Genomic DNA, 55,338 nt, shown 5'->3' on the forward strand with positions numbered 1-55,338 from the left:
AAATGCATGGCGCGCCCATAACGCCTAATCGCGAAAAGTTAAACCTTGGCCTGCGCGGCAATCGTCGCGGCTTCCTGCATCAACGCGAATGTCAGGCTGCGGGTTGCGATCTCGCGGGCCTTTTCGCGCGGCAGGCAAAGCGCCCCTGCCATGGCGCCCCCCAGCTGCGAATCGCCCAGCGCCAGCAGCACCAGCATCAGCGTGTTCTCCCGGATCAGCTCGGCCATGTTCGGGCTGAGGGCGCTTGCCGCCAGCTTGTCGACCAGCCGGTGGATCGCGTCCACCACCGGGTCCAGCGCATCCTCATTGCCCGACGCGAGCATCCAGCTCGCCAGCGCGCCCGCGCCCTCGCGGTCGAACGCGTCGAATGTCATGTCGACGATGATGCGCGGCGCCAGTTCGCCGCGCCGCGCCGCATCCACCGCCTCGCCGATCTTGGTGGTGATGGTATCGGCCAGATGCGCGGCCAGCGCCTTCTGCAATCCCGCGGCCGATCCGAAATGATGCAGCAGGTTGGCGTGGGTCCGCCCGACCCGGCCGGCCACCGCCTTCAGCGTCACTGCCTGCGGCCCTGCCTCGATCAGCAGGTCGCGCGCCGCCTCGACGGCGACGAGGCGGCTTTCATCGGGGCTGAGGCGTGCGCGCTTTATTGACATCTATGTCAGTTGTCCATATTTACATCAGTGTAAGTAAGCAACGGAGGCGTCCCCATGACCCCGACCGAACTCACCATTACCCCGCGTGATCGCCGCTTCGGGCGGGATCGCGCCGCATCCCGACATTGGCTGAATGGCGATCCGATCGCCACGGCTTTCTTCAACGCCCTGTCGATCACCTTCCCGCGCGGCGAAGCTTATTTCATCGATAGCGTACGCGCCTTCCGCGACGGCGTGCCGGACCGGCTGGCGGGCGAGATCGCCGCCTTCATTCGCCAGGAAGTCGTCCATAGCCGCGAGCATCTCGCCTTCAACCGGCAGGTGACGGATCATGGCTATGACGTGTCGCGCCTCGACGCCGACGTGACCCTGGTGCTGGACATGGCGAAGCGGCGTCCCCCGATCGACAGCCTGGCGGCGACCATGGCACTGGAGCATTTCACCGCCATCCTCGCCCATGAACTGCTGAGCGACCCGCGCCATCTGGACGGCGCCGACCCGGAGATCGCCGCGTTGTGGCGATGGCACGCCATCGAGGAGATCGAGCATAAGGGCGTCGCCTGCGATACCTGGATGCACGCCACGCGCGACTGGACGCGCTTCCGGCGCTGGTGGGTCAAGTCGCTGATGATGCTGGTCGTAACCAGGAATTTTCTCCATCATCGCGCCCGCGGGATGATGGAATTGCTGCGGCAGGACGGCATCACCGGACGGCGCGCCTGGGGCGGGCTGCTCCATTACGCGCTGGTGCGGCCGGGCATATTGCGTCGCGTGGCGCGTCCGTGGCTCGGCTATTTCCTGCCCGGCTTCCATCCCTGGCGGGTCGATGATCGCGCGTTGATCGCTCTGGCCGATACGCCCTATGCCGATGCGCGGCCGCCCGCCGCCTTGCCCTCGGTCGCCTGAAGGGCGATAGGCCTGCCTTGACGGCCGTCGCGCAGGATTTTTCTTGCGTCGGGCAGGGCAGGGCTTCGACAGGCCCGGCCCGAACGGATATAGTGGTCGCCGCGAGGATAAAGTGACGACTGACGCTCCGACATTGGAAACCATCCGCCTGATCCTCCGCCCGCATCGGGTGGAGGATTATGTCGCCTGCCGCAAATTATGGGGGGACGCCGACGTGGTGCGCCATATCGGCGGCGTGACGCAGGACGCGCAGGCGGTGTGGTTCCGCCTGCTGCGCTATGCCGGCATGTGGTCCATGCTAGGCTATGGCATGTGGGTGATCGAGGAGCGGGACAGCGGCGCTTTCCTGGGGGAGGCCGGCCTGCTCAGCGCCGAACGCGGCCTGCCCGAACTGGAAGGCGTGCCGGAGGCGGGCTGGGTGCTGGCGCCAGAGGCCTGGGGCCGGGGCATCGCCACTGAAGCGATGCACGCCGTTCTCGACTGGGCGGACGCCCATCTCGATGCGCCCTCGCTCCGCTGCATCATCGACCCGGACAATCTGGCGTCCATCAAGGTCGCGGAAAAGCTGGGTTTCCATGCGCTGGTCGATACGGAACTTGCGGGCAGGCCGACACGGGTGTTCGACCGCCCCAAACATCCTCCCCGCTAAGGGGATCGTCGCGACATATTGTCACGCCGTCCTTCCCGCGATGGCGGGAAGGACGATCATCGATAGGGTGTCGCGCTCAAGCCGCCACCGGCAACGCATCCCCATAGAGATCCATTGCGGGATCGGCGCTCATTCGCCCGCCTTCGCCTTCGTCGAACATCAGGCAATCGACCAGTGCGTCGCGGCCCAGGCTGTAGCGTTTCTCGATTCGTCCCGCGAAGTGGAAGCCCAGCTTGCGCAGGACGTTGCCCGACGCGGGATTGTCGATGAAATGCCCGGCCTTTATGTCGCGGATGCCGTTCGCCCGCGCCATGTCCAGCACCGCGCGCGCGGCCTCGGTCGCGAACCCCAGCCCCCAATAGGGGCGGGCGATCCAGTAACCCAGTTCGGGCGCGCCCTGCTCGTCCAGATGGACTCCGCATCCACCGACCAGGCGCGGCGCGCCCTGGGTGCGGGTGAAGGCGAGCAGTCGGGGCAGGCGCGGATGTTGCGGCAGCGCCAGGAAGGCTTCGGCGTCGTCCGGCCCATAGGGGCTGGGGACGCGCGTCAGGTTGCGCGCGACCGCCGGGTCGTTGATGGCCAGGGCCAGGGCCTGCGCGTCTTCCATCCAGCCGGGACGCAGCAGCAGGCGGGGGGTACGGGCGAACATTCTCGTCTCTCCTCTTCTGCGCGCCGTTAACCGCCAATGATGACGGCTTGACGACGACTTGCCTCTGGATGATTCCCCGCCCGCAGGACGCGCGAGAAGGCGTTGAGTTCCAGAGACTTGAGGGATTTTTGAGGGAGATTTCGCCCAACGGAAAAGGGGCGCCCCTCATAGGTGAGGAGCGCCCCTTGTTCCCTCGGACACCGGCATCAGACGGAAGGTCCGAACGCCGGGAGGATCGCCCCTATCGAAGGACGACCCGTCATCAGTCGTCCGTTATTCTGCCGCTTCGGCCATTGCGTCTACCGACACATATTTGCGGCCCAGCTTGCCGGTGTGGAATACCACCTTGCCTTCGCCGAGGGCGAAGAGGGTGTGATCCTTGCCCATGCCGACATTGCGACCCGGATACACGCGGGTGCCGCGCTGGCGAATGATGATGTTGCCGCCGATCACGTCCTGACCGCCGAACTTCTTGACGCCAAGGCGCTTCGACTCGGAATCGCGACCGTTGCGCGACGAACCGCCAGCTTTCTTATGTGCCATGACCTAAACTCCTCGAATCTTCAGCTAGTGGCTCAGGCGCCGATCGACACGATCTTCAGGATCGTGTGGTTCTGGCGGTGGCCGTTCTTGCGGCGATAATTGTGGCGGCGGCGCTTCTTGAAGACGATGACCTTCTCGCCCTTCGCCTGCGCGATGATTTCCGCCGCGACGGTCAGCTTGGCAGCGTCCTTCAGGTCGCCGCCTTCACCGGCCAGCAGGACGTCGTCCAGCGTGACCTTGTCGCCGGCTTCGCCAGCCAGCTTTTCAACGACGATCTTGTCTCCGGCGGCGACGCGATACTGCTTGCCGCCCGTGCGCACGATAGCGAACATGGCTTGTCTCTTCTCGTTCAAATCTGCTTTACGCAGATCTTCGAGGACAAATCCTGTCGACCCGCGCGGGAATGTGGCCCGTTAGTGGAATGACTCGCACCTGTCAACCGATGCGGGTCGGTTTCGGCACTGGTTTTCACGCCCGTCCGCCCCTATCTCCTGTGGAACCAGGGGATTTGGCGGCGAGATGCAGCATATGGGCAGGAAAAGGCGGAAGGGAAGGGGCGCGATCCCCCGCGCCGCAATTCTGGCCGCCCTGTGGACCCTCATCGCCGTCACGTTGCTGTCGGCTCTCGCGCCGCTCGGTCCGCCGCTCAGCCGCGCCACCGGCTCCGCTTTCAATCCCGCGACCAGCGACGTGGTGCTCAAGGCCCGCGCTCCATCCGCCGCGCAGGCGGTCCCGCCCATCCGCCCGGATGGCGACGGGTGGCCGCCGGTGGCGATCCTGGGACTGGCGATCATGGCGATCGTGGGCGTCTGGCGGTTTCTGCCCGCCTTGTCCGCCCCGCCGGCGGCCCCCCGCCTCCCGCGCCCGCCGCTCATGCGCGCGCATCTTGCCAGGGCGCCGCCCGCCTCCTTCTGACGGATCGAACCCGCCCGTCACGCGCGGGCACCTGGTCGAAAGAGGAGTCATCCCATGCCTCGCAAGAGCCTGCGCCGCGGCCGTCGCTCTCGTCCGCCCTGGTGGTTCATGCCCCTCGTCATGGCGGGCCTTGGCGCCGCCGCTATGGCCCTCGCCGCGATGATGATCGTCGTCGACTGAAAAGCACGTCTCCATGACCGACGGAGGTCGGGAGAGCGCCGATATCCTGCTCATTTCCCGCCGGACGCACGCCCCAACGGCCGGCCACCGGATCGAAAGGCAAAAATGCCCCATCACACACCCCTGATCGGCACCATCGTCGCCGGTCTCGTCGTCGCCTTCATCATGGGCGCGATCGCCCATCGGCTGAAGCTCTCGCCGCTGGTCGGCTATCTCGTCGCCGGCATCATGGTCGGTCCCTTTACCCCCGGCTTCGTCGCCGATGCCGGCCTTGCCAATGAACTGGCCGAAATCGGCGTCATCCTGCTGATGTTCGGGGTCGGCCTCCATTTTTCCCTGAAAGACCTTCTGTCGGTGAAGGCCATCGCCGTTCCCGGCGCGCTGGTCCAGATCGCGGTCGCGACCCTGCTCGGCATGGGCCTTGCCCATCTGATGGGCTGGCCCGTCATGGGCGGCCTGGTATTCGGCCTTGCCCTGTCCGTCGCCAGCACCGTCGTCCTGCTGCGCGCCTTGCAGGGCGCCGACCTGGTCGAAACCCGGCGCGGACGCATCGCGGTCGGCTGGCTGATCGTCGAGGATCTGGTGATGGTCCTTGCGCTGGTGCTGCTCCCCGCGCTTGCCAGCGTGATGAACGGCGTCGAGGGAGCGGGTGCGTCCGCGCTCATCGGGCCGCTGCTCGGCACGTTGCTCAAGGTGGTGGGCTTTGTCGCGGTGATGCTGATCGTGGGCCGCCGGGTGATCCCCTGGGCGCTGCACTGGGTCGTCCATACCGGATCGCGCGAGCTGTTCCGCCTGGCGGTCCTCGCCATCGCGCTGGGCGTTGCCTTCGGCGCGGCGGCCGCCTTCGACGTGTCCTTCGCGCTCGGCGCCTTCTTCGCCGGCATGATCCTGGGCGAAACCCCCCTGAGCCGTCGCGCGACTGAAGAGACGCTGCCATTGCGCGACGCCTTCGCCGTACTCTTCTTCGTGTCGGTCGGAATGCTCTTCAACCCGGCGATCGTGGTCGAGCAGCCCTTGCCGCTGCTCGCCACCATTCTCATCATCGTAATCGGCAAGTCGATCGCCGCCTGGGGGATCGTCCGCGCCTTCGGCCATCCCAACGTAACCGCGCTCACCATCGCGGCGAGCCTCGCCCAGATCGGCGAATTTTCCTTCATCCTGGCGTCGCTGGGCGCGGGGCTGGGGGTGTTGCCGGCGCAAGCCCGCGACCTGATCCTGGCCGGCGCGCTGGCGTCGATCTTCCTCAATCCCATCCTCTTCTCGATGATCGTGCGCAAGCACCAGCAGGAGGAGGAGGATGAGGGCGCGGACGCGGGCCAGCCCTCCGGTCGTCCGGCGCCGCCTGCCATCGGCCATGTCATCCTGGTCGGCTACGGCCGGGTGGGCAAGCTGATCGCCCGGCGCCTTGTCGAAACACATGTCCATTTCGTTGTCGTGGAAGGCGACGGGGATCGGGTGGACGAAGCCGAAGAGGCCGGCCTGTCGGTCGTGAAGGGCAACGCGCTGGAGGACAGGCATCTGCTCGCGGCGGGTATCCGCGAGGCGCGCCACCTGCTGATCGCGGTGCCCGAAGGCTATGAGGGCGGGGCCATCCACGATCATGCGCGCCGCCTGAACGCCGACCTTCAGGTCATCGCCCGCGCCCATAGCGACGCGGAGGTCGCCCATCTGGAGGCGCTGGGCGTTCCCCATGTGGTGATGGGTGAACGCGAACTGGCGGCCAGGATGCTCACTTTGTGCGGGGTGGCGTGACCCTCTAGTCGAGCGTATCGAGGAAGCGCGCCGCCTGATCCCGCGTGGCGGCGCGGTCTTCCTGGGTCATCCGGTCCCAGTTGCGATAGGGCATGGCGAGCCGTGGATTGCGCGCGAGCATGCCCGCGTTGCGTGCCAGGAAATCCCAGTAAAGCGCGTTGAAGGGGCAGGCATCCTCGCCCACCCGGCGCTTCACATCATATCGGCACGCCCCGCAATAGTCCGACATGCGGTTGATATAGGCGCCGCCCGACGCATAGGGCTTCGACGCCAGCAGGCCGCCATCCGCAAACTGGCTCATGCCCAGCGTGTTGGGCAGCTCGACCCATTCATAGGCGTCGGCATAGACCTCCAGATACCAGATATGCACCTGGTGCGGGTCGACCCCGGCCAGCAATGCGAAATTGCCGGTGATCATCAGCCGCTGGATATGATGGGCATAGCCATGGTCGATGGTCTGGCCGATCGCCTGTGACAGGCAGTGCATGTCCGTCTCGCCGGTCCAGTAGAAGCCCGGCAGGTTGCGGGTCGCCCGCAGGGCATTGCGCTTGGCGTAGTCCGGCCCCTCAAGCCAATAGATGCCGCGCACATATTCGCGCCAGCCGATGATCTGCCGGATAAAGCCCTCTGCCGCGTTCAGGGGCACTTTGCCCGCCCGATAGCGCGCCTCCACCTCCCGGCAGAGTTCCAGCGGGTCGAGCAGCCCGGCGTTGAGGTAGGGCGACAGGATCGAATGCCACAGGAACGGCTCGTCGGTCAGCATCGCATCCTGATAGTCGCCAAACCGTGGCAGCCCTTCGTCCAGGAAGCGCTTTTGCTGTCGTATCGCCTCGTCCCGCGTCACCGCGAAATGGAACTGGTCGAGCCGGCCGATATGGTCGCCGAAGCGTACCGCCACCATCTCCAGCACCGCCTGTGTCACGGCGTCGGGTCGGAAGCGGATCGGCCGGGGCATCAGCAGGTCGCGTGCGGGCGGGGGCTTGCGGTTCTCCGCGTCATAATTCCATTGTCCGCCCTCCGGCGCGCCTTCCTCGGTCAGCAGCAGCCCGGTCTTGCGGCGCATGTCGCGATAGAAATATTCCATCCGCAACTGGCGCCGCGCCGCCGCCCATGTGTCGAACTCCGCATGGGAACAGAGGAAGCGATCATCCTCATGGATGGTCACGGGAATGGCGAAGCACTCTTCCCACGCTTCCAGCATGGCGCGCACCCGCCATTCGCCCGCCTCGGTCACATGGATGGCGCGGGGGCGGTGCCTTTCGATCGCACGGGCGACCTCGGCGGTGAAGCTGCCCCTGTTCGCGGGGTCGTCCAGCCGCACATAGTCGACTGTCCAGCCCAGCGCCCGCAGCGCCTCGGCATGATGACGCATGGCGGACAGGAGGAAGGCGATCTTCGCCTTGTGATGCCGCACGTAGGTGGTTTCGTCCGCCACCTCCATCATCAGCACGATGCTGTCCGCCTTGTCGGCATCGCGCAGCGCGGCGATGTCGGGTGTCAGCTGGTCGCCAAGGACCGGAATAAGAAGAGGGCCGTCGATCATCCCCACGGAATGATCGACGGCCCGCCTTTATCCTACATGCCCGAAAGGGAAATCAGCGCGGCTTGCGCGGTCCGCCGGGGCCGCCCGGGCGCTTCGGTCCGCCCTTGAACGGACGGGGGGCATAGCCGCCCGGACCGCCCGGACGCGGGCCGCGATCATTGGGACGGGCGCCCTGGCGCTTATGCTCGCGCGCCTGTTCGCGCGGCGCGCCGTCGATGGCCTCGAACGCCACGTCGGCGCCTTCGTCATTCGCTTCGCCGGTGCGCTTGACCGACGCGATGAAGCGGCTCGCGATCGCCTTCGGGATTTCGAACATCGTCTCGTTGGTGGTGATGCGGATCGCGCCGATATCCTGGCGCGACACATGGCCGCGACGGCAGATCAGCGGCAGGATCCAGCGCGGGTCGGCATTCTGGCGACGGCCGATGTCCATGCGGAACCACTGCGTGTCCTCGAATCCCGGACGCGGCCCTTCCTGGCGCACGGGCGCCTCGCTGCGGTCCAGCAGTTCCTCTGGGGCCGGCAGCGCAGCGCGGGCGCTCCTGACCAGCATGGCGGCGATTTCCTTGGCGCTCTTCTCGGCCAGCAGTTCGGCGCCCAGCGCCCAATCGGCCTCGTCCAGTTCCGCCTTCTCCATCAGGCTGGTGCGCAGCCGGGCATTGTCCTGCTCCAGAATCGCTTCCCTGCTCGGCGGGTTGCCCCATTCGACCGGGATCTTCGCGCCCCGCAGCATCGATTCGACGCGGCGGCGACGCGGATAGGGCACGATCAGCACGGCGGTGCCCTTCTTGCCCGCACGTCCGGTGCGGCCCGAACGGTGCTGCATCGTCTCGGCGTCGCGCGGCAGCTCGACATGGACGACCAGCGACAGAGAGGGTAGATCGATGCCGCGCGCGGCGACGTCGGTCGCGACGCACACCCGCGCCCGCTTGTCGCGCAACGCCTGCAACGCATGGTTGCGTTCATTCTGGCTATGCTCGCCCGACAGCGCCACGGCGGCAAAGCCGCGCTCGGTCAGGCTGCTGTGCAGATGCCGCACATTGTCGCGCGTGGCGCAGAACAGGATCGCCGTTTCCGCCTCATGATAGCGCAGCAGGTTGACCACCGCATTCTCGATGTCGGACGGGGCGACCGTCACCGCCTGATAGCTGATGTCGCCATGGCCGCGCTCTTCGCTCATGGTCGAAATGCGCAGCGCGTCGCGCTGGTAGCGCTTGGCCAGTGCCACGATCGGCTTGGGCATGGTGGCCGAGAAGAGGAGGGTGCGGCGGCTTTCCGGCGCGCCGTCGAGAATCTCCTCCAGATCCTCGCGGAAGCCCATGTCCAGCATCTCGTCGGCTTCATCGAGCACGACGGATCGCACGGCCGACAGGTCCAGCGCGCCGCGCTCCAGATGGTCGCGCAGGCGGCCCGGCGTACCGACGACGATATGGGTGCCGTGGCTCAGGTTGCGGCGTTCCTTGGCGGCGTCCATACCGCCCACGCAGGTCGCGATGCGCGCGCGCGCGGCACCGTACAGCCATTCCAGTTCGCGGCTGACCTGCAACGCCAGTTCGCGCGTCGGCGCGATCACCAGCGCCAGCGGCTTTTCCGGCATGGGGAGGCGGTCGGCGTCGCCCAGCAGTTCGCCCGCCATGGCGAGGCCGAAGGCGACGGTCTTGCCCGATCCGGTCTGCGCCGACACCAGCAGGTCGCGCCCATGCGCTTCTTCCTGCGTGACTTCGCTCTGGACGGGGGTCAGCGCCTCATAGCCCTTGGCGGTCAACGCCTGCGACAGGAGAGCGGGGAGAGTTTCAAATGCCATATTTTTGTTTTCCATCGGTAAAAGCGACCCGCCATTCCCGACGGATACGAAAGACCGTTCATGCTTCCGCACGGGAAGCCCGAAGGCAGGTCAGGCCTCCGGTTCCAAAATCCTCCCCTGCAAGGGGAGGGGGACCGCCCGCCTGGCGGGTGGTGAGGGGTGTCCCCCTGTCGAGAGAGGAGCACCCCTCCGTCAGCACTGCGTGCCGCCATCGCCCCCGAACAGGGGAGGATGATTCAAAAAACAGGAAGGCCTCCTTCCCACGTTCCCGAGGAAGGAGGCCTGCCTATCATCTATAGCGCAAAAATCAGATCGAGGCGACTTCCGCCACGTCGACCTTGACGCCCGGGCCCATCGAGGACGACAGGGCGATCTTGCGGACATATTTGCCCTTCGAACCCGACGGCTTCGCCTTGACGATCGCGTCAACGAAGGCGTCGAAATTCTTGCGCAGGTCTTCGGCCGAGAAGCTCGCCTTGCCGAGGCCAGCATGGATGATGCCCGCCTTTTCGACGCGGAATTCGATCTGGCCGCCCTTGGCAGCCTTGACCGCTTCGGCGACGTTCGGGGTGACCGTGCCCAGCTTCGGGTTCGGCATCAGGCCCTTGGGACCAAGCACCTTGCCCAGGCGACCCACCAGACCCATCATGTCGGGGGTGGCGATCACGCGCTGGAAGTCGATGTTGCCGGCCTGGATCGATTCGAGCAGGTCTTCGGCGCCCACGACGTCGGCGCCAGCGGCGGTCGCTGCATCAGCCTTGTCGCCACGGGCGAACACGGCGACGCGGACGTCCTTGCCGGTGCCGGCGGGCAGGGTGACGACGCCACGGACCATCTGGTCGGCGTGACGCGGATCGACGCCCAGGTTGATCGCGATTTCGACGCTTTCGTCGAACTTGGCGGTCGCGTGGGTCTTGATCAGGCCCAGCGCTTCGTTGACGCCGTGCAGCTTTTCCTTGTCAATGGCAGTGGCCAGGGCCTTCGCCTTCTTCGTCAGCTTTGCCATGGTCTTAGCCCTCCACCACTTCGAGGCCCATCGCGCGAGCGGAGCCTTCGATGATCTTCGTCGCCGCGTCGATGTCGTTCGCGTTCAGGTCGACCATCTTGGTCTGCGCGATTTCGGCGAGCTGGGCGCGGGTGATCTTGCCGGCGACGACCTTGCCCGGTTCCTTGGAACCCGACTTCAGGTTGACGGCCTTCTTGATCAGATAGGTGGCCGGCGGCTGCTTCGTCACGAAGGTGAAGGAGCGGTCCGCATAGACGGTGATTATGGTCGGCAGCGGGGTGCCCTTTTCCATCTTTTCCGTCGAGGCGTTGAACGCCTTGCAGAATTCCATGATGTTCACGCCGCGCTGACCCAGGGCAGGGCCGATGGGCGGCGAGGGGTTGGCGGCTCCGGCGGGCACCTGGAGCTTGATATAGCCCGTAATCTTCTTGGCCATGTTCACTCACTCTGTAGCTGGCGGATCTGCGAACATATCCGCCGGTTCAAGTTTAGCGGTCGAACGGCCTTCCGAAAAAGGCCTCCCGCACATGTCCGGCCACCTTGGGGGCAGCACGGAAGCGCGGGCCTATAGCGATGTTCCGGTCCAAAGGGAAGGGGGCTTGCGAAAAAGGAAGCTGAACCCCCGGCGCAGCCCCCGGTCGGTGAGAATTCCAGCAAAAAGGGCCGCCGGCCCGGTGGCTGGCGACCCTTTTGCAATCCGCGATGCGGCTCTTACTTCGACAGTTCGACCTGCTCGAAGTCCAGTTCGACCGGGGTGGCGCGACCGAAGATCGACACCGACACCTTGACCCGGTTCTTTTCGAAATCCAGTTCCTCGACCACGCCGTTGAAGCTGGCGAAGGGGCCGTCGAGCACCTTGACGCTGTCGCCGATCTCGTAATCGACATTGACCTTGTGCTTGGGGGCGGCTTCGGCTTCCTTCTGGGCGCCGAAATAGCGGGCGGCGTCGCTTTCGCTGATCGCCTGCGGCTTGCCGCTCGAGCCCAGGAAACCCGTCACCTTGGGCGTGTTCTTCACCAGGTGGTAGATGTCGTCGTTCATGTTCAGCTTGGCGAGGACATAGCCGGGCATGAACTTGCGCTCGACCTGCACCTTCTTGCCGCGCTTCACTTCGGTCACGGTCTCGGTGGGCACCTCGACCTGCTCGACCAACTGGGAGAGGCCCATGCGCTCGGCTTCGGACAGGATCGATTCCTTGACCTTGTTCTCGAAGCCCGAATAGGCGTGGATGATGTACCAGCGCGCCATGTTACCGTTTCAAACTCCCACAGAGCGATTTCACTTGAGAAATCGCGCCAATCAAACTCGCGTCTGCGATTTCACTTGAGAAATCGCGGCAATCAAGAACCCAGGCCCGGCAATATCAGGCCTGACCGGCGGCGAGGCCCAGCAGCCACTGGACGATCGCGCCGAAGAACGTGTCGATGCCGAAGAAGAAGAGGCCCAGCAGCGTGGTCATGATGACGACCATAACGCCGGTCATGACCGTCTCGCGGCCAGTCGGCCAGACGATCTTGGATGCCTCGGTCTTCACCTGATTGACGAATTCGCCGGGAGAAACCTTCGCCATCGCCTGCCTTCTCAAACTTCGATACCAACGCCAATTCGCGAAGCAACAGTCCGCCCTCCCGATCCCGCCCTGTCTGGCGTCCGGGGGTGCGGCCGCTTGCTCCGCGACCAATTTCGCCTGCGGACTTAGCCGCGAACCCTTTGCAATTCAAGGGTTCGCGGCCAGTTCGCTTGGCAGGAGTGGAGGGACTCGAACCCACGGCATTCGGTTTTGGAGACCGACGCTCTACCAACTGAGCTACACTCCTGCACTGGCCCTAGCCAGCGAAGGAGGGCGCTTTAGCGTGGCAGGAAGGGGAGGGCAAGCGCCATTATGCGGCTTTTTGCATCGGCCCGGCCACCTGCGTGTCGGCGCTGGTCTGCCGCTCCGCCTCGGCGTTGATCTGCGCGCCCAGCAGCACGACATAGGCGGAAGCAAACAGCCAGAGTTGCAGCACCACCACGGCGCCCAGCGAACCGTAGGTTTCGTTGTAGTTGCCGAAGCGCGAGACATAGAAGGACACGCCCAGAGTCACCAGCAGCCAGCAGACCGTGGCCGTGGCCGATCCGACCGTCAGCCATTGCCACTGCGCCTTGCGCCGGTTCGGACCGAACCGGTATATGAGCGCGAAGATCAGGCTGGCGAGCAGGCCCGCGCAGACCCATGTCACCGCCTTGATCGCCAGGAGAACCCCCGATCCCCAGCCGGTGAGCAGCGTCTGGATCAGGCCAATGACCGTCGCGGTGACGACCCCCGACACGACGACCAGCACGGCCGAGAAAGTGATGCCGATCGACACGCGGTAGAAGGCGATGATCCCGCGTTCTTCCTTCCGCGCATAGACGATGTTGAGCGCCTCCATGATCGCCGAGGCGGCGCGAGTGGCGCCATAGAGGGCGAGGCTCAGCGCCAGCACCAGGCCGAGGCCGGTCGTGCCCTTGGCGGCCGATACGACGCCCATCAACTGGTCATTGATGATGGTCGCCGCATCGCGGGGCACCACGGTGATGATGGCGGCCATGTGCCGCTGCACCAGCGCGGGATCGCCGATCAGGCCATAGGTCAGCACCACCGCCGCCAGCAGCGGCGCGATCGACAGGAAGGCGTAATAGGCGACGCCCGCCGACAACAGCCCCAGATGATTGGCGAACGTGGCGATCCAGACGCGCTTCGATATCTCCCACCAGGCACGTGGCGGGATCTTCCACGGCGCATCGACATGCACCTGTTGCGCTATCCTTATGCTCATCATCGCCCCTTGCCGTTGATCGGGGCAAGCGCGCGAAGGGGAAGGCTGGTTCCATGCGGCAGCGGATGCCGCCCGCCGCCCGACATGACGAGCAGAAAAAAGGGGCGCCCTTCCGAATGGAAGAGCGCCCCCGCGATCGGTCATGCGCGGACGATCAGAACTTCACGCGGCCCTCGACGCCGATGACGCGCGGCTGCGCGACCGACCGGGCATAATAGCGCGAAATGATGCCGTCATTGACCAGGCCGAAACGGGTCAGGTCGTTGCTGACGCCGGTGATGGCATATTTGTCGAAGATGTTGTTCGCGAACAGGCCGATTTCATAGATGTCGGTCTTGTAGGTGATGTTCGCGCGGCTCATCATGTAGGACGGCAGCCGTTCGCCGCCGCCCCGCAGGCCCGGACGGGTGTAGATGCCGCCGGTATAGGTGGTGGTCCAGCCCAGGTTCAGCATATTGTCGCCCATGGGCATGTCGTAGCTGACGCCGATCGCGCCGCTGTTCTTGGTCGATCCGGGCAGGCGGTCGCCTGCCAGGACATCGACCAGATCGCCGCCCGCGATCGACAGCAGCGCCGGCACGTCCTCGGTCAGATGCGCGTCGAGATAGCTGTAGTTGCCCCGGATGGTGAGGCCGTCGATCGGCTTGGCGCTGAAGGAGAAGTCGACGCCCTTCGAAATCGCCGCGCCGCCATTGGTGGTGATGCCGATGGCGCCATTCACCGTCTGGCCCGACAGCTGGATACCGTCCCACTTAACGCGGAAGGCCGACAGGCTCATCGACAGCTTGCGCTCGAACAACTGGGCGCGGACACCGATTTCGGCGTTTTTGACCTTGTCCGGGCCATAGAATAGTTCGCTCGGCAGGGCGCACAGATTCTGTCCGGCCGGCAGCGGCAGGACGCAGGGCGCGACGCGGTTGACGCCGCCGATGCGATAGCCCTTCGAATAGGTGCCCCAGACCATCAGATCCGGCGTGATGTTGTAGGAGCTGTTGAACTTCCACACCGTGCCGTCGTCGCTGGTCGATCCGGCGCGCGAGCGGAAGTTGATGTTGGGATAGGCCTGGAACAGCGGCAGCGCGGTCCCGCCGATGACGTCGGCGCTATATTTGAAATAGCGGACGCCGGCCGTGACCTGCCATTCCGGCGTGATCTTGAAGCTGCCCTCGCCGAACACCGCCTTCTCGTCGGTCTTGGTGTTGACGTAGGAGGCATATTCGACCTCGTCGGGGCGGTTGATGCCTGCCCAGGCGGGATAGCCCGGCACGATCTCGCGATAGTCGGACCTGGTGTTGAGGCGGTTCCAGAAGCCGCCGATCACCCAGCTGAACGGCCCGCCATGGGTCGAAACCAGGCGGACTTCCTGGTTATATTGTTCTTCCGCGCCGCGCGACCGGGTATAGCCCGAGAAGGACGGGAACAGTTCATAATCATAGTCGAGGTCGAGCAGCAGGTCGGTCACGTCGGTCGAACTGCGCTGCTTCTTGTTGGTGTAGGCCGAAACGAAGATCGCCTGCGCCACGTCGTAGACATTGCCCTGAAGCTCCAGCGAGATCAGGTGTGACATGCGCTTCGACGGTTCCTTGTAGCGCCAGGGCGCCTCATATTTGCCTTCGCCCACCACGCCCGCGCCGGTGGCCTGGCGGCCGTCGGTTTTCGTTTCCTGATAGGCGTAGGTGAAATAGGCCTGGAAGTCGGGGCTGACGAAGCCGAGCTGGTTGCGGCTGGTGAAGGTCTTTTCGAAGTTCAGATCCTTCTTGCCCGCGAAATTGGCGCTCTGCTGCGCGTCGGTGCCCATCGGGTTCGACGTGTCGCCCGGCTGCGGCAGGGACACGCCCGGCTCCTTCAGCAGATAGGGATAGTCGATGAAGCCGGGGTCGTAATAATAGCCGGTGACGGTGCGGAAAGCGATCGCGTCCTGGACGATCGGCAGGTTGAGCACGCCATAGCCGACATAGCCCACGCCCTTCGAATGGGCGACGTCATAGAGGCGGCCATAGGCCTCGCCGCTGAACTTCGTCGGATCGGGCCGGTTGGGGATGTAGCGGACCGCGCCCGCCAGCGTGCCAAGGCCATAGAGCGTGCCCTGCGGACCGAGCAGCGTCTCCACCCGTTCGAGGTCGATCAGCTTGTAGTCGGTGTAAAGCGGTACGTCGCCCAGATAGATGCCGATGGCATTGTCGCTGTTGTTGCCGCCCGCGCTGCTGTCGTCGGCGGACAGGCCGCGCATGATGATGGTGCCCGCGCCGCGCGGACCGGTATCGGTGATGGTGATGCCCGGCGTGAAGGCCGCGATGTCGCGAATGTCGTCGATCCGCTGCGCCGCCAGCTCCTCCGCGCCCACGGCCGAAATATTGATCGGCGTTTCCATCAGCGTGGTGCTGCGGCGGGTACCCGTGACGACGATCACATCGCCCTCGTCGGCGGCCGCGGCGGTCTGCGCCATGGCGGGCATGGCCGCGGCCGCGCCGGATATGATCGTCGCGGACAAGAGTCCCATTTTGAGCTTTGCGCGATACGACATGGTGTTCCCCTTTTTTCCAATGTCTTTCCAGCCATGATCCCCTCCCGGATCGGACGTCCCGCCTGTGCGGCGGCAACGGCGCGGCGGGCGGCGTGGACCGCCGCCTCGTGCTTTTCTGGCATGGTGGTCAGGCTATGGAGCGCGCAGCCAGTCAAACATGGGGCATTTGACGTAGCTTGTCCGTCTCTCCCCACATGGGCCGGTCCTACGTCAAATGCCCCATTGGGATGCGGTGCTCCTGCCGCCTACCCATGGCTGGAGCGGCGGGAATTTCCGTCCCTTTCCCGCTGCCTATGCCCGCGTCGCCCAATGGAGGGCCGCCGGGCCGGAGAATGACATGCCGTCTATGAGCGCCATCACCGGGTGGAGCATGGCCGGGATCGCGGCCATCGGCGCCGCGGTCGCGGGCGACCTGCCGTCCCGTCTTCCCAACGCCGGCACGCCCGCGCCGCAGACGCCGCTGGAAGATGATATGGGGCGGCCCAAGCCGCTGGAACTGCCCGAGGATATCGCGGCGAAGCTCGCCGGCGTGGACAAGGCGAAGGTCGATTTCCTGAAAAGCGGCGTCACCGGCCGCTATGTCGAGAAGGACGCCCTGTTCGAGCGTATCCGCAAGGGCACGGCCGAAGAGATCAGCGCCTATATCGACGCGATGCAGGCGCTGCACGCCCAGGTCGAGTTCAAGGCCGGGCGCGATCAGGCATCGATCCCGCTCGACACCCGATCACCCTGGTTCAACGCGTGGAAGGTCCGGCGTTCCGCCGCGCTCGACCCGAAGCGCGATCCCGGTCCGGTCGATCTGACCCGTTATATCGGCGGCTGGGGCGGGGGCTTTGCGACCTTCGCGGGCGCGCCGGTGGCGATGACGCCGGAAGACCTGAAGGCAGGCAAGGTCGATGTCGCGATCGTCGGCGCCCCGCTCGACATGGGGTCGGGCTGGCGCAACGCGATCGACGGGCCGCGCGCCATGCGGATGACCGGCGGCGCGGCCGGCAACGACATGTATTCGATGATCAATCCCAATGCCGCGCTCAAGATCGTCGACTATGGCGACATAGCCATCGACCAGAACTCGACCGAGCGCAGCGTCGATCATGTCCGCGAGATGGTGGGGGAAATCGCCCGCACCGGCGCGATCCCGATCGTCATCGGCGGCGACCACAGCCTCGAATATCCCAATGTCGCGGCGGCCGCCGACGTGCATGGCAAGGGCAATGTCAGCGTCATCCATTTCGATAGCCATTATGACATCGGGCGCGGGCGCGTGCATTTGCTCGACCATGGCCAGCCGGTCTATCGCGTCCTCTCCGAAGGCCATGTGCGCGGCAGCGACTATATCCAGGTCGGGCTGCGCGCGCGCGGCCCCGACCTCGAAACCTTCGGCTGGATGCGCAACAAGGGGATGCGCTACCACACGATGGTCGAAGTCGAGAAATGGGGCTGGGACAAGGTGATGGCCCGCGCGCTCAAGGAAGCGCGGGAAAATGCCAAGAAGCTGTGGATCAGCTTCGATGTCGACGTGCTCGATCCGGCCTTCATGCCCGGCACCGGCACGCCGGTTCCCGGCGGCCTCACCATGCGCGAGGCGCAGCCCATCATGCGCAACCTCTGCGCCCAGAATGACATTGCCGGCATCGATATCGTGGAAGTCGCGCCCTATCTCGACACCAGCTACAAGACCGCGCTCAACAGCAATTTCCTGCTGAACGCCTGCCTCGCCGGCATCGCCATGCGCAAGAAGGGGCTGAAGCCCGGCTATCTCAACCCTGTCTCCGTCGATCACGGCCTGGACGCCTATTATGGGAAGAAGAACTGATGGCACGCTCCACCCTGCCGGCGCGCGGCGCCGCGCTTGCCCTTGCGCTCGCAGCCCTGTTCGGCCCCGCTCTGGCGCAAGGAAGCGATCCGCTCGCCAGCCTGGCGCCGGAGAAAAAGGCGTTTCTGTCCGACCCCGCGACGCTGGAGCGCTTCGGCCTGACACCCGAGAAGGTTCAGGTGGCGCTCGCCGGGCGCGCTGCCGCCGATGTCGATGCCTATGCGACCGCGTTGATGGCGGTGGTCGAGGACAGCCGGTACAAGGCCGGTCGCGATCCGGCGGAGATCGCGCTCAATCCGCAGGCGCGCGGCTGGAATGCCGGTACCACGCTGCGCCCCAAGATGTTCGACAAGCTGAAGCGTGACGACGGTCCGTTCAGCCTGAAACGCTATATGTATCAGAAGAGCGGCGTGCCGACCTTCGCCGATGCGCCCGTCGCGATCCGCAAGGAGGATCTGGTCGCGGGCAAGGTGGAGGTCGCCTTTGTCGGCGTGCCGCTCGACTTTTCCTCGGGCTGGCGTGATGCCAAGCACGCGCCGATGGCGCTGCGTGGCATGGACGGGCTGGTCGGCGCCGACGCCGATGGCGGGATCGATCCGGGTCTGGTCCTCTCCATCGCCGACTATGGCGACCTGACGCCTGACTATATGGCGCCCGATCGCGGTCTCGACCATATCCGCGCGATGATCGCCGAAATGGCGAGCGTGGGCACCATTCCCTTCATCGTCGGCGGCGACCATACGATCATGTTCCCGGATGTCGCGGCGATGGTCGACACCTATGGCGCGGGCAAGGTCGCGCTGGTCCAGTTCAACGCCCATGCCGATGCCGAACTGAACGGCGATCACATGATCTCCGACAACCAGACGCTCACCCGCCTGCTGGAGCAGAATCTGCTGCGCGGCAGTGATGTGACCCTCGTCGGCCTGCATGGCCGAGACGCCGGCCCCGCCGTGCAAAAGCGGCTGGCGGAAGCGGGCGCGAAGATCGTCCCGACCGCCGCCATCCAGGACAAGGGCTGGCAGTCGGTCACGAATGATCTGGTCGCCAGCCTGAAGAAGGGGCCGGACAATGTCTTCGTCTCCTTCGACATGAGCGTCCTCGATCCCGGCGATGCCCCGGCGTCCGGCCGGCCGGTGCCGGGCGGGCTGACGATGCGCGAAGCGATCCCGATGGTGCGCCAGATCTGCGCCCAGACGAAGGTGGTGGGCTTCGACCTGCTCGACGCCGCGCCGATCCTGGACCCGACCTATGTCAGCCGGATGAGCGCCAACTATATCCTGCACGCCTGCCTGTCCGGCATTGCGATGCGCAAGACGGGCGCGACGCCGGTCAAGACCGCCAAGCGCTGAACCGGGGAGGGCGGCCATGCCATCGATCAATGCGATAAGCGGATGGAGCATGGCGGCGGCGGCGGCCGCATCGGCCGTGGTGGCGGGTTTCGACACGCCCAACCCGCCGCCGCCGATCCCGCAGGAAGACATTATGGGCGAACCCAAGCCCGTCGAAATTCCGGCTGACGTGATGGCGAAACTGTCCGGCATCGCGCCCGAAAAAGTCGCGCTCATTCGGGAAGGGCGCACTGGCCGCTACGTGGAAAAGGACGCGCTGTTCGATCGAATCCGCACCATGCCGGCAGCGGAACTGATCGCCTATATCGACGCGATCGCGGCGCTCCACGCGCAGGTCGAATATAAGGAAGGGCGGGACGCCAAGACGATCCCGCTCGACACCCGGTCCGCCTGGTTCAACGCCTGGAAGGCGAAGCGCCCGCTGGTGATGGACCCGAAGCGCGACGCTGGCCCCATGGACCTTGGCCGCTATATCGGCGGGCGCCGCGGCGGCTTTGCGACCTTCGCGGGCGCGCCGGTGGCGATGACGCCGGAAGACCTGAAGGCAGGCAAGGTTGATGTCGCGATCGTCGGCGCCCCGCTCGACATGGGGTCGGGCTGGCGCAACGCGATCGACGGACCGCGCGCTCTGCGCATGACCGGCGGCGCGGGCGGCAACGACATGTATGCGATGATCAACCCCAGCTCTGCGTTGGAGATCGTCGATTATGGCGACATCGCCATCGACCAGAACTCGACCGAACGCAGCGTCGCCCATGTGCGCGAAATGGTCCGCGAAATCGCCCAGACCGGCGCGATCCCGATCGTCATCGGCGGCGACCACAGCCTCGAATATCCCAATGTCGCGGCCGCCGCCGACGTGCATGGCAAGGGCAATGTCAGCGTCGTCCATTTCGACAGCCATTATGATGTCGGCCGCAACGGCGTCCACTGGATCACCCATGGATCGCCCGTCTACCGCGTGCTGCATGAAGGCCATGTGCGGCCACAGGATTATATCCAAGTCGGACTGCGCGCGCGCGGCCCCGACCTCGAAACCTTCGGCTGGATGCGCAACAAGGGGATGCGCTACCACACGATGGTGGAGGTCGAGAAATGGGGCTGGGACAAGGTGATGGACCGCGCCATCGCCGAAGCGCGGCAGAAGGCGAAGAAGCTGTGGATCAGTTTCGATGTCGACGTGCTCGATCCCGCCTTCATGCCCGGCACCGGCACGCCCGTTCCGGGCGGCCTCACCATGCGCGAGGCGCAGCCGATCATGCGGCGGCTCTGTGCCGAAAATGATATTGCCGGCATCGATATCGTCGAAGTCGCGCCCTATCTCGACACCAGCTACAAGACCGCGCTCAACAGCAATTATCTGCTGAACGCCTGCCTGACCGGCATCGCCATGCGCAAGAAGGGGCTGCCCCCGCGCTACTGGAACCCGGTATCGTCCGAACATGGGCAGGACGATTATTACGGTCCGAAAAAGAAATTCTGACGGCCGTCAAGATTCTCATGGCGGATTGCCATGGGGCCATACGTCATTTGGGCAATGGCGCCGCGCGAGCGCCTGCCTAGGCTTTCACAGCGTCCAGGCAAAGAGGCCGGACGCCAAGGGGGACATACAGGGTGAAGCGGCTTCCCGTCACGAAATTTGGCCTGGCTGCGCTATTCTCCGCGTCGGTCGTGTTCGCTCAGGCTGATGGCGGCCGGGACGGCGCGACGATGCAGGAGACGGAAGCGGGCATCCCCGTCGCCGACCCGCTGGTCAAGGAAAAGTGCGGGACTTGCCACACCGGCGACGACAAGGGCAATATGTCCCGCATAAGCTGGGTCCGCACCACGCCGGAGGGTTGGGCGCAGGCGATCAAGCGCATGGTGCGTTTGAATGGCCTGTCGATCACGCCCGAGGAAAGCCGGGCGATCGTCAAGTCGCTTTCCTCCTCGCACGGCCTGGCGCCGGAGGAAGCCCGGACCGTCATGTATCTGCCCGAAAAGCGGACGCTGGACGAGACCAATATTCCCAACGAGACGATGCGCGGCGCCTGTGCAGCCTGCCACAGCTATGCCCAGCCCCTGTCCTGGCGCCGGTCGAAGCTGGAATGGAAGCAGCTTCAGGATCTGCACGTCGCCCTCTATTCGCAGGCCGACGCCCAATATCGCCGTCCGGCCGAGGACAGCGAGCAGCCCGTTGGCCGCGATCCCAAGGACAAGCTGACGCGCGGCGAATATGCGCTGACCTATCTGCCCAAGGTCGCGGGCCTCCACACCCCCGAATGGGCCGCCTGGAGCGCGCGCCAGCGCAATCCGCGCCTGGCGGGCCAGTGGCTGGTGGTCGCCTCGGTGCCGGGCAAGGGCAGGTTCATAGGCGAATTGGATGTCGCGCCGGGCAAGGCTGCCGACGAATTTACGACCAGCGCGACGCTCCGTTCGCTCACCGACGGCGGCACGATCAGCCGCAGTGGCACCGGCATCGTCTATGCCGGCTACAGCTGGCGCGGCTCGTCGAAGGGGAACGCAGCGGCAAAGCCCGATGATCTGGGCAGCGCGGCGCGCGAGGCGATGTGGTTCGCGCCCGACCAGCAGAGCGCGCAGGGCCGCTGGTTCTGGGGCGATTATCAGGAATTCGGCTATGACGTGAAGCTGGTGCGCGCCACCGCCGCGCCCGCGATCCTGGCGGTGACGCCGGGGCCGGTGAAGGCGGGGACGAAGGGCGTGCGACTGCGCATCCTGGGGCATAATCTTCCTGCTTCGCCCACCGCGGCCGACATCGACCTGGGCGCGGGCGTCGCCGTGACGAAGATTGTGTCGGCCAGCCCGAAGGAGCTGGTGGTGACGGCGGACGTGGCGGCGGGCGCGGCATCCGGCCAGCGCGACGTGGCGATTGCCGGCGCGGTGCTGGAACAGGCTTACCCGGTCTTCCACAGGATCGACTATATCAAGGCGACACCCGAAACCGCGCTGGCGCGACTGGGCGGGGTCAAATTCCCCAAGGGCTATCAGCAGTTCGAGGCGATCGGCTACGAAAACGGCCTCGATGGCAAGCCCAACACCGCCGACGACATCGCCGTTGGTCCGGTCGAGGCCGACTGGGCGATGCAGGAATTCATGTCGGTCTATTATGACGACGATACCAAATATGTGGGCGCGCTCAGCCCCGCCGCCTTCTTCACCCCCTCGACCGAAGGGCCGAACCCGCAGCGCCGCTTTGGCCGCAACAATTATGGCGAGGTCTGGGTCGTCGCCACCGCCAGGCATGAAAAGGACAAGTTCGGCAAACCGCTGAGCGCCCGGTCCTACATGGTCGTGACCGTCCCGGCCTATCAGAAATGGGATCAGCCGGAGGTGTCGCGATGACCGTCATGCAGGCGCCCGCCTATGCCCGCGCCGAATATCATGGCTTCGAGGCCGGCGGCAGCACCTTCGTCTATCTGGTGAGCGCAGGGGCCATCTTCGAGGTGGATGCCGATGTGCAGCGGGTGCTGGGCCGGCTCGACGGGCGGGAATTGACCCATGCCGCGCTGATCCGCGAACTGACCAGCGATGGCAGCGACCCGGCCGAGGCGGAGGCGCTGGTGCGCGAGCTGCGCGCCGCGCGCCTGATCCAGCTGGGCGTCGCCGCCCCGGTCATGCCGCAGGCGCCGCCTGTCGACTTCCCGTTGCAGGCGCTGGTGCTCAACGTCACCAACCAGTGCAACCTGGCGTGCACCTATTGCTATGAATTCGGCGCGGACAAGATCGCCACGCCGGCGGGCAAGCCCAAATATATGACGCTGGAAACGGCCAAGGCGTCGGTCGACCTGCTGATCGCCGAGGCGGTCGGGCGCAAGGCGGTGCATATCACCTTCTTCGGCGGCGAGACGCTGATGAACTTCAAGCTGCTGCGCGAAGTGGTGGACTACGCCAACGGCGCGACGGCTGCGGCGGGGAAGGGGATTACCTACAGCCTCACCACCAATGCCACCTTGCTGACGCCGGAGATCGTGACCTTCCTGTCGGACAACCGGATCGGCGTCACCGTCTCCATGGATGGCCCGCCCGAAGTGCAGGACAAGCATCGCGTCTACAAGAATGGCAAGGGCAGCTATGCGGTGATCGAGCCGCGCCTGCGCACGCTGATCGCCCATCACAAGACCCGCGCCATCACCGCCCGTGTGACGCTGACGGAGGGCGTGACCGACGTCGTCCGTATCTTCCGCCACCTGAAGGACGATCTGGGCTTCCACGAAGTCGGCTTCGCGCCGGTGACGACCGGCGAGGAGCGCGCCTATTCGCTGGACGACAATGGGATGGACAGCGTCCTGGCGCAGTTCACCCTGCTGGCGGACGAGTGGCTGGACCATGCCCTGCGGGGCGAATCCCATGGCTTCACCAATGTCAGCGAAACGATCAGCGAGTTGATCTCCGGCGTCAACAAGTCGCATCCCTGCGGCGCGGGCCTGGGCCTGATGGGCGTCAGCCCTTCGGGCGATCTGTCGCCCTGCCACCGCTTCACGGACGCCGACACGCATGTGATGGGACATGTCTCCAGCGGCATCGACCGCGTAAAGCAGGGCGAATTCCTGAAAAAGGGGCATGTCGAGGCGAAATATGACTGCCAGAGCTGCTGGGCGCGGCCGCTCTGTGCCGGTGGATGCCATCATGAAGCCTTCGTGCGCTATGGCGACACCGGCCACGCCAACCTCCATTATTGCGACTGGATCCGGCAATGGACCGACACCTGCCTGCGCATCTACGGCGTGCTGGCCGTGAAGAACCCCGGCTTCCTCGAACGCTTCGCTGAACGAAAGGGCCTGTCATGAAGCATCTTCGTGCCATCAACAAAAAGGCGCGCGCGATCGACGAGGCGGTGACGCAGATCGAGGCGGCGGCGCTCGCGTCGCCCGCCGACATGGAGGAGGATGTCGTCGCCCTCCAGCAGCAGCCGCGCCCCCATGTGCCGATGGGCTGCACCCTGTCCTTCTCGCCCGGCTGGGAAGTGGATGCGGGCGGCGGCACGGCGGGCCTGTGCCAGCCGGTCGAGCGCGACATCTACGACTGCTATGTCACCTGCTTCTGGCCGGTCCAGGTGCCCGATCATGTGAACTACTCGCCCGACTGGGCCAGCAACTGCGCCACGGCCACCAAGGACTGGCGCAACCTCGACCTCGTTTTCCCGTGAGGCGCGCCATGCCGACATTCCGTACTGTCCTCGCCGCCGGGCTCTCCGCAGGGCTTTCCGTTCTGGCCACGCTCCCGGCGTCCGCCTCGACCCTGTTCATGGGGTCCTATCCCGACGAACTGCTGGTCTTCGACGAAGGCAAGGCGGCGGTCACGGGCAAGATCAAGCTCGATACCGGCCTGCCGACATCGATGCTGTTGTCCGACGACGGCAAGCGCATCTATGTGACAACCATCACCACCAGCGGGATCGAGGTGATAGACACCGCGACGCGCAAGGTGGTCAACAAGTTCAGCCTGAATGACGGCGTCACCCGCTATCGCTTCTGGGGCGGAACGGCCGACCCGACCGGCCGCTATTTCTACACGATGCTGACCCGGTTCGACAAAGGTATGGACCGCTATACCGTCGGGAAGCCGAGTTGGGGTGTGATCGATCTGAAGCTCCAGAAGGTCGTTCGCACGATCGAACTGGACAAGGAGGATGAGCGTGGCGGTGGTGGCTGGCGGGCCGCGTACAAGATTTCGCCGGACGGCAAGTTCCTCTATGCCTTCGGCGAGAAGGTGGTGATCCTCGACACCGCGACGCTCAAGGTGGTCGACCGCATCGACCTCGCCAAGCCAGAGGGGACGGGGCTGGAGAATGTCGGTTTCGGCGGTGCGATCGACACGATCCGCACGCCCGGCCAGTTCGTGTCGCTGTTTAACGCGGCCGACCCCTATATCCACAACAAGATGTTCGGCCTCGCCCGCTTCGATCTCAACAGCCGCCAGTTCGACTTCACGCCGATTGGCCCCGCGCCCGAAAGCATGGCGGGACTTCAGATGACGCCCGACGGGAAGCAGGCCTATACAGTGGTCACCAACGGCAAGCTCGGCAACAAGCGCTGCGAATTCTGGCACATGGACATGGCGACCAACTCCGTGGTGGACAAGGCCGAATTCCCCTGCCGTTCGCGCTTCCGCTTCGGCATGTCGATGGATGGGACCAAGCTCTATATCTACGGCGCCAGCTATGACATCGAAGTCTATGACGCGAAGACGCTGAAGCTGGAAACCACCTGGGATCTGGGCAATGACACCACCGGCGCCGGCATGGTCGCGGTGGAATGACGGGTCCGGGTAAGCTCTGCCAGATTTCGGCGGGGGAACGATGACGTCCATCGCCATCCGGGGCAGTGGCATCGCCGCCAGCGGATGCGCGCATATATTGACTGGCGCGGGCCTTCGGGTCGCAATCGAGGACATCCGCCGCCCGTCCGTGCCGACGATCATGCTGAGCGACCCGGCCCTGGGCCTGATCCGTGGCGTGTTCGATCGGCCGGACCTGTTTGCCGACCGCCCGCGCGTCAAGCGGCGGGTTGTCGCGTGGGGCGGACCGCCGGTGGTGGTGCCGCATGGCGCGGCGCTGGCGTCGGAAGAGGAGGTTCAGGCGGCCTTGCCGGTCGTCGGCCAGTCGGGTGCCGGCGCTGGTGATTTCACCATCCACACCGCGCCGCCCCTGCCACTGGGCGACATGCGCCTCTTCGGCGAGCGCCATGCGGTGGCCGCCAGGGTCAGGTTGCGCGATCCCGCCTGCGGGGACGAGGCGCGGATCGAGGCGGTCGCAGGGGGCTGGCTCTATCTGGTGCCGGCGCAGGCCGGGGCGGGCTGGCTGCTGGGGGTGGGGGGCACGATCGAGGCGCTGCTGGGGCAGAGCGCGCTGATCGCGCCGGTCGTGGACGCCGTGGGGGCGGTGTCCACGCCCTTCCTCGCCGCGCCGCGCCTGCATCTGCCGCTCCAGGATGCGGACTGGCTGGCCTGCGGCACGGTGGCGCTCGGTTTCGACCCGATCTGCGGTGACGGCACCGCGCAATCGGTGCGCGAGGCGATCCTTGCCGCTGCCGTCGTCACCGCCATTGCCGAAGGCGGGGACCGGGGAGCGTTGCTCGGCCATTATCAATCCATGTTGATCGCGGCGATGCGGCGGCATCTGCTGTTGTGCGCCCAATTCTATGCCAATGGGGGCAAGGGCGACTGGTGGTGTGCGCAGCATGACGCGCTGATGGAGGGGCATCGTCATTGCACCGCATTGCTGGCCAGAATGCCCGAGCCGCGCTTCCTGCTCGACGGCTTTCGCCTGGTGCCGCGGCAGGCGGCGGCATGACACCCCAGATACAGCCTCCCGTCGCCGACTGGCGCACCTACCGGCGGCTCGCGCCTTTTCTACGGCCCTATCGCGGCGCGCTGCTCGTCGTGCTGGCGATCAGCCTGCTCTCGACTGCGCTGGGCCTCGCGCAGCCCTATCTGTCCAAGCTGATGATCGACCAGGCACTGCTCAAGCGCGACATGGGCGCGTTGATCGAGATTGCGGCAATCATGATCGGCGTCACCATCGCCGGCTTTGCGGTCAATATCCTCGCCAGCTATCGCTATGTCGCGCTATCGGCGGCGATGCTCTACGACATCCGCGCGGCGCTGTTGCGGCATCTCCAGACCCTGTCGCCGCGCTTCTATGGCAGCTTCCGGCTCGGCGATCTCGTGTCCCGGATGAACAGCGATGTCAGCGACGTGCAACGGGTCGCGTCGGACAGCCTGCTCTCGGTGGTCAGCAACCTTCTCTTCTTCGTCGGCTGCGTCGCGATGATGCTCTGGCTCGACTGGCGGCTGTTCCTGGTCAGCGTCGTGCTGGTCCCGGCCAGCCTCGCGACCTTCGCTTATTATCAGCGCCGCCTTACCGCCCTCACCCGCGACATGCGGGAGCGGGGGGCGGACCTTGGCAGCCTGCTGGTCGACACGGTCATGGGGATGCGCGTGGTCGCCTCGTTGCGCGCGGGCGAGCATGAGGTGGCGCGTTTCAAGGCGAAGAACGACGCCTTCATCGGCGCGATGCTGAAGATGCAGGTGGCGTCCTTCATGACCGGGGCGCTGCCCGGCACGCTGATGACGGCTGCGACATCGGCGGTGATCCTCTATGGCGGCTGGCGGATCATAGAGGGCGGCATGAGCATCGGCACGCTCGTCGCCTTCATGACCTATCATATGCGCCTCCTGTCGCCGATCCAGACGCTGATGGGGCTGACCTCCGGCCTTGCTTCGGCGCGGGTATCGCTGGGACGGATCTTCGAGCTGTTCGATACGAAGCCCGATGTGGTGGAGCGGGTCGATGCCGTGCCGCTGGTGCGGGCCGGGGACATGCGGTTCGATCGGGTCGCGATGCGCTATGACCGCGACGCGGTGCTGCACGATGTCGACCTGACGATCCCGGCCGGCAGTCTTTGCGCCATCCTCGGCCCCAGCGGCGTCGGCAAATCGACCATGGCCGACCTGATGGTCCGTTATCTCGATCCCGACAGCGGCCGGATCATGGTCGATGGCCGCGACCTGCGCGACTACGCCCTCGATGACCTGCGACGGGAAATCATCCTGGTCGATCAGGCGCCCTGGCTGTTCAACGACACGATCGCCGCCAATATCGGTTTTGCCATGCCCGATGTGACGCGGGCCGAGATCGAGGCGGCGGCCCATGCGGCGGGGCTGGAGGCATTCATCGCGCGACTGCCCGAAGGCTATGAAACCCGCGCGGGCGAAAGGGGCGCGGCGCTGTCCGCCGGGGAGCGGCAGCGGATCGTGCTGGCCCGCGCGCTGCTGCGTCGACCTGGCATCCTGATCCTCGACGAGCCGACTTCGGCGCTGGACGGGGAGACTGAGCAACTTGTCGCCGGCCGGCTGCGCGGGGCGCTGCCCGATGCGACGATCATCGTCATCACCCACAAGCCGGCGCTGGCCGACATGGCGGACCACATCATCCGGCTGGAGCAGGGATCGGCGCGGATGATGGCGCGCGCGCAACTCGCCCATGCCTGATGCTGCACTTGATCCTGCACCTGATCCGATCCGCATCGCCATCATCGACAGCGGCGCGCATCCTGCCCATCCGCATATCGACGCGGCGCGGCTGCTGCCCGGTTTCGCCATCGCGCCGGACGGGTCCGACAGCGACATGGACAGTTGTGACGCCCTGGGCCATGGCACGGCCGTCACCGCCGCGATCCAGAGCCATGCGCCCGATGCGCTGTGCCTGCCGATCCGGGTCTTTCACGACTCGCTGCGCACGACCGCGCGTGCGCTGGTGGCGGCGATCGACCGGGCGCTGGCGGCGCGCGTCGACCTCATCAACCTCAGCCTCGGCACGATGAACCCGGCGCATCGCGACCTGTTCGCGGCGGCGGCCGACCGAGCGCTGGCGGCGGGCGTGCTGATCGTCGCCGCGCGCGAGGCGGATGGGACGCCCTGCTATCCGGGCAGTCTTCCGCAGGTGCTGGGCGTGTCGCTGGATTGGGCTTGTCCCCGCGACCGGCATAGGGTGCGGGACGGGCTGGCCTACGCCTCCGGCCATCCCAGGCCGATCCCCGGCGTACCGCAGCGGCGCAACCTCCATGGTGTCAGTTTCGCTGTCGCGAACATGAGCGGCCTTGTGGCGGGCGGCGGACGGCCGGAGGTCGCCCGCCATCTCGGTCAGGCGATGCCGAACCCCATGACCCGCTCGACCATCCAGAAACAGCCGATCGCGCCGACCGCATAGAGGGCGGCGCTCCGCACCGGGGCCGCCAGCGACAGGGCGCGCAGCCCTGCCAGCGTCGCCACGATCGCGCCGACGAACAGCAATTGCCCCGCCTCCACGCCGAGGTTGAAGAAGACCAGCGCGGGGAGCCTTTCGTCCGCCTGCACGCCCAGTTCGCCCAGCGCCGTGGCGAACCCCAGTCCATGCAGCAGGCCGAAAAGCGACACGACGATCAGTTGGCGCTTGAAGGCGAAGGCCCGTTCCCCCGCGCCGACCAGCAATGCCTCCCGCGCCATGAAGGCGATCGACAGGGCGATGGCGGCCTCGACCGGGGGCACCGGCACGCGCACCAGTTCGAAGAAGGCGATGGCGAGCGAGAGGGAGTGGCCCGCGGTGAAGGCGCTCACCAGCCACAGCAGGGGGCGCCCGCGCGCGAGCAGCGCGAGGCAGAGGACAAAGGCGAGATGATCCCAGCCCAGCCAGATATGCCAGACGCCCTGCGCCAGAAATTCCGGGGCGATCTGTCCGATCGGGCGCGCGGTGGCGGCGGTCTCGCCGACCGGTACCGCGATGCCGCTGGCGTCGCCGGTCAGGCTGCGGTCGACCTGGCTGCCCATGACATTGGTGACGAAGCGGCCGCCATCGGCCTTCCAGGGGGTCTGGATGACATCGCCCGCCACAAAGGGCCGATCGCAGGCCAGTTCATAGGCATATTGGGCGCGGCCGCCGCTGGTCTGGCGGCTCATCCCGGTCTGCCGGCATCCGTCGGGCAGGCGGAGCGGTGCGGGCTGGCCCACGGCTTCGGGGACGGCGGCGGTGAATTCGTAGCTGTTCGGGTCTTCGCCGCGGGTCAGCGCGAAGTCGGCGGACAGGAAGATGTCGGCCATCGCCGTACCGGGCGCCAGCGTCGCCAGGGCAAGAAGGAGGATGGCGAGGCTATTGCGCCACATCGAATTTTTCCTTGAGGCCCGCCAGCGCCTGCTGAATCGCGGCATTGCTGTGGGCGATCATATAATCCTGCCGCACCTGGTCCCTGATCGCGGGAAAGGGGATCATGGCGGATGGGATGCGTTCCCCCCTCCTGACGAAATGCCAGCCGCGCGGCGACTGGATGGGGCCGAACCAGCGGCCCTCGGGAGCGTCTTTCAGCTGCTCGACGAAATCCTGGCCGAAAATGCCGCGCACCATCGAATCGCCATAGCGCGGGAAATCGCGGCCCAGCCAGAAATCGTCCCCGCCGATCGTCTCGCCCGCATTCAGCTGGGCGAGCAGCAGGGCCGCGTCGGTGGGCTTTTGCTGCCGGAAAATCTGGGTGAAGCTGGTGCGTGGTTCGGCACGGTACAGGTCCAGATGTCCGGCATAATGGTTGACCAGCTGTTCCTCGCTCGGTTCGGGCGGAGCGCCGGCGATCAGGTAACGGACCTTGTCGACCAGCTGCTTGCGCGTCTCCCCGTCGGTCAGGTGCATGTTGCGGTCGATGGCTTCGCGGAACAACAATTCCTCGGCGATATAATCGGCCTTCAGCTTCGCGCGGTCGGCAGCGCTCGCCTTCCGGCCGGTCAGCGTTTCCCAATCGGCCACCTGCGCCTGCTCGATGTCCGGCGTGAAGATGACCGGCGGCTTTTCCAGCCGCTGGACGACATGATAGCCGCCGAACAATGCGACCCCGGCCAACAGGAAGGCGAAGAGCGGGTCGCGCAGGACTTTTCCCCCGAACCGCATCGGCGCCGGTCGCGCGCTCGGCCCGGTCGCGCTTGCCGCACTATCCATCACGTCTGCCCCGTTGTTCATGGCGTATTTTTACCGGGAACCGGCCGTCTGAAGCCTACGTCAAATGACGCATACGGGGGTTTGCCGCCTTTCCATAGCCTTTGGGGGACCGATTTGCTGCGCCGCCGCATGTGGCCAGCCAGGGGAGACATTCACATCATGATCCGTTCCAAGCTGCTCTTGCTTGCCACCACTGCCGGTGCCTTGGCGCTGGCCTCCTGTTCGGGCGGCGGCGGCAATGCCGGCGCCCCCGCTGGCGACAGCGTATCGGTGGGCGTGCTCCAGTCGCTGACGGGCACGATGGCGATCAGCGAGATCACGGTGAAAAATGCCGAGATGCTGGCGATCGAGGAGATCAATGCGGCCGGCGGCGTAATGGGCAAGAAGATCAACGCCCTGGTCGAGGATGGCGCGTCCGATCCCTCCACCTTCGCGCAGAAGGCGTCGAAGCTGATCGAGAGCGACGGCGTTTCCACCGTGTTCGGCGGCTGGACCTCCGCCAGCCGCAAGGCGATGCTGCCGGTGTTCGAGCGGACCAAGAACCTGCTCTGGTATCCGGTGCAGTTCGAGGGCAATGAATGTTCGCCCAACATCATGTATTCGGGGGCGCAGCCCAACCAGCAGGCGCTGCCGGCACTAGAATGGGCAGTGGCGCAGGGTCACAAGAGCTTCTTCCTGGTCGGGTCCGACTATGTCTATCCCCGCACCGCCAACCTGATCCTGAAAAAGCATATCGAGAAGGGCGGGATGAAGGTGCTGGGCGAAGCCTATGTGCCGCTGGGCGGCACCGACTTTTCCGGGGTCATTGCGAAAATCGCACAGGCCAAGCCGGCGATCATCATCAACACGCTGAACGGCGACAGCAACGTCGCCTTCTTCAAGCAGTTGCAGGCGGCCGGCATCAGCACCAAGACCATGCCGGTCATGTCCTTCTCCATCGGCGAGCAGGAAGCCAAGGCGATGGGCGCGGCGCTGGTCGAGGGCAGCTATGCCGCCTGGAATTATTTCCAGAGCCTGCCCGGGGATGCGAACGCCAGGTTCATCGCCGCCTATCAGGCGAAATTCGGCAAGGATGCCGCGATCACCGACCCAATGGTCCATGGCTATCTCGACGTCTATGCCTGGAAGGCGGCGGTGGAGAAGGCCAAGAGCTTCGATCCCGATGCCGTGCGAAAGGCCGCGGCCACGCTCGGCGGCTTCGACACGCCGATGGGCACGGTCAGCTTCGCCGCCAACCAGAGCCTGGTGCAGAAGGCCTATATCGGCAAGCTGAAGGGCGACGGCCAGTTCGAGATCATCGCCGACAGCGGCAAGGACATCGCGCCCGAACCCTATGACGCGCTCGCCTTCCCCGGCAAGAGCTGCAAGCTGTAACGATGCCCCGAACCCCTGTTCGGACTGAGCCTGCCGAACCCCTTTATCGGATGGAGCGAGATGCCTTCGCTTCGCTCTGGCAGGCCCTTCGACTTCGCTCAGGGCGAACGGAAACATAGATCATGGACGCCCTTTTCCTCAACCAGCTGTTCAACGGCGCTTCGCTGGCCTCGCTCTATCTGCTGGCGGCGCTGGGGTTGGCGCTGTCCTTCGGCCTGATGCGCGTCATCAACATGGCGCATGGCGAGATGCTGATGCTGGGCGGTTATCTCGCCTGGATGACCTTGCTCGTCGTGCCCGGCGCGGCGGGCATCCTCCTCGCCATTCCGGTCGCCTTCGTCGGCGCGGCGGCGATGGGTGGCCTCATACAGTCGACCCTGATCCGCCGTCTGTCCGCGCGCCCGCTCGATACCTTGCTCGCGACATGGGGCGTCAGCCTGATCCTGCAACAGGGCGCGCGCGACCTGTTCGGCGCGATCGGCGTGGAGGTGCGCGCGCCCGAATGGCTGACGGGCAGCTTTACCCTGGCGGGAGTCACGCTTCCGTCAGCGCGACTTTTCATAATCCTCATCGCCGCGCTGGTGCTGGGCGGCCTTGCGCTGCTGCTGCTCAAGACCCGGATCGGCCTGCTGGTCAGGGCCGTCAATCAGGACCGGATGATGGCGTCCGCCTGCGGCATCGACGTCAGGCGCGTCGACTTCACCATCTTCTGCCTTGGCTCGGGCGTCGCGGGGCTTGCCGGCGTCATGCTGGCCCTGCTCGGCCCGGTCACGCCCAATGTCGGGCAAAGCTACATCATCCCGGCCTTCCTGGTCGTGGTGATGGGCGGCCTCGGCAGCATCGTGGGCACGACGGCGTCCGCGATCATCCTCGGCCTGTTCGCCGCGCTCGCGCAGATTTTCGTCGATGTCAGCGTCGCACAGATGCTGCTGCTCGTCTTCGTCATCCTCTTCATCCAGGTCCGCCCGCAAGGCGTGATCGCCGTAAAGACCCGCCAGCTCGATGCCTGACCTCTCCCGCCTCGATCCGATAAAGCCGTTCCTGCCCTGGGCGCTGCTGGCGCTGGGACTTGTCGCGCCTTTCGCCCTGTCAGCCTATGACCTCAACCTGCTCGCGCGCTTCATGGCGATGGGCATCCTCGCGCTCGGCCTCGTCCTCATCTGGGGGCATGGCGGCATATTAAGCCTGGGGCAGGGGGTCTTTTTCGGCCTTGGCGGCTATGCCATCGCCCTGCACATGAAGCTGGCCGATCTGCCGCAGGGCGAGATTCCCGACTTCATGGTCTGGAGCGGCCGGGACAGCCTGCCCTTCTGGTGGGAACCGTTCGCAAGTCCCCTGTTCACCATCGCCGCGATCCTGATCGTGCCCACGCTGGCGGGCGCGCTCTTTTCCTGGGCCGTGTTCCACCGGCGGGTGGGCGGCACCTATTTCGCGCTCATCACCCAGGCGCTGGCGCTGGCCTTTTCCACCCTCATCATCAGCCGGCAGGATGTGACCGGCGGCTTCAACGGCCTCACCGACTTCTATTCGGTCTTCGGCGTGGGCCTTGCCAGCCCCGGCACCGGCTCGACCCTCTATTGGGTGACGCTGGCGATCCTCTGCGCGGCTTTCGTCGGCCTGCGCTGGCTGCTCGCCTCGCGCTTCGGCATATTGCTCCGCGCTGCGCGCGATGGCGAAAATCGCGTCCGCTTCCTTGGCTATAGCCCCACGCCCTTCAAGGTCGTCGCCTTCGCGATCGCGGCGATGCTGGCCGGGATCGGCGGCGCGCTCTTCACCCTCCATGCCGGCGTCGTCTCGCCCGCGCTGATCGGTGTCGTGCCCTCGATCGAGATGGTGGTGTGGGTGGCGATCGGCGGGCGCTACAGCCTGGCCGGCGCGATCGCCGGCGCCCTGCTGGTCAACCTTGCGCGTGACGCGGTATCGAGCGCCTTCCCGGAACTGTGGCTCTACCTGATGGGCGCGCTCTTCATCTTCGTCGTCACCCTGTTGCCGCAGGGTCTTGCGGGCCTCGCGAAGGGGAGGGCGGCATGAGCGGTTCGGCCGTTTCCGACCTGCTGCTCAGCGTCGATGGCGTGACCATCGACTATAGCGGCTTCAAGGCGCTCGACAATTTCAGCATGACGCTCAACCGGGGCGAGACCCGCGTGGTGATCGGCCCCAATGGCGCGGGCAAGTCGACGCTCTGCGACACGATTATCGGCCGGGTGCGCCCCAGCACCGGCCGCGTGATCTTCAGGGGCGAGGAGATTCAGCGCCTGCCCGAACAGCAGATCGTCGCGCGCGGCATCTGCCGCAAGTTCCAGGCGCCCGGCGTGCTGCCGACCTTGAGCGTGCGCGACAATCTGGCGCTGGCCGCACGGCGCGACCGGCGCTGGTGGAAGAGCCTGGGCACCGGCATCCCGGCGGAGGAACGCCAGGCGGTGGAGGAAGCGCTCGACAGCGTCGGCCTGACCCACAGGGCCGGGGTAGAGGCAGGGACGCTCGCCCATGGCGAGAAACAATGGCTGGAGATCGCGATGGTCGTGGCGACCGGCGCGCAACTGCTGCTGCTGGACGAGCCGACCGCGGGCATGGGCCCGGCGGAAACCAGCCGCACGGCGGAACTGATCCATGGCCTCGGCGTCAGCCGGACCGTCCTCGTCATCGACCATGACATGAGCTTCGTCGAACAACTCGCCGCCCCCGTCACCGTCATGCACCAGGGCAAGTTCCTCAAGCAGGGCAGCATCGCCGAGGTCCGCGCCGACCCGGAAGTCGCCGCCGTCTATCTGGGCCATACCGCATGAGCGCGCCGCTGATCGAAATCACCGCCCTGTCGAGCGCCTATGGCCAGAGCCAGGTGCTGTGGGACGTCGACCTGACGCTGGAGCGGGGGCAGGTGATGGCACTGATCGGCCGCAACGGCGTCGGCAAGACGACCTTGCTACATGCGATCATGGGCACACGCCCGGCGGTCGGCGGCACGATCCGCTTCGACGGGCAGGACATTGGCAGCTTCCCCGCGCACAGGCGGTCGCGCGCCGGCATCGGCTTCGTGCCGCAGGGCCGCCATGTCTTCCCGCAGCTGACCGTCATGGAAAATCTGGAGACCGGCCTGTCCGCGCTCGCCGGACGGGGCAGAGGGTCGGCGAAGGTGCCGCAGCATATCTTCGATCTTTTCCCGAAGCTCTGGGACATCCGAACCCGTGCGGCAGGCTTCCTGTCGGGCGGGGAACAGCAGCAGCTTGCCATCGGCCGGGCGCTGGCCGGGGAGCCGAGCCTGTTGCTGCTCGACGAGCCGACCGAGGGCATCCAGCCCAATGTCGTGCAGCAGATCGAGGCGGCGCTGGTCCATGTCCGCGACGAACTGGGCATGACGGTGCTGGTGGTGGAACAATATCTCGATTTCGTCTGGCGCTTCGCCGACCGCTACAGCGCGATGCAGAATGGCCGGATCATCCGCCAGGGCAGTATCGCCGACGAAAGCGCGAAGGATGTCGCGCATCTGGTGCAGATTTAGGGACGTCCATCCGCTCATTGCAGGGGACGGATGAACTGATCGCCTATTCTGACAGGGCGATGTCCATGTCCGCCAGCGCAAGCCGCAGCAGTTCCGCCATGGCGTTGCGCGCCGCCGCCGTGTCGCGGGCGGCGATGGCGCGGTGGACGGCCTGGTGGTCGGGCAGGGGGTCGCGCGGCAACAGCTTCTTGCGATGCTTGAAGGTGGTGGTCCAGCTGACCGCCGCTCCCACCGAACTGGCCAGCGCCTCCAGCGCATCATTATGCGTGGCGGCCAGGATCGCGTTATGGAAACGCTGGTCGGCGGCCCGGCCTTCGGGGGTGGAGAGGCCATAGCGCTCCATTTCCGCCAGGGCCGCGTCCATGATCGCCAGTTGTCCGTCGGTGCGACGGCGGGCGGCGAATTCGGCCGCCGCCGGCTCGATCACGCCGCGCAGTTCGAACAGGTCGCGGATGAAGTCCCTGTCCGGCTCGCCCGCGAACATCCAGGCGAGCATTTCGGGGTCCAGCACGTTCCAGCGTGCGCGCGGTAGCACACGGGTGCCGGCCTTGGGGCGGCTTTCCAGCATCCCCTTGGCGATCAGGATACGCACTGCCTCGCGATAGGCGGTGCGGGAGACATGGAGGCGCTCGGCAGCCTCGATTTCGCCCTCGAACAGGTCGCCCGGCTTGTGCTTTCCGGTCAATATGGCGGTGCCCAGATCGCGGGCGATCGCCTGATGGATGCGGAGCGAGCTTTCGTCCGATCCGAACTTGCGTTCCGGTCCGTCCTTGCGCTCGCTCCCCAATCCTGCCTCCTGTAAATCAATCCTCGAATGCAGCCGTAGGGCAATGCCGTCCGCAAAGGAAGGCATCCGCCACCAGCCGCAGCGGCGCCGTGTCGGCGTCGATCGCCTTGTCCGCCACCAGGCCGACGAAACGGCGATACATGGCCGGATATTCCTCGTCCGGCGCCTTCAACTGCACCTCGCCGTCGAGCCGCAGCGTGTTGCCGCCCTCGGACAGGAGCAGGCTGCCCGTGTCGGTCTCGACCGCGATGTCCCAGGTCTGCGGGCCGGTCTGGCGCCAGTCGAACACGGTGTCGATCGGCGCGCCGGACGCCGTCGCCATGGCCAGGGTCGCACCGATCGGCGCGTCCTTGTTTTCCGGCACCTCGAGGCTGGCGGAAAGGACGGTGACGGGTTCGGGCACGATCTCGGTCAGGATCGACAGGGCGTTGATGCCAGGATCGAACACGCCGAAGCCGCCCGCTTCCCATATCCAGGGCTGGCCGGGATGCCAGTGGCGGACATCCTCGCGCCACTGGATCGAAATGCGCCGGATCGTCCGTTCGGCGATCCAGCCCTTGGCCTGCGCCACGGCGGCGGCGTAGCGGCTGTGCCAGCTGGCATAGAGCGTGACCCCCTGCGCCTTGGCGAGGGCGGTCAGCGCCTCCACTTCGGAAACGGTCGCGCCCGGCGGCTTTTCCAGGAAGACATGCTTGCCTGCCAGCAACGCCTGCCGGGCCGCAGAATAACGGACCTGCGGCGGCTGACAGAGGATGACGGCATCGAGGTCCGGCTCGCCCGCCAGCATCGCGCCGAGGTCGGGGTAGTTATTCACCCCCTCGCCCTGCGCGTTGCGGCTGGCGACGGCGACCAGCTCGATGCCGTCGACCTTCAGAATCGCGGGCAGATGCTGGTCGCGCGCGATCTTGCCGAGGCCTACCAGACCTGCCCGGATCGTCATGCTGCGACTTCCAGCTTGCCTTCGATGCGGCGCGTCAGGCCCCAGGGGTTGGCGTCCTGAAGCGCGGCGGGCAGCAGCGCGTCGGGCACGTCCTGATAGCAGACGGGGCGCAGGAAGCGCATCATCGCCAGCGTGCCGACCGATGTCGAACGGCCGTCGGCCGTCGACGGGAAGGGACCGCCATGGACCATGGCATGGGTCACTTCGACGCCGGTGGGCCAGCCGTTGGTCAGGATGCGACCCACCTTCCGCGACAGGGTAGGCAGCAGCTTCGCCGCGTCGCCTTCATCGCCTTCGCCGATCTGGAGCGTTGCGGTCAGCTGGCCTTCCAGGCCGGCGATGGTCGCGATGATCTCTTCGATGCTGGAGCAGCGGATGAGCACGGACGACGAACCGAACACTTCTTCGGCGAGGACCGGGTTGGACGAGAAGGTCGCGCTGTCGGTCGAGAAGAAGGCGGCCTGGCCACGGTTGCAGCCTTCCGGATCGGTGCCGCGGGCGACGGTGGTGACGCCTGGCGCGCCGGCGAGGGCGGCCACGCCCTTTTCATAGGCGTCGTGGATGCCCGGCGTCAGCATGACCTGCGGCGCGGCGCCCGACAGGGCGGCAGCGGCGGCGGCAACGAACGTATCGAGATCCGGGCCGTCGAGCGCGATCACCAGGCCGGGGTTGGTGCAGAACTGGCCCGAACCCATGGTCAGCGAACCGACGAACGCGGTGCCCATCGCTTCGGCGCGCGAAGCAAGGGCGCCGGGCAGCAGAACGACCGGGTTGATCGACGACATTTCGGCATAGACCGGGATCGGTTCAGGGCGTTCGGCGGCGATCTTCATCAGCGCCGTGCCGCCACCGCGCGAGCCGGTGAAGCCGACCGCCTTGATCCGGGGATCGGCGACAAGCGAACCGCCCAGCGCGCGGTTGTTGCCCGGCAGGTAGGAGAAGACGCCTTCATGCAGGCCGCAGCTCTTGACCGCCGCCTGGATGGCGCGGGCGACCAGTTCGCCGGTGCCGGGGTGGGCGCTGTGGCCCTTGACGACGACGGGCGAGCCGGCGGCGAAGGCAGCGGCGGTGTCACCACCCGCGACCGAGAAGGCGAGCGGGAAGTTGGACGCGCCGAACACGGCCACGGGGCCGACCGAATGGTTGACGCGGCGCAGGTCCGCGCGCGGCAGTGGCGCGCGCTCCGGCAGCGCCTTGTCGATGGTGGCGTCCAGCCAGTCGCCCAGGCGCACATAGGAAGCGAACAGGCGCAGCTGGCCGACGGTGCGGCCACGCTCGCCTTCCAGGCGGGCGCGCGGCAGGCCGGTTTCGGCCATGGCGGTTTCGATCAGCAGGTCGCCGATCGCGACGATATTGTCGGCGACGCTTTCCATGAAGGTTGCGCGGGCTTCGGGCGACAGGGTGGAGAAGGTTTCGAACGCGGCGTCGGCCAGCGCGGCGGCTTCCTCGACTTCAGCGGGCATGGCGCTGGAGAAGGCGACATCGCCCTTCGCGCCGGTGGCCGGGTTTATGGCGTAGAAAGGCTCGCCGCCTTGGCGCTCGCTCGCGCCGATGAGGATGGCTCCGTTGAACATGGTCTTCTCCTGAAGGGGTTCAGAAAGGTCTGGCTAGACGATCGCGCCGGGAAAGGACGGTTCGTTTTCCGGCACAAGCGATGCAAAAATCGCGAGGATGGGGCGGCCGTCAGATGGCGTGCCGCCCCGCCTGATTCAATGGCTCGGTGCCGATATCAATGGTTGTCGCGCGGCAGGCCCATGGTCTGGGCGATACGCTGATATTTCTCCGCGCCCTCCAGGATCGCGCCGGTGTTCATCTGGCCGACGACCGAGCGCTGGATTTCCTGCCACGGGGTCTGCGAAGCCGGATATTTATACCCGCCCTCGGCGACCAGCCTGGCCCGGCGCGCTTCCAGTTCCTCGTCCGAAATCAGCACGTTCACCGTGCCGGCCTTCAAGTCCATGCGGACCCGGTCGCCGGTTTCCAGCAGGGCAAGACCGCCCATCGCCGCCGCTTCGGGCGAGGCGTTCAGGATCGAAGGGCTGCCGCTGGTGCCCGACTGGCGGCCGTCGCCGATGCAGGGCAGGGCGCTGACGCCTTCGGTGATGAGATAGGCGGGCGGACGCATGTTCACGACTTCCGCCGCGCCCGGATAGCCGATCGGGCCGGCGCCGCGCATGAACAGCAAGGTGTCGGCGGTGATGCCGGTCGCCGGATCGTCGATCCGGTGATGGTAATCCTCCGGCCCGTCGAACACGACCGCCGGGCCTTCAAAGGCCTCCGGATCGTCGGGGTTGGACAGGTAGCGCTGACGGAATTCCTCGCTGATGACGCTGGTCTTCATGACCGCGGCGTCGAAAAGATTGCCTGACAGGACCAGGAAGCCGGCCTCTTCCTTGAGCGGCTGGCCAAAGGGGCGGATGACCTTTTCATCCTCGATCTCCACGCCCTTGCAATTTTCGCCCATGGTCTTGCCATTGACGGTCATCGCGCCTTCGCGGATCAGCCCCTGTTCGATCAACTGGCTGACGACGGCGGGGACGCCGCCGGCGCGATAATAATCCTCGCCCAGATATTCGCCTGCGGGCTGGAGGTTCACCAGCAGCGGCACCTTGTGCCCGACCGTCTCCCAATCCTTGAGCGGCAGGTCGACGCCCATGTGGCGGGCGATGGCGGCGAGGTGGATCGGCGCGTTGGTCGACCCGCCGATCGCCGAATTGACGAGGATGGCATTGTGGAAGGCATCGAGCGTCATGATGTCGGAGGGCTTGAGATCCTCATGCACCATTTCGACGATGCGCTTGCCGGTGCGGTAGGCGGCTTCCTGACGGTCGCGATAGGGGGCGGGGATCGCCGCCGAACCGGGCAGCATCATGCCCAGCGCTTCGGCGAGGCTGTTCATGGTCGATGCCGTGCCCATGGTGTTGCAATAGCCGGTCGAGGGCGCGGAGGAGGCGACGAGCTTGATGAAACCTTCCTCATCGATCTTTCCGGCGGCCAGCAACTGGCGGCCATGCCACACGATCGTGCCCGACCCGGTGCGCTCACCCTTGTGCCATCCGTTCAGCATCGGGCCGACCGACAGGGCGATCGCGGGAATGTTGACGGTGGCGGCCGCCATCAGCAGCGCGGGCGTGGTCTTGTCGCAGCCGGTGGTCAGGATGACGCCGTCCAGCGGGTAGCCGTAAATGGCTTCGACCAGGCCCAGATAGGCGAGGTTGCGGTCGAGGCCGGCGGTCGGGCGCTTGCCGGTTTCCTGGATCGGATGGACCGGAAATTCCAGCGCGATGCCGCCCATTTCGCGGATACCTTCGCGCATACGTTCGGCCAGCACGATATGGTGGCGGTTACAGGGGCTGAGGTCGCTGCCGGTCTGGGCGATGCCGATGATCGGCTTGCCGCTACGCAGTTCCTCAAGGCTCAGGCCGAAATTCAGGTAGCGCTCCAGATAGAGCGAGGTCATGTCGATATTGTCGGGGTTGTCGAACCAGGCGCGGCTGCGCAGCTTGGGGGCAGTCTTGGGCGAATCGCTCATTGGGGCATCCTGACGAAAAAGACGGGGCGCTTATGCGCGCTCGCCTCTCCGATATACTCATACAAATACTATTTCAAGGATGCATGGCGCGGAACAGGCGGAAATTCGGCACGACAAGGCGCGGCGGATCAGGGCCGCTGATCCGCCTGGCCCGGATGGCGGTCCAGCATGGCGCGCACCTTCGCCGCCAGTTCGGAATAGGTGAACGGCTTTGTGAGCAGTTCGACGCCCGCCTCGAGCCGACCTTGGTGGATGATGGCGTTGCGGGCATAGCCGGTGGTGAAGAGGATCTTGAGGTCCGGGGTGCGGATATGCGCTTCGCGGGCAAGATCGGCGCCGCTCATGCCGCCGGGCAGCACGACATCGGTGAAGAGCAGGTCAATCGGGTCCGTCGCGATGCCGAGCGCGCCGAGCGCCTGCGCTGCATCGCCGGCCTCCACCACCCGATAGCCCAGGTCGCGCAGGACAGCGGCCGAATAGGCGCGCACATTGTCGTCATCCTCGCACAGCAGGATCGTCTCCGTGCCGCCGATCGTCTGTGGAGGGGTAGGCTCGTCGCTGTTCTCGACCGGCGGCACGCCATGATGGCGGGGCAGGTAGAGCTTGACACAGGTGCCCTGGCCGGGTTCGGAATAGACCTGCAAATGGCCGCCAGACTGTTTGATGAAGCCATAGACCATGGACAGGCCCAGGCCCGTGCCGCGCCCGACATCCTTGGTGGTGAAGAATGGCTCGACCGCATGGCGCAGCGTGTCTGCGTCCATGCCCGCGCCGCTATCGGACAGGCTGATCCGCACATATTGGCCGGGCGGCATCTCGCCGTCGCGCACGGCCTGCGCGGAATCGATCTCGATATTGTCTATTTCGATGTCGAGTTTGCCGCCGCCCGGCATCGCGTCGCGCGCATTGACCGCCAGGTTGAGCAGCGCATTCTCCATCTGGTTGTGGTCGACCTCGATCGTCCAGGCACCCTCCTGCGGCACGCTGCGGACCTCTATCGTCTCGCCCAGTGTCCGCTGGAACAGATCGGACATGCCGGCGATCAGCCGGTTGGGGTCCATGGGCTGCGGACTGAGCGGCTGGCGGCGGGAGAAGGCGAGCAGGCGCTGGGTCAGGATCGCCGCGCGCTCCGCTCCGGCCATGGCGTTGTCCGCGGCCCGTTTGAGGCGCGGCGGGTCCGTCGGCAGGCTGCGTTGCAGCAGTTCCAGATTGCCGGTGACGACCTGGAGCAGATTGTTGAAGTCGTGCGCGACCCCGCCGGTCAACTGGCCCAGCGTTTCCATCTTCTGCGCCTGGCGCAGCGCGGCCTCGGCCTCGGCGCGGGCGCGGGCTTCGGCGCGATGCTCGGTGACGTCGCGGGCGACGCAATAGATACGGTCCCCGTCAAGAACGGAGGTCCAGCTGAAGGTGCGGTACAGACCGTCTGTGGTCCGGTAGCGGTTTTCGTATCGGGGCGACGCGTCACCGGACAGGATGTCGCCCAATTGCGCGCGCGTCCGGGCGATGTCGTCGGGATGCTCGATCCATCGGGCGTCGCTCCCCACCAACTGGTCGAGCGGCCAGCCTAATATGTCGCTCCAGGCCGGGCTGGCGGCGAGCCAGATGCCATTCGTGTCGGTGATCAGGAAAGGGTCGCGGGCCAGCGACCAGAGCCGATCGCGCTCGGCTGTCGTCTGCCGCTCGGCCAGGACGCGGCGCGTGGTTTCACTGACGATGCATAACACGCCGCCGATCGAGCCGTCCGCTTCGAACACGGGCGAATAGGAAATGTCGAAAAACACTTCCTCCCCGCGTCCCTTGTCGCGTTCGATATAGAAGGGGCGATCCTTGGCGTGGATCGTCTTGCCCTGCTCCAGCACCGATTGCAGCAACGGCCCCAGATCGTCCCACAGTTCGGCCCAGCCGTCCCGCGCCGGACGCCCCAGCGCATGCGGATGCTTGTCGCCGATGGTGGGCGCATAGGCATCATTGTACAGGGCGCAGAGCTGCTGCCCCCAGAAGAGCACGATTTCCGCCCGGGATGACAGCATCAGCTGGACTGTGGAAACGAGGATGGGCGACCAGCCGTCGACCGGCCCGAGCGGCGACGCGCCGTCGAGGGCCGCGGTGAGCTTGCCCAGCGGTCCCTGCGCGGCGATTCTCTCGGCTAATCCGGACACGGGGTTCATCCTCATCTCTATATTATCGTTGAGATCGTCGATCCGATACGTCCATGTGCGCAATTGTTTCCACCGCGCGTGCGCCCCCGGACCTTTTGTCCTCATCTGCACTCTTGAAACGGACAAGGCGCGCGCGCATGACACCGCCGATGACTGGATCCGCCTTTCGCTCGTCCTCCCGGCCCGCGCCGCGCGCCATCGCTCGCTGGCTGCTCGCCGTGGCCGCGCTGGTCTTCTGCATGGTGGTGGTGGGCGGCATCACCCGCCTGACCGAATCCGGACTGTCCATCACCCAGTGGAAGCCGATCACCGGTGCCATCCCGCCGCTGACCCATGACCAGTGGATGGAGGCGTTCCGCCTCTACCAGCAGATCCCCGAATATCGGGAGATCAACCGGGGCATGAGTCTGGGCGATTTCCAGTTCATCTTCTTCTGGGAATGGGCGCACCGGCTGCTGGGACGGCTGATCGGCATCGCCTTCGCCCTGCCGCTGGCCTGGTTCGCATGGAAGCGTGTGATTCCGGCCGGTTATGGCTGGCGGCTCGTCGCGTTGCTGGCGCTGGGCGGGCTGCAGGGGGCGATCGGCTGGTGGATGGTCAAGTCGGGCCTGTCGGTACGCACCGATGTCAGCCATTATCGGCTGGCGGTGCATCTGCTGACCGCGCTCTTCATCATCGGCGGCCTGATCTGGACCGCGCTCGACCTGCTGGCGCTGACGCGCAATCGGGCAGCGCGGCCGGCACGGCTGCGGCTCCTCGCGATGCTCGCACTGACCGCTCTGTTCGTGCAGCTCCTGTTCGGCGCCTTCACCGCGGGGCTGGATGCCGGTTATGTCTCCAGCACCTGGCCCTTGATGAACGACTATCTGGTGCCGGATGGGATCAGCTGGATGGGGTCCTTCTGGTCGACGCTTTCCTCCGATCCCTATCTGGTCCACTTCATCCATCGCTGGTGGGCCTGGGTTGTGGCGGCGTTGCTGGTCCTGCTGGCGCGGCGCGCCAGGCGGGCGGGGCATCGCGGCGCGTCGATCGCCATCAACGCCACGGTGGGAACGCAGGTGTTGCTCGGCATCGCCACGGTGGTCAGCGGGATCGCGCTGCCGCTGGCGGTGTTGCACCAGGCGGTGGGTGCGCTGGTGGTGGCGTCGGCCGCCTGGGGAGCCCATGCCATCGGACGGCCCGGCGCATGAGCGAGGCGATCATGCTGGTCTATACGCTGTTCGGATCAGCCGAGGACGCCCGGCGCGTGGCGCGCCAGATCGTCGAGGAGAAACTGGCGGCTTGCGCCAATATCGGCGCGCCCTGCACCTCGATCTATGAATGGAAGGGCAGGATCGAACAGGCGGCCGAGATCCCTGTCCTGTTCAAGACCGGCGTCGCGCAGGGCGCAGCCTTGCAGGCGCGGCTGGCCGAATTGCACGACTATGAACGGCCCGCCATCATCCAGATGGATGCGCGGGCTTCGGCCGCCTTTGCCGGCTGGATCGGGGAGCAGACGCGATGAGAATATGGGGCATGGCGGCGCTGTGCATTATCCTGGCGCAGCCGGCGGCTGCGGAGAAGGTCGCCATTCCCTTCGTCCCGCCGGTCGGGCGCGACCTGGTCTACCGGATCGAGCAGGATCGCACCGTCGACGGGCAGAAGAGCCGTTTTTCCGCCACGCGCCGCCTCCGGTTCGAGCGGGCGGGCGAAGGCTATGTGCTGCGCGCCACGCTGCGAAAGATCGACAGTGACGCGCCGTCCGCCGCAACCGAATCCTTCCGCGCCGCACTGACGCCGCTCATCGATGTGGAGATGGCCTTCCGCCTGGACGCCAGGGGCAGGATCATCGCGCTTGACGACATCGACAACGTCTGGGCGGTGGTGAGCCAGGGGCAGGAGCGGATGCTGGAGGGTTTCGATCCGGGATCGCCGCGACACCGCGCCGCCAGCGCGGTGAAGGCGCTTTTCACCGGCCTGTCCGCCGAAGGACGGCTGGCGCTGCTGGCCGGCGAATATCTGCCGCTGTTCCTGTTCGCCGGGGGTGATGTCGAGGACGGGGCGGCCGGGCGTGGCGTGCGTACCATGGCGGGATCGCCGCTGGGGCGCCCGGTCAATGTCGAAGGCGTGCTACGGATGGAGGACCGCCAGGGCGAAAAGGTCCGGCTGGAAGAAAGGCTGGCAGGGGACGGCGTGCAGGTGGCGGTGCGCTATGGTCTTTCGACGCGGAGCGGGCTGGTCGAGGAACAGGCCCGCGAACTCACGCTGGGACCAAGGGCGCTCACCGAAACGCGCGATCTGCGGGAAGCGGAGGTCGCGCGCTGAGCGGGATCAGGGGGCGGCGACGGCGTTGGCGGCATTGCCGGGCGCGCCGGCGGCCGCTTCGGCCTGATCGCGGGGCGCAAAGATGCGCAGGCTGGTCAGCAGCCGGTCGGCAATGCCCTGATATTGTTCGCTCAGCATTTCGGGATAGACGAAGGTGGCCGTCACGATCGAACCGTCGGGCTGCCTGAGCAGGCGTATGGCGACATTATTGCCTTCGCCGTCATTGGCGGTTCCCCGATATTCATTGTCGCCGACGAAATCGCCATCCACGCCTTCCGCGCCGTTGCTGACCGACTCCACGATCTGCTGCAACGTCTGGTCGCCGTCATTCTTCTGCCAGAAGACACGCACGTCGGCCCCGGCGCCGGGGTCCTGATAGACGATGCCATCGGCCGTGCTTGCACCCTTGTCCATCACCCAGCCTTCGGGAAGGGTAATCGAGAAGCCCCGTTCGACATTCACATAGTTGCGGCTTTCCGGCGCATCGTCCTGCTGCTGGCTGGCGATCGCATTGGCGGCCGCGGCATTGGCGGCGGCGGCCAGTTCCTCCTGGGTCGGCATATCCGCGACGGGTTCGGTGCGACCGCAGGCGGCAAGCAGCAGGATGGGCAGGCAGGCGGCGAGGGCGACATGTTTCATGCCCCGTCCAAAGCATAGGCGGGGGCAGAATTCAACGCCGCACACGGTCAGGCGGCGCTGTCGATGCCCAGTTCGGCGAGCTTGCGGTAGAGGGTGGACCGGCCGATGCCCAGCCGCCGCGCGACTTCGGTCATGCGACCGCGATAATGGCCGATCGCCAGACGGATGACGTCGGCTTCGATCTCCGCCAGCTGGCGGACATGGCCGTCGCCCTCGAACAGGGTGATGCCCGCGCCGTCGCGATGGGGCGGGGTGATCGCGCGCGGGCGTGCGGCGATGCGATCCGCAACCTCTCCGGCGCGGATCTGCACCGCGATCTGGGGGAAGTCGAGCGGGGTGAGCGCATCGCCCTCGCACAGCACGGCGGCGCGGAAGAGGGCGTTCTGCAACTGGCGGACATTGCCCGGCCAGGGATGCTGCATCAGCAGCGAGAGCGCATCGTCGGTGAGGCCCAGGCTGCGCAGGCCCGGCTGGGTCGCGATGCGGGCGAGCAGATGGCGGCAGAGTGCCGGTATGTCCCCCATCCGCTCCCGCAGCGGCGGAACGGTCAGCTGGACGACGTTGAGGCGATAATAAAGATCCTCGCGGAAGCGACCGGCTTCTATCTCTTCGGCGAGTCGCCGGTTCGTGGCGGCGATCACGCGAACATCGACATGCACCGGGCGACGGGCGCCGATCGGCTGCACTTCGCCGTCTTGGAGCACGCGCAACAGCTTCACCTGCGCGTCGAGCGACATCTCGCTGACTTCGTCGAGGAAGATCGTGCCCATGTCGGCCGCTACGAACTTGCCGACATGCCGGTCGAAGGCGCCGGTGAAGGCGCCGCGTTCATGGCCGAACAGTTCCGATTCGACCAGGTTGGTCGGAATGGCGCCGCAATTGACGGTCACCATCGCCTGCTTGTGACGGGGCGAGGCGGCGTGGATCGCGCGCGCGATCACATCCTTGCCGACACCGCTTTCCCCTTCGATCAGCACGGGTACGCGGGCGCGCGCCGCCTTGGCCGCAATGGCGAGGGCGGCGCGAAACTGGGGCGCGGCGCCGACCACATCCTCGAAGGAGAGGGGCGCGCTGATCTTCTCTGTCAGCGGGCGCAGTTCGCCGGTCGCGCCGCCTTCGGCGACCGTGGCGTTCAGCGCGGCGAGCAGCCGTTCGGGCGCGATCGGCTTGGAAAGATAATCTGTCGCGCCGGCGCGCATGGCGTCGACGGCGCTGGAGACATGATTATGCGCGGTCAGGACCAGTATGGGGAGCGCCGGGCGCCGTGCGCGAATCTCGCGGATCAGGCCGGAGGGGTCGAAATCGGGGCTCCACTGGTCGAGGATGATGGCGTCGAGCCGCATCCCGTCCTGCGTTCCCAGCATCGCGATGGCGGTTTCGCCGTCCTGCGCGAAGATGGTGCGCCATCCGGCGCGGGATGCGAGGGCGGAAACGAGTCGCCGTTGAGCCGGCTCGTCGTCGATCAGCATCAGCATCGGTACGCCGTCGCGCGCCATCTCTACCCCTCAAATGCAACAGGCGACCGACGCTAAGGGACAGCGGTAAAGGCGTGCTTAACTGCGAAAGATTTTCTTGTCGGTCGCCGGGTTGAGGGGGGGGAGGTGACAGGATAAGAGGTGGGCCGCGAAAAACACAGGAAGAGGAGCGAATATGTCGAACGAAGGACATATCCAGAGCGCGAACGAAACCTATCATGGTTTTGTCGGCCTGATGAAGTGGGGAACCATCGCCAGCGTGATCGTGGCGGCTATCGTGGTGCTGCTGATTTCGGGCTGAACTGACGATCGTGACCGGGAGGGGGTGCGACAACATGAAAATAGCAATCGTGAAAGAACAGGCGGCGGGCGAACGACGGGTCGCCGCGACGCCCGAGACGGTTAAGAAGTTCAAGGCGCTGGGCGCCGATGTCGCCGTCGAGGCCGGCGCCGGGCTGACGGCGTCGATCGCCGACGCCGACTATGCGGCGGCGGGCGCGGCGGTGGCCGATCGGGGCGCGACGGTCGCGGGCGCGGACATCATCCTGGGCGTGCAGGGACCGGCGCCCGGAAGCCTGGCCGGTGCGAAGTCTGGCGCCTGGATCGCGGCGGGGCTCAACCCCTTTGGCGAGCGCGCGCGGGTCGATGCCTATGCGGCAGCCGGGTTCGAGGCTCTGGCGATGGAGTTCATGCCCCGCATCACCCGCGCCCAGTCGATGGATATTCTCTCGTCCCAGTCGAACCTGTCCGGTTACAAGGCGGTGCTCGATGCCGCCGCCGAATATGGCAAGGCCTTCCCGATGATGATGACGGCGGCCGGCACTGTGTCGGCGGCCAAGGCCTTCATCATGGGCGTGGGCGTCGCGGGCCTCCAGGCGATCGCCACCGCGCGGCGTCTGGGCGCGCAGGTGTCCGCTACCGACGTCCGCGCTGCGACCAGGGAGCAGATTGAATCGCTCGGCGCCAAGGCGATCTTCGTGGAGAAGGTCGCGGGCATCGAGGGCGAGGGCAGCGGCGGCTATGCCACCGAAATGTCCGACGAATATAAAGCCGCGCAGGCCGAACTGGTGTCGGCCCATATTGCCAAGCAGGACATCGTCATCACCACCGCCCTGATCCCAGGCCGTCCTGCGCCGCGCCTCATCACCGACGCGCAGATCGCGACGATGAAACCCGGCAGCGTGATAGTCGACCTGGCGGTCGAGCAGGGCGGCAATGTCGAGGGCGCTGTAGCGGGCGAAGTGGTCGAGCGCCACGGCGTCCGGATCGTGGGCCATCGCAACGTGCCCTCCCGACTCGCGGCCGACGCCTCGGCGCTCTTCTCGCGCAACCTCTATAATTTCCTGTCGGCCTTCTGGGACAAGGACAAGAATGCCCCGGTGCTGGACGAGGAAATCGGCAACGCGATCCGCCTTACGCAGGGCGGGAAAGTGGTGAACGAGCGGTTGCTGGCAAGTTGATCGCGGGCTTGGTCCCGAACTGACTATAGGGGCGTGGGTCTGCCGAGGGGGCGGGCCGCGCGGGAACGTCCGGTCGCAGCGAGGCGGGACGAACAGGGAGTAGGAACGATGGACTTCATTTCCATCCTGTCGATTTTCGTGCTGGCGTGCTTCGTCGGCTATTATGTGGTCTGGTCGGTGACGCCCGCGCTCCACACGCCGCTGATGGCGGTCACCAACGCCATTTCCTCGGTCATCATCGTCGGCGCGCTGGTCGCGTCGGCGGAGGCGGGCAGCATTGCGGCGAAGGTGTTGGGGCTGGTCGCGGTGGTCTTCGCATCGGTCAACATCTTCGGTGGCTTCGCGGTCACGGAACGCATGTTGGCGATGTACAAGAAGAAGGAGCGCAAGTGATGCACGAGCTGGCTCCTGTCTCTCCCTTCGTGGCGCTCGCCTATCTGATCGCCGGCATCCTCTTCATCCTGGCGCTGCGCGGGCTGTCCAGCCCCGCCACCAGCCGACGCGGCAACCGCATGGGCATGGTCGGCATGGCCATCGCGGTCGTGACCACGCTTTACACCCATGATGTGGTCAGCCTGCCCGAGATCGTCGGCGCCATCATCGTTGGCGGCGGCATCGGCTTCCTGATCGCCCGGCGGATCGCGATGACGGCGATGCCGCAACTCGTCGCCGCCTTCCACAGCCTCGTCGGCATGGCCGCCGTGCTGGTGGGCGCTGCCGCCTATCTCAATCCCGGCGCCTTCGGCATTCTCGATCCGCTGACGGACGAGATCCACAATGCCAGCCGGATCGAGATGGGGCTGGGCGTCGCGATCGGCGCGATCACCTTCTCCGGGTCGGTCATCGCCTTCCTCAAGCTCAACGGCAACATGTCGGGCAAGCCGATCATGCTGCCCGGCCGCCATATCATCAACCTGGGCACGTTGGCCGCGATCCTGGGCCTCATCGCCTATTTCGTGACCGACCAGTCGCCCTGGATTTTCTGGACCGTGACCGCGCTCAGCTTCGTCATCGGCTTCCTGCTGATCATCCCGATCGGCGGCGCGGACATGCCGGTCGTGGTGTCGATGCTGAACAGCTATTCGGGCTGGGCCGCCGCCGCCATGGGCTTCACCCTGGGCAATACCGCGATGATCATCACCGGCGCGCTGGTGGGCAGTTCGGGTGCGATCCTCTCCTACATCATGTGCAAGGCGATGAACCGCAGCTTCATCAGCGTGATCGCCGGCGGCTTCGGCGCGGAAAGCGGCCCGTCGGGCGGCGGCGCGGCGGCGGTCGATCGTCCCTACAAGCGCGGCAGCGCCGAAGACGCGGCGTTCCTGATGAAACAGGCGGACAGCGTCATCATCGTGCCGGGCTACGGCATGGCGGTCAGCCAGGCGCAGCACGCGCTGCGCGAGATGGGCGACCTGCTCAAGAAGGAAGGCGTCAGCGTCAAATATGCGATCCACCCGGTCGCGGGCCGTATGCCCGGCCATATGAACGTGCTGCTGGCCGAAGCGAACGTCCCCTATGACGAAGTGTTCGAACTGGAGGACATCAACAGCGAGTTCGGCCAGGCCGACGTCGCCTTCGTCATCGGCGCCAACGACGTGACCAACCCGGCGGCCAAGACCGACAAGACGTCGCCCATCTACGGGATGCCGATCCTCGACGTGGCCAACGCCAAGTCGGTGCTGTTCGTGAAGCGCTCCATGGGCGGCGCGGGCTATGCCGGCGTCGACAATGAGGTCTTCTACATGGACAACACCATGATGCTGCTGGCCGACGCCAAGAAGATGGTCGAGGAGATCGTGAAGGGGCTTGCCCACTAAGCATCGCTTCCCTTAACCATGAAGGGACGGCAGGGCGGGGCGCCCGTCCGTCCCTTTTTCATGTCGGGGATTTGCGGGGAACATATGCACAAGCTTGGCCTGATCGGCGGTCTCAGCTGGACCTCCACCGCCCGCTATTATGAGATCATCAACAAGGCCGTGCATCGCGCGCTGGGCGGCCAGCACAGTGCGCCGCTGCTGATCGAAAGTCTCGACTTCGCGTCCGTCGCTGGCTGCGCGACCGAAGAGGATTGGGACAATGCCGCCGTCAAGCTGATCGACGCGGCCCGCCGGCTGGAGACGGCTGGCGCGGGTGCGCTGCTGATCTGCGCCAACAGTATGCACCGTGTCTACGACCGGGTGCAGAGCGCGGTCGGCATCCCCATCCTCCATATCGCCGAGCGGGTGGGGAAGAAGATGCAGGCGGACGGCGTCGAGAAAGCGGCGTTGATCGGCACGCGCAACGTGATGGTGGAGAAATTCTACCGCCAGCGGCTGGTCGCGCATGGCGTGTCGCTGCTGCCGCCCGACATGGAGATGGCGGAGCGGATCGACCGCATCGTCTATGACGAACTGACCGTGGGCAAGATCAGCCGCGAGTCCGAGCGCTATATGAAGTCGGAACTGACCGACATCGCCAAGCAGCATGTGCAGGCGGTGGTGCTGGCCTGCACCGAACTGGAACTGATCGTCGACGTGAAGGCCAATGTCGTGCCGATCTACGACTGCACCAGCATCCACGCCAAGGCGGGGGTCGACTTCATCCTGGGATGAGGGTGGCGGGCGGCTGATCCGTCAGGCCGCCCCTATTCTCACCCGGGAAAGCGGCTAAAGGAATGCGCCGCCCTTCATGATCCGCCGCGCGCGGCCCTGCACCGGCAGCCGGTCGAAGGGCGTATTGCCCGCGGCGGCCGCCATCTTGCCCGAATCCACGATCCAGGGCGTGTCGGGATCGATGAAGATCAGGTCGGCGGCGCTCCCCGCAGCGAAGCTGCCGGCATTGACGCCCAGGATGCGCGCCGGATTGGCGCAGAGCAGCGTCATCAGCCGGTTGATCGTCACATGCCCGTCGCGCACCAGGTTGAGCGACAGGGCCAGCAGGGTTTCCGCCCCCGCCATGCCGGGCGCGGCGTCGGCGAAGGGCAGGCGCTTGTCTTCCGGCCCGCGCGGGTCGTGGCTGGAGGTAATGACGTCGACCGTCCCGTCGGCGACCGCGGCCAGGCTGGCCTGCCGGTCGGTTTCGGACCGCAGCGGCGGCGACAGGCGGGCGAAGGTGCGAAAGTCGGTCGCCGCCTGATCGTTGAGGAAAAGATAGGCGGGGCTGATGCCGCAGGTGACCTTCAGTCCCTCCGCCTTGGCCGCGCGGATCAGGTCGAAACCCGCCTTCGTCGTCACCAGCCGGAAATGGATCGACGCGCCGGTTTCGCGCACCAGCATGATGTCGCGCGCGATCGCCATCGCTTCGGCGCAGGCCGGGGCATGGGGCAGGCCGAGGCGCGTCGCGGTCTCGCCGCTGGTCGCCACGGCCTTGGCGGTCAGGCCGCTATCCTCGGCATGGGCGATCAGGGTAAGGCCGAGGCCGCTGGCATAGGACAGGACGCGCAGCATCACGCCCGAATCGGCGATCCACTGGCGGCCGGTGCCGACTGCCTTCGCGCCCGCCGCCTGCATCAGGCCGATCTCCGCCATTTCGGCACCCTGAAGGCCACGAGTCGCCGCCGCGATCGGGTGGACCCAGAAATCGGGCTTGCCCGCGCGCGCCGCCTGCCGGATCAGGCCAACCTCGTCCAGCGGGGCGCGCTGGTCGGGCATCAGCGCCGCGCGGGTGATGCCGCCGAAATGGAAGGCCGGCTTGTCGGTGGCGAAGACGCCGAGGTCGATCAGGCCGGGCGCGACCACCAGCCCCTGCGCATCCACCTGTTCTGCATCGGATGGGACGTGGATCGCGCCGCTGGCGACGATCCGGTCGCCTTCGATCAGCACGGCGCCGGGCGTGAGCGCATCGGCCGCCGGATCGGCCAGCTGGCCGTTGATGATGGCGATCTTCGTCACGCGCCGCACCTCTTATGGACAAGGTCATCCCCGCGCAGGCGGCAAGGACGAGAAGAATTGTTCGGAGCCATCAAGCTCATCCCTCCAGCTTGTTCGTCGGGATGGTCAAGCCCATCCCTCCACGCCGCGCGCACCGCGCGTCAGCACGTCCAGACAGGCCATGCGTACCGCGACGCCCATCGCCACCTGCTCGGTGATCGCCGATCGTTCGGGATGGTCGGCCACGGTGCTGCTGATCTCCACGCCCCGGTTCATGGGGCCGGGGTGCATGACCAGCGCGTCGGGTTTCGCAATGGCGAGCCGTTCGGGGGTCAGGCCGTAGAGGGCATGATATTCACGGGCCGACGGGATGAAGGCGCCATCCATACGCTCGTTCTGGAGGCGCAGCATCATTACCACGTCGGCGCCATCCAGCCCGTCGTCCATGCGGGTATAGGGTGTCGCGCCCAGCATTTCTACCTCCGGCGGCAGCAGCGTGGGCGGGGCGACCGCGCGCACCTGCGCGCCCAGCGCGGCGAGGCAGAGCATGTTCGAACGCGCCACGCGGCTGTGCAGCACGTCGCCGCAGATGGCGACCACCAGTCCTTCGAACCCGCCCTTGCGGCGGCGGATGGTGAGCGCGTCGAGCAGCGCCTGGGTCGGGTGCTGGTGCCAGCCGTCGCCCGCATTGAGGACCGGGCAGTCGACCTTGTCCGCGATCAGCGCCACCGCGCCTGAACTGGCATGGCGGATGACGATGACGTCGGCGGCCATGGCGTTCAGGGTCATGGCGGTGTCGATCAGCGTCTCGCCCTTCTTCACGCTGGACTGGCCCGCGTGCATGTTGACGACATCGGCGCCCAGCCGCTTGCCGGCGATCTCGAACGACAGCAATGTGCGGGTGCTGTTTTCGAAGAAGGCGTTGATCTGGGTCATGCCCGCCAGCCGGTCATCATGCTTGCGCGCGCGGCCTTTGTTGGCCTGCGCCCAATGTTCGGCCTCATCGAGCAGGAAGCGGATTTCCCAGGGTTTGAGATCGGCGATCGAAAGCAGGTGCCGATGCGGGAACAGCGCCTTGCCGGTCAACTCCGGTCCGGGGGACTGGGGCGACGCGTCGGGAATGAAGATGTCGGGCATGAGCCGAGCCTTTAGGCCAGCGTCGCGGGGAGGGCAAGGTGGCGGAAGGATGGTCGGGAAACTGGCTGGGGCGGGAGGATTCGAACCTCCGCATGGCGGTACCAAAAACCGCTGCCTTACCGCTTGGCTACGCCCCAGCAGGGTCGACGGATCGTCGACGCGGACCGCCATATAACGTGTGATCGGCGAAAGGAAAGCCTAGTCATGCTAGTTTGATGACGCCAATATGCGTTTCGCCCTTTCGCCGGATCATAAGCCCCCCATGTCGGTTTCCAACGCGCCTTCCACCCAGATTTCCCCTGCCTCCCCGCTCTTCCTGCGCGAGGATGAGATCAGGCGGGGGATCGAGATGCTCTATTTCGGCTATTCCGCGCTCACCCGTTCGATCGACGAGGGGCTGGCGGCGCAAGGGCTGGGGCGGGCGCATCATCGCGCGCTCTATTTCATTTCGCGCCAGCCTGACCTCACGGTCAAGGAATTGCTGCGGCTGCTGGCGATCACCAAACAGTCGCTGGGGCGGGTGCTGAACGACCTGGTCGAGCGCGGCTATATCGAGACGCGGACGGGGCCGAGCGACCGGCGGCAGAAATTGCTGCGGCTCAGCCCGGCCGGAAAGGCGCTGGAGGCGGACCTGTTCCGCGCGCTGCGCGAGAAGATGGCGGCGGCCTATGCCCAGGCGGGGCAGGGGTCCGTCACCGGTTTTTGGCGCGTGCTCGAAGGGCTGATCCCCGAAGGCGATCGATCCATGGTGTTCGGCCTGCGCGGGGGGTGATTGCCCTGACGCAACCTTATCGTCATTCCTGCGCTTTAAGCGGCTCCAAGATACGCGCAAGAGGAGCCAAATATGCGTAAATCCCTTCTCGCCGGGCTGACAGTGCTGGCTGCGGCCGGCCTGTCCGCCTGCTCGGAAAAGGCGCAGGACAATCTGGAAAATGCCGGATCGGCGATCGGCAACGACGTGACCAGCGCGGTCGACCGTGCCGGCGCGAAGATCGACAATGGGCTTGAGGATGCAGGCCGGGCGATTGACAATGGCGCCGACAGAATCGGAGCCGCGACAAATGAGGCGGCGGATGACGCCAGGCGCGAGGCAGGCGAAGCGAAGCGGAATGTCGGCGAATCGCTGGAGAAAGCAGGCAGCGATCTCAGGAATGAATGAGGCTGGATGACGCCCGCTGGCGTCAGAAGCAACGTCAGAAGACGACATTGCGGACGAAGCGGACCGGCGTCGTTCCATGATTGGCGAAGCGATAGGGGCGGTCGCTGCTGAAGATCAGGAAGTCGCCGGCCGTCACCTTTCTGGGCGTCGCCCCTTCCATCTCCACCGTCAACGCGCCTTCCACCACATAGAGCATTTCATGCCAGTTGGCGGCGTCGGCCTCGGCTCGATAGGTTTCACCCACACCCAGGGACCAGGTCCAGAGTTCCGCTTCCCGCGTGGCGGGCACGGTGCCGAGCAGGGTGGCGCGGCTGTCAGGGTTGTCGCCGCGCCAGGCGAGAGTGTCGATGCGGCTGTTGTCGCGCATCCCGGACGGGCGTACCAGCGCTGAGAAACTGACTCCCAGCGCCTGCGCGAGCCTGTCAAGCGTCGAGAGGCTCACATTGGCCTCGCCGCTTTCTATACCGGAAATCATCC

General features: G+C 66.1%; 55 protein-coding genes and 2 tRNA genes (2 of these 57 running past the window's edge). 30 read left to right on the forward strand and 27 right to left on the reverse strand.

Annotated elements, in window-relative coordinates; translation table 11 throughout:
* Together obgE and A7Q26_RS05730 are read right to left on the reverse strand one after the other, a co-directional pair.
* On the reverse strand, positions 1 to 8 hold the start of the coding sequence (gene obgE, locus A7Q26_RS05725; protein ID WP_066857828.1) for a GTPase ObgE. 1,093 nt of this gene lie to the left of the window's left edge; 8 of the gene's 1,101 nt are visible here — the first part of the coding sequence; it begins with the start codon at positions 6 to 8; its stop codon lies off the left edge, out of view.
* A gap of 30 nt (positions 9 to 38) precedes the next feature.
* Positions 39 to 656, reverse strand: a complete 618-nt coding sequence (locus A7Q26_RS05730; RefSeq protein WP_066857831.1) for a TetR/AcrR family transcriptional regulator — start codon at positions 654 to 656, stop codon at positions 39 to 41.
* 54 nt (positions 657 to 710) lie between these two features.
* On the opposite strand from A7Q26_RS05730, the gene A7Q26_RS05735 reads away from it, so the two are divergent.
* Together A7Q26_RS05735 and A7Q26_RS05740 are read left to right on the forward strand one after the other, a co-directional pair.
* Positions 711 to 1,562, forward strand: coding sequence for a metal-dependent hydrolase (locus A7Q26_RS05735; RefSeq protein WP_066857834.1), 852 nt, complete (start codon positions 711 to 713; stop codon positions 1,560 to 1,562).
* Between the two features lie 112 nt (positions 1,563 to 1,674).
* A complete protein-coding gene (locus A7Q26_RS05740; protein ID WP_066857837.1) occupies positions 1,675 to 2,211 on the forward strand; it encodes a GNAT family N-acetyltransferase in 537 nt (178 codons plus the stop codon).
* A gap of 76 nt (positions 2,212 to 2,287) precedes the next feature.
* On the opposite strand, the gene A7Q26_RS05745 is transcribed toward A7Q26_RS05740, so the two are convergent.
* From A7Q26_RS05745 to rplU, 3 genes are all read right to left on the reverse strand, one after another.
* Positions 2,288 to 2,860: a GNAT family N-acetyltransferase gene (locus A7Q26_RS05745; RefSeq protein WP_066857840.1), complete on the reverse strand. Its 573-nt coding sequence runs from the start codon at positions 2,858 to 2,860 to the stop codon at positions 2,288 to 2,290.
* Positions 2,861 to 3,133: 273 nt separating this feature from the next.
* A complete protein-coding gene (gene rpmA, locus A7Q26_RS05750) occupies positions 3,134 to 3,403 on the reverse strand; it encodes a 50S ribosomal protein L27 (RefSeq protein WP_009822431.1) in 270 nt (89 codons plus the stop codon).
* 32 nt (positions 3,404 to 3,435) lie between these two features.
* Entirely contained in the window at positions 3,436 to 3,735 is a 300-nt protein-coding gene (gene rplU / locus A7Q26_RS05755; protein WP_066857843.1) for a 50S ribosomal protein L21, read from the reverse strand.
* A gap of 196 nt (positions 3,736 to 3,931) precedes the next feature.
* Between rplU and A7Q26_RS05760 the strand changes: the two genes are divergently transcribed.
* The 3 genes from A7Q26_RS05760 to ybaL all read left to right on the forward strand — a co-directional run bounded on the left by A7Q26_RS05760 (position 3,932) and on the right by ybaL (position 6,250).
* Entirely contained in the window at positions 3,932 to 4,318 is a 387-nt protein-coding gene (locus A7Q26_RS05760) for a hypothetical protein (protein WP_066858084.1), read from the forward strand.
* A gap of 54 nt (positions 4,319 to 4,372) precedes the next feature.
* Entirely contained in the window at positions 4,373 to 4,498 is a 126-nt protein-coding gene (locus A7Q26_RS26125) for a hypothetical protein (RefSeq protein ID WP_269747226.1), read from the forward strand.
* A 105-nt stretch (positions 4,499 to 4,603) separates the two neighbouring features.
* Entirely contained in the window at positions 4,604 to 6,250 is a 1,647-nt protein-coding gene (ybaL, locus tag A7Q26_RS05765; RefSeq protein WP_066857846.1) for a YbaL family putative K(+) efflux transporter, read from the forward strand.
* Between the two features lie 4 nt (positions 6,251 to 6,254).
* Here the strand turns inward: ybaL and A7Q26_RS05770 are convergent, their stop codons facing one another.
* The 9 genes from A7Q26_RS05770 to A7Q26_RS05810 all read right to left on the reverse strand — a co-directional run bounded on the left by A7Q26_RS05770 (position 6,255) and on the right by A7Q26_RS05810 (position 15,925).
* Positions 6,255 to 7,793, reverse strand: a complete 1,539-nt coding sequence (locus A7Q26_RS05770) for a cryptochrome/photolyase family protein (protein WP_066857849.1) — start codon at positions 7,791 to 7,793, stop codon at positions 6,255 to 6,257.
* A 52-nt stretch (positions 7,794 to 7,845) separates the two neighbouring features.
* Complete coding sequence (locus A7Q26_RS05775) at positions 7,846 to 9,597, reverse strand: DEAD/DEAH box helicase (protein WP_066858087.1); 1,752 nt, start codon at positions 9,595 to 9,597, stop codon at positions 7,846 to 7,848.
* Positions 9,598 to 9,904: 307 nt separating this feature from the next.
* Positions 9,905 to 10,603 (reverse strand): 50S ribosomal protein L1, encoded by a 699-nt coding sequence (gene rplA, locus A7Q26_RS05780; RefSeq protein ID WP_066857852.1) that lies wholly within the window; start codon positions 10,601 to 10,603, stop codon positions 9,905 to 9,907.
* Between the two features lie 4 nt (positions 10,604 to 10,607).
* Positions 10,608 to 11,039, reverse strand: a complete 432-nt coding sequence (gene rplK / locus A7Q26_RS05785; protein WP_066857855.1) for a 50S ribosomal protein L11 — start codon at positions 11,037 to 11,039, stop codon at positions 10,608 to 10,610.
* A 275-nt stretch (positions 11,040 to 11,314) separates the two neighbouring features.
* Complete coding sequence (gene nusG, locus A7Q26_RS05790) at positions 11,315 to 11,851, reverse strand: transcription termination/antitermination protein NusG (protein ID WP_066857858.1); 537 nt, start codon at positions 11,849 to 11,851, stop codon at positions 11,315 to 11,317.
* 115 nt (positions 11,852 to 11,966) lie between these two features.
* Positions 11,967 to 12,173, reverse strand: coding sequence for a preprotein translocase subunit SecE (secE, locus tag A7Q26_RS05795; RefSeq protein ID WP_066857860.1), 207 nt, complete (start codon positions 12,171 to 12,173; stop codon positions 11,967 to 11,969).
* Between the two features lie 171 nt (positions 12,174 to 12,344).
* Positions 12,345 to 12,420, reverse strand: a tRNA-Trp gene (locus tag A7Q26_RS05800).
* 63 nt (positions 12,421 to 12,483) lie between these two features.
* Entirely contained in the window at positions 12,484 to 13,401 is a 918-nt protein-coding gene (locus A7Q26_RS05805) for a YihY/virulence factor BrkB family protein (RefSeq protein WP_066858090.1), read from the reverse strand.
* 154 nt (positions 13,402 to 13,555) lie between these two features.
* Positions 13,556 to 15,925 carry a TonB-dependent receptor gene (locus A7Q26_RS05810; RefSeq protein WP_066857863.1) on the reverse strand — a complete coding sequence of 790 codons (2,370 nt, stop codon included), beginning with the start codon at positions 15,923 to 15,925 and terminating at the stop codon, positions 13,556 to 13,558.
* Positions 15,926 to 16,157: 232 nt separating this feature from the next.
* Between A7Q26_RS05810 and A7Q26_RS05815 the strand changes: the two genes are divergently transcribed.
* The 10 genes from A7Q26_RS05815 to qhpE all read left to right on the forward strand — a co-directional run bounded on the left by A7Q26_RS05815 (position 16,158) and on the right by qhpE (position 28,802).
* On the forward strand, positions 16,158 to 17,741 hold the full coding sequence (locus A7Q26_RS05815; protein WP_232313692.1) for an agmatinase family protein: 1,584 nt from the start codon (positions 16,158 to 16,160) through the stop codon (positions 17,739 to 17,741).
* Positions 17,741 to 19,093 (forward strand): agmatinase family protein, encoded by a 1,353-nt coding sequence (locus tag A7Q26_RS05820; protein WP_066857866.1) that lies wholly within the window; start codon positions 17,741 to 17,743, stop codon positions 19,091 to 19,093. Before A7Q26_RS05815 ends, A7Q26_RS05820 begins: the two co-directional genes overlap by 1 nt.
* A 16-nt stretch (positions 19,094 to 19,109) precedes the next feature.
* Complete coding sequence (locus A7Q26_RS05825; protein ID WP_232313693.1) at positions 19,110 to 20,576, forward strand: agmatinase family protein; 1,467 nt, start codon at positions 19,110 to 19,112, stop codon at positions 20,574 to 20,576.
* 131 nt (positions 20,577 to 20,707) lie between these two features.
* Positions 20,708 to 22,435: a quinohemoprotein amine dehydrogenase subunit alpha gene (gene peaA, locus A7Q26_RS05830; protein WP_066857868.1), complete on the forward strand. Its 1,728-nt coding sequence runs from the start codon at positions 20,708 to 20,710 to the stop codon at positions 22,433 to 22,435.
* Entirely contained in the window at positions 22,432 to 23,880 is a 1,449-nt protein-coding gene (peaB, locus tag A7Q26_RS05835; protein WP_066857871.1) for a quinohemoprotein amine dehydrogenase maturation protein, read from the forward strand. The genes peaA and peaB overlap by 4 nt, the downstream gene beginning before the upstream one ends.
* Positions 23,877 to 24,239 (forward strand): quinohemoprotein amine dehydrogenase subunit gamma, encoded by a 363-nt coding sequence (gene qhpC, locus A7Q26_RS05840; protein WP_066857874.1) that lies wholly within the window; start codon positions 23,877 to 23,879, stop codon positions 24,237 to 24,239. Before peaB ends, qhpC begins: the two co-directional genes overlap by 4 nt.
* An 8-nt stretch (positions 24,240 to 24,247) precedes the next feature.
* A complete protein-coding gene (locus A7Q26_RS05845) occupies positions 24,248 to 25,351 on the forward strand; it encodes a hypothetical protein (RefSeq protein WP_066857877.1) in 1,104 nt (367 codons plus the stop codon).
* Between the two features lie 40 nt (positions 25,352 to 25,391).
* The gene (locus A7Q26_RS05850; protein WP_066857879.1) at positions 25,392 to 26,384 is read left to right on the forward strand and encodes a hypothetical protein; all 993 of its coding nucleotides are present in this window, start codon (positions 25,392 to 25,394) and stop codon (positions 26,382 to 26,384) included.
* Positions 26,381 to 28,084, forward strand: coding sequence for an ABC transporter ATP-binding protein (locus A7Q26_RS05855; protein WP_066857883.1), 1,704 nt, complete (start codon positions 26,381 to 26,383; stop codon positions 28,082 to 28,084). The genes A7Q26_RS05850 and A7Q26_RS05855 overlap by 4 nt, the downstream gene beginning before the upstream one ends.
* Positions 28,077 to 28,802, forward strand: coding sequence for a subtilisin-like serine protease QhpE (qhpE, locus tag A7Q26_RS05860; protein ID WP_084439004.1), 726 nt, complete (start codon positions 28,077 to 28,079; stop codon positions 28,800 to 28,802). The genes A7Q26_RS05855 and qhpE overlap by 8 nt, the downstream gene beginning before the upstream one ends.
* Here qhpE and A7Q26_RS05865 read toward each other — a convergent pair.
* Together A7Q26_RS05865 and A7Q26_RS05870 are read right to left on the reverse strand one after the other, a co-directional pair.
* Positions 28,736 to 29,731, reverse strand: coding sequence for a HupE/UreJ family protein (locus A7Q26_RS05865; RefSeq protein ID WP_066857886.1), 996 nt, complete (start codon positions 29,729 to 29,731; stop codon positions 28,736 to 28,738). The genes qhpE and A7Q26_RS05865 overlap by 67 nt on opposite strands.
* The gene (locus A7Q26_RS05870; RefSeq protein ID WP_084439005.1) at positions 29,718 to 30,572 is read right to left on the reverse strand and encodes a peptidyl-prolyl cis-trans isomerase; all 855 of its coding nucleotides are present in this window, start codon (positions 30,570 to 30,572) and stop codon (positions 29,718 to 29,720) included. Before A7Q26_RS05870 ends, A7Q26_RS05865 begins: the two co-directional genes overlap by 14 nt.
* A 138-nt stretch (positions 30,573 to 30,710) precedes the next feature.
* Here A7Q26_RS05870 and urtA point away from each other — a divergent pair, with 138 nt between their 5' ends.
* The 5 genes from urtA (at position 30,711) to urtE (ending at position 35,424) form a co-directional block, all read left to right on the forward strand.
* Positions 30,711 to 31,925 carry an urea ABC transporter substrate-binding protein gene (gene urtA, locus A7Q26_RS05875; protein ID WP_066857889.1) on the forward strand — a complete coding sequence of 405 codons (1,215 nt, stop codon included), beginning with the start codon at positions 30,711 to 30,713 and terminating at the stop codon, positions 31,923 to 31,925.
* 122 nt (positions 31,926 to 32,047) lie between these two features.
* Positions 32,048 to 32,935: an urea ABC transporter permease subunit UrtB gene (gene urtB, locus A7Q26_RS05880; RefSeq protein ID WP_066857892.1), complete on the forward strand. Its 888-nt coding sequence runs from the start codon at positions 32,048 to 32,050 to the stop codon at positions 32,933 to 32,935.
* Complete coding sequence (urtC, locus tag A7Q26_RS05885) at positions 32,928 to 33,956, forward strand: urea ABC transporter permease subunit UrtC (RefSeq protein WP_084439006.1); 1,029 nt, start codon at positions 32,928 to 32,930, stop codon at positions 33,954 to 33,956. The genes urtB and urtC overlap by 8 nt, the downstream gene beginning before the upstream one ends.
* Entirely contained in the window at positions 33,953 to 34,711 is a 759-nt protein-coding gene (urtD, locus tag A7Q26_RS05890) for an urea ABC transporter ATP-binding protein UrtD (protein WP_066857895.1), read from the forward strand. Before urtC ends, urtD begins: the two co-directional genes overlap by 4 nt.
* Entirely contained in the window at positions 34,708 to 35,424 is a 717-nt protein-coding gene (gene urtE / locus A7Q26_RS05895; protein ID WP_066857898.1) for an urea ABC transporter ATP-binding subunit UrtE, read from the forward strand. Before urtD ends, urtE begins: the two co-directional genes overlap by 4 nt.
* Positions 35,425 to 35,467: 43 nt before the next feature.
* On the opposite strand, the gene A7Q26_RS05900 is transcribed toward urtE, so the two are convergent.
* The 5 genes from A7Q26_RS05900 to A7Q26_RS05920 form a co-directional block, all read right to left on the reverse strand.
* Positions 35,468 to 36,211: a FadR/GntR family transcriptional regulator gene (locus A7Q26_RS05900; RefSeq protein ID WP_066857901.1), complete on the reverse strand. Its 744-nt coding sequence runs from the start codon at positions 36,209 to 36,211 to the stop codon at positions 35,468 to 35,470.
* Between the two features lie 16 nt (positions 36,212 to 36,227).
* The gene (locus A7Q26_RS05905) at positions 36,228 to 37,151 is read right to left on the reverse strand and encodes a Gfo/Idh/MocA family protein (protein WP_066857904.1); all 924 of its coding nucleotides are present in this window, start codon (positions 37,149 to 37,151) and stop codon (positions 36,228 to 36,230) included.
* The gene (locus tag A7Q26_RS05910; RefSeq protein ID WP_066857907.1) at positions 37,148 to 38,725 is read right to left on the reverse strand and encodes an aldehyde dehydrogenase (NADP(+)); all 1,578 of its coding nucleotides are present in this window, start codon (positions 38,723 to 38,725) and stop codon (positions 37,148 to 37,150) included. Before A7Q26_RS05910 ends, A7Q26_RS05905 begins: the two co-directional genes overlap by 4 nt.
* A 155-nt stretch (positions 38,726 to 38,880) precedes the next feature.
* Positions 38,881 to 40,683 (reverse strand): IlvD/Edd family dehydratase, encoded by a 1,803-nt coding sequence (locus A7Q26_RS05915; RefSeq protein WP_066857910.1) that lies wholly within the window; start codon positions 40,681 to 40,683, stop codon positions 38,881 to 38,883.
* A gap of 128 nt (positions 40,684 to 40,811) precedes the next feature.
* Positions 40,812 to 42,851, reverse strand: a complete 2,040-nt coding sequence (locus A7Q26_RS05920; RefSeq protein WP_066857913.1) for a hybrid sensor histidine kinase/response regulator — start codon at positions 42,849 to 42,851, stop codon at positions 40,812 to 40,814.
* Positions 42,852 to 42,979: 128 nt separating this feature from the next.
* Between A7Q26_RS05920 and A7Q26_RS05925 the strand changes: the two genes are divergently transcribed.
* From A7Q26_RS05925 to A7Q26_RS05935, 3 genes are read left to right on the forward strand one after another with little or no spacing between them, the layout of a single operon-like run.
* The gene (locus A7Q26_RS05925; RefSeq protein WP_232313695.1) at positions 42,980 to 44,032 is read left to right on the forward strand and encodes a COX15/CtaA family protein; all 1,053 of its coding nucleotides are present in this window, start codon (positions 42,980 to 42,982) and stop codon (positions 44,030 to 44,032) included.
* The gene (cutA, locus tag A7Q26_RS05930) at positions 44,029 to 44,346 is read left to right on the forward strand and encodes a divalent-cation tolerance protein CutA (RefSeq protein WP_066857919.1); all 318 of its coding nucleotides are present in this window, start codon (positions 44,029 to 44,031) and stop codon (positions 44,344 to 44,346) included. Before A7Q26_RS05925 ends, cutA begins: the two co-directional genes overlap by 4 nt.
* Complete coding sequence (locus tag A7Q26_RS05935; RefSeq protein WP_066857922.1) at positions 44,343 to 45,146, forward strand: hypothetical protein; 804 nt, start codon at positions 44,343 to 44,345, stop codon at positions 45,144 to 45,146. The genes cutA and A7Q26_RS05935 overlap by 4 nt, the downstream gene beginning before the upstream one ends.
* Before the next feature lie 6 nt (positions 45,147 to 45,152).
* On the opposite strand, the gene A7Q26_RS05940 is transcribed toward A7Q26_RS05935, so the two are convergent.
* Complete coding sequence (locus tag A7Q26_RS05940; RefSeq protein WP_066857926.1) at positions 45,153 to 45,785, reverse strand: hypothetical protein; 633 nt, start codon at positions 45,783 to 45,785, stop codon at positions 45,153 to 45,155.
* Between the two features lie 47 nt (positions 45,786 to 45,832).
* Positions 45,833 to 47,281: a sigma-54-dependent transcriptional regulator gene (locus A7Q26_RS05945; protein ID WP_066857929.1), complete on the reverse strand. Its 1,449-nt coding sequence runs from the start codon at positions 47,279 to 47,281 to the stop codon at positions 45,833 to 45,835.
* 154 nt (positions 47,282 to 47,435) lie between these two features.
* On the opposite strand from A7Q26_RS05945, the gene A7Q26_RS05950 reads away from it, so the two are divergent.
* The 5 genes from A7Q26_RS05950 (at position 47,436) to A7Q26_RS05970 (ending at position 51,308) form a co-directional block, all read left to right on the forward strand.
* The gene (locus tag A7Q26_RS05950; RefSeq protein WP_066857932.1) at positions 47,436 to 47,561 is read left to right on the forward strand and encodes an aa3-type cytochrome c oxidase subunit IV; all 126 of its coding nucleotides are present in this window, start codon (positions 47,436 to 47,438) and stop codon (positions 47,559 to 47,561) included.
* A gap of 34 nt (positions 47,562 to 47,595) precedes the next feature.
* Positions 47,596 to 48,720, forward strand: a complete 1,125-nt coding sequence (locus A7Q26_RS05955) for an NAD(P) transhydrogenase subunit alpha (protein WP_066857935.1) — start codon at positions 47,596 to 47,598, stop codon at positions 48,718 to 48,720.
* Positions 48,721 to 48,828: 108 nt separating this feature from the next.
* The gene (locus A7Q26_RS05960; protein WP_066857938.1) at positions 48,829 to 49,113 is read left to right on the forward strand and encodes an NAD(P) transhydrogenase subunit alpha; all 285 of its coding nucleotides are present in this window, start codon (positions 48,829 to 48,831) and stop codon (positions 49,111 to 49,113) included.
* Positions 49,113 to 50,534, forward strand: coding sequence for an NAD(P)(+) transhydrogenase (Re/Si-specific) subunit beta (locus A7Q26_RS05965; RefSeq protein ID WP_066857941.1), 1,422 nt, complete (start codon positions 49,113 to 49,115; stop codon positions 50,532 to 50,534). The genes A7Q26_RS05960 and A7Q26_RS05965 overlap by 1 nt, the downstream gene beginning before the upstream one ends.
* 84 nt (positions 50,535 to 50,618) lie before the next feature.
* Positions 50,619 to 51,308 (forward strand): aspartate/glutamate racemase family protein, encoded by a 690-nt coding sequence (locus A7Q26_RS05970; protein ID WP_066858105.1) that lies wholly within the window; start codon positions 50,619 to 50,621, stop codon positions 51,306 to 51,308.
* Positions 51,309 to 51,362: 54 nt separating this feature from the next.
* Here A7Q26_RS05970 and A7Q26_RS05975 read toward each other — a convergent pair whose 3' ends face one another.
* The 3 genes from A7Q26_RS05975 to A7Q26_RS05985 form a co-directional block, all read right to left on the reverse strand.
* Positions 51,363 to 52,586 (reverse strand): dihydroorotase, encoded by a 1,224-nt coding sequence (locus A7Q26_RS05975; protein ID WP_066858108.1) that lies wholly within the window; start codon positions 52,584 to 52,586, stop codon positions 51,363 to 51,365.
* A 105-nt stretch (positions 52,587 to 52,691) separates the two neighbouring features.
* Positions 52,692 to 53,702, reverse strand: coding sequence for an aspartate carbamoyltransferase catalytic subunit (locus tag A7Q26_RS05980; protein WP_066857944.1), 1,011 nt, complete (start codon positions 53,700 to 53,702; stop codon positions 52,692 to 52,694).
* Positions 53,703 to 53,764: 62 nt separating this feature from the next.
* Positions 53,765 to 53,839: transfer RNA gene (locus A7Q26_RS05985), tRNA-Gln, on the reverse strand.
* Between the two features lie 125 nt (positions 53,840 to 53,964).
* On the opposite strand from A7Q26_RS05985, the gene A7Q26_RS05990 reads away from it, so the two are divergent.
* Together A7Q26_RS05990 and A7Q26_RS05995 are read left to right on the forward strand one after the other, a co-directional pair.
* Positions 53,965 to 54,474: a MarR family winged helix-turn-helix transcriptional regulator gene (locus tag A7Q26_RS05990; protein ID WP_066858112.1), complete on the forward strand. Its 510-nt coding sequence runs from the start codon at positions 53,965 to 53,967 to the stop codon at positions 54,472 to 54,474.
* A 72-nt stretch (positions 54,475 to 54,546) separates the two neighbouring features.
* Positions 54,547 to 54,861: a hypothetical protein gene (locus A7Q26_RS05995; RefSeq protein WP_066857947.1), complete on the forward strand. Its 315-nt coding sequence runs from the start codon at positions 54,547 to 54,549 to the stop codon at positions 54,859 to 54,861.
* 34 nt (positions 54,862 to 54,895) lie between these two features.
* Here A7Q26_RS05995 and A7Q26_RS06000 read toward each other — a convergent pair whose 3' ends face one another.
* Positions 54,896 to 55,338, reverse strand: partial view of a helix-turn-helix domain-containing protein gene (locus A7Q26_RS06000; protein ID WP_232313696.1) — the 3' portion only. Its footprint extends 145 nt past the window's final position; the window shows 443 of its 588 coding nt (coding positions 146-588); its start codon lies beyond the right edge, outside the window; its stop codon occupies positions 54,896 to 54,898.

This window comes from Sphingobium sp. TCM1 (genome assembly GCF_001650725.1).
Taxonomy (GTDB): domain Bacteria; phylum Pseudomonadota; class Alphaproteobacteria; order Sphingomonadales; family Sphingomonadaceae; genus Sphingobium.

Bases quoted from the DNA above. Each gene is read 5' to 3' on its own strand.
- A7Q26_RS05965 (WP_066857941.1), top strand. From the start codon at position 49,113: ATGCACGAGCTGGCTCCTGTCTCTCCCTTCGTGGCGCTCGCCTATCTG.
- A7Q26_RS05945 (WP_066857929.1), bottom strand. From the start codon at position 47,281: ATGGCGCGCGACGGCGTACCGATGCTGATGCTGATCGACGACGAGCCG.
- A7Q26_RS05925 (WP_232313695.1), top strand. From the start codon at position 42,980: ATGACACCGCCGATGACTGGATCCGCCTTTCGCTCGTCCTCCCGGCCC.
- A7Q26_RS05745 (WP_066857840.1), bottom strand. From the start codon at position 2,860: ATGTTCGCCCGTACCCCCCGCCTGCTGCTGCGTCCCGGCTGGATGGAA.
- A7Q26_RS05940 (WP_066857926.1), bottom strand. From the start codon at position 45,785: ATGAAACATGTCGCCCTCGCCGCCTGCCTGCCCATCCTGCTGCTTGCC.
- A7Q26_RS05855 (WP_066857883.1), top strand. From the start codon at position 26,381: ATGACACCCCAGATACAGCCTCCCGTCGCCGACTGGCGCACCTACCGG.
- A7Q26_RS05735 (WP_066857834.1), top strand. From the start codon at position 711: ATGACCCCGACCGAACTCACCATTACCCCGCGTGATCGCCGCTTCGGG.
- ybaL (WP_066857846.1), top strand. From the start codon at position 4,604: ATGCCCCATCACACACCCCTGATCGGCACCATCGTCGCCGGTCTCGTC.
- A7Q26_RS05955 (WP_066857935.1), top strand. From the start codon at position 47,596: ATGAAAATAGCAATCGTGAAAGAACAGGCGGCGGGCGAACGACGGGTC.
- A7Q26_RS05770 (WP_066857849.1), bottom strand. From the start codon at position 7,793: ATGATCGACGGCCCTCTTCTTATTCCGGTCCTTGGCGACCAGCTGACA.
- rplA (WP_066857852.1), bottom strand. From the start codon at position 10,603: ATGGCAAAGCTGACGAAGAAGGCGAAGGCCCTGGCCACTGCCATTGAC.
- urtA (WP_066857889.1), top strand. From the start codon at position 30,711: ATGATCCGTTCCAAGCTGCTCTTGCTTGCCACCACTGCCGGTGCCTTG.
- A7Q26_RS05760 (WP_066858084.1), top strand. From the start codon at position 3,932: ATGGGCAGGAAAAGGCGGAAGGGAAGGGGCGCGATCCCCCGCGCCGCA.
- A7Q26_RS05850 (WP_066857879.1), top strand. From the start codon at position 25,392: ATGACGTCCATCGCCATCCGGGGCAGTGGCATCGCCGCCAGCGGATGC.
- A7Q26_RS05825 (WP_232313693.1), top strand. From the start codon at position 19,110: ATGCCATCGATCAATGCGATAAGCGGATGGAGCATGGCGGCGGCGGCG.
- A7Q26_RS05775 (WP_066858087.1), bottom strand. From the start codon at position 9,597: ATGGCATTTGAAACTCTCCCCGCTCTCCTGTCGCAGGCGTTGACCGCC.
- A7Q26_RS05870 (WP_084439005.1), bottom strand. From the start codon at position 30,572: ATGAACAACGGGGCAGACGTGATGGATAGTGCGGCAAGCGCGACCGGG.
- urtB (WP_066857892.1), top strand. From the start codon at position 32,048: ATGGACGCCCTTTTCCTCAACCAGCTGTTCAACGGCGCTTCGCTGGCC.
- A7Q26_RS05845 (WP_066857877.1), top strand. From the start codon at position 24,248: ATGCCGACATTCCGTACTGTCCTCGCCGCCGGGCTCTCCGCAGGGCTT.
- urtE (WP_066857898.1), top strand. From the start codon at position 34,708: ATGAGCGCGCCGCTGATCGAAATCACCGCCCTGTCGAGCGCCTATGGC.
- urtD (WP_066857895.1), top strand. From the start codon at position 33,953: ATGAGCGGTTCGGCCGTTTCCGACCTGCTGCTCAGCGTCGATGGCGTG.
- rplK (WP_066857855.1), bottom strand. From the start codon at position 11,039: ATGGCCAAGAAGATTACGGGCTATATCAAGCTCCAGGTGCCCGCCGGA.
- A7Q26_RS05915 (WP_066857910.1), bottom strand. From the start codon at position 40,683: ATGAGCGATTCGCCCAAGACTGCCCCCAAGCTGCGCAGCCGCGCCTGG.
- A7Q26_RS05820 (WP_066857866.1), top strand. From the start codon at position 17,741: ATGGCACGCTCCACCCTGCCGGCGCGCGGCGCCGCGCTTGCCCTTGCG.
- secE (WP_066857860.1), bottom strand. From the start codon at position 12,173: ATGGCGAAGGTTTCTCCCGGCGAATTCGTCAATCAGGTGAAGACCGAG.
- A7Q26_RS05730 (WP_066857831.1), bottom strand. From the start codon at position 656: ATGTCAATAAAGCGCGCACGCCTCAGCCCCGATGAAAGCCGCCTCGTC.
- peaB (WP_066857871.1), top strand. From the start codon at position 22,432: ATGACCGTCATGCAGGCGCCCGCCTATGCCCGCGCCGAATATCATGGC.
- A7Q26_RS05920 (WP_066857913.1), bottom strand. From the start codon at position 42,851: ATGAACCCCGTGTCCGGATTAGCCGAGAGAATCGCCGCGCAGGGACCG.
- A7Q26_RS05990 (WP_066858112.1), top strand. From the start codon at position 53,965: ATGTCGGTTTCCAACGCGCCTTCCACCCAGATTTCCCCTGCCTCCCCG.
- rplU (WP_066857843.1), bottom strand. From the start codon at position 3,735: ATGTTCGCTATCGTGCGCACGGGCGGCAAGCAGTATCGCGTCGCCGCC.
- rpmA (WP_009822431.1), bottom strand. From the start codon at position 3,403: ATGGCACATAAGAAAGCTGGCGGTTCGTCGCGCAACGGTCGCGATTCC.
- nusG (WP_066857858.1), bottom strand. From the start codon at position 11,851: ATGGCGCGCTGGTACATCATCCACGCCTATTCGGGCTTCGAGAACAAG.
- qhpC (WP_066857874.1), top strand. From the start codon at position 23,877: ATGAAGCATCTTCGTGCCATCAACAAAAAGGCGCGCGCGATCGACGAG.
- A7Q26_RS05805 (WP_066858090.1), bottom strand. From the start codon at position 13,401: ATGAGCATAAGGATAGCGCAACAGGTGCATGTCGATGCGCCGTGGAAG.
- A7Q26_RS05905 (WP_066857904.1), bottom strand. From the start codon at position 37,151: ATGACGATCCGGGCAGGTCTGGTAGGCCTCGGCAAGATCGCGCGCGAC.
- A7Q26_RS05935 (WP_066857922.1), top strand. From the start codon at position 44,343: ATGAGAATATGGGGCATGGCGGCGCTGTGCATTATCCTGGCGCAGCCG.
- A7Q26_RS05865 (WP_066857886.1), bottom strand. From the start codon at position 29,731: ATGTGGCGCAATAGCCTCGCCATCCTCCTTCTTGCCCTGGCGACGCTG.
- A7Q26_RS05950 (WP_066857932.1), top strand. From the start codon at position 47,436: ATGTCGAACGAAGGACATATCCAGAGCGCGAACGAAACCTATCATGGT.
- A7Q26_RS05995 (WP_066857947.1), top strand. From the start codon at position 54,547: ATGCGTAAATCCCTTCTCGCCGGGCTGACAGTGCTGGCTGCGGCCGGC.
- cutA (WP_066857919.1), top strand. From the start codon at position 44,029: ATGAGCGAGGCGATCATGCTGGTCTATACGCTGTTCGGATCAGCCGAG.
- urtC (WP_084439006.1), top strand. From the start codon at position 32,928: ATGCCTGACCTCTCCCGCCTCGATCCGATAAAGCCGTTCCTGCCCTGG.
- A7Q26_RS26125 (WP_269747226.1), top strand. From the start codon at position 4,373: ATGCCTCGCAAGAGCCTGCGCCGCGGCCGTCGCTCTCGTCCGCCCTGG.
- qhpE (WP_084439004.1), top strand. From the start codon at position 28,077: ATGCCTGATGCTGCACTTGATCCTGCACCTGATCCGATCCGCATCGCC.
- A7Q26_RS05960 (WP_066857938.1), top strand. From the start codon at position 48,829: ATGGACTTCATTTCCATCCTGTCGATTTTCGTGCTGGCGTGCTTCGTC.
- A7Q26_RS05810 (WP_066857863.1), bottom strand. From the start codon at position 15,925: ATGTCGTATCGCGCAAAGCTCAAAATGGGACTCTTGTCCGCGACGATC.
- A7Q26_RS05970 (WP_066858105.1), top strand. From the start codon at position 50,619: ATGCACAAGCTTGGCCTGATCGGCGGTCTCAGCTGGACCTCCACCGCC.
- A7Q26_RS05980 (WP_066857944.1), bottom strand. From the start codon at position 53,702: ATGCCCGACATCTTCATTCCCGACGCGTCGCCCCAGTCCCCCGGACCG.
- A7Q26_RS05910 (WP_066857907.1), bottom strand. From the start codon at position 38,725: ATGTTCAACGGAGCCATCCTCATCGGCGCGAGCGAGCGCCAAGGCGGC.